Source organism: Intestinimonas butyriciproducens (genome assembly GCF_016901775.1).
In the GTDB taxonomy this organism is placed as follows: domain Bacteria; phylum Bacillota; class Clostridia; order Oscillospirales; family Butyricicoccaceae; genus Pseudobutyricicoccus.
This window is the reverse complement of the sequence record NZ_JACJKW010000006.1, coordinates 56,013-113,379: the sequence shown is the minus strand read 5'-3', so window position 1 is coordinate 113,379 and position 57,367 is coordinate 56,013. Positions and strand designations below refer to the sequence as shown.

Sequence of the window (57,367 nt, the reverse complement as noted above, 5' to 3'; positions counted from 1 at the left end):
GCAAAAGCGCCGGATGCTCTGGCCTTTCGGGTGCTTGCCATGCTCTACCGCCAGGGCGGTGGAGAGGGGATCCTTTCGGAAAAACATCGCCAGGGAATGTGGGGACTTTGTCAAAAAGGCCCTTCGGCGGCGTACAGTCTGCCGGGAGGGGTGGAGGCCCGACGGGTCTACGAACAGCTGGTGTGCCGCAAAAAGGAAGAAAAGCAGGAGTCCCGTACTTTTCCTCCGCGCTTTTTGAAGGAAGGGGAAACGGTGGAAGAAGGTGGCTTTCGGGTCACTCTGCACCGGGGAAAAAGAGAAGCCGGATCTGGAGAAAAAGCCTATTTTTTCCAGGCCCTCCAAGAGCCGGTACAGCTGCGCCCCCGCAGGACGGGGGATGTGATCCGGCTGAAAAACGGGCACAAAAGCATTAAAAAATGGATGATCGATGAGAAGATCCCCGCACATCTGCGGGAAGGGATTCCTCTGGTGTGCGACGAAGAGGGGCCGGTGCTGGTGTGCGGCGGCCCGGTGCGGAGCGAAAGAAAAGAGAGAGAAAAAGACCCCGGCTGGACGGTGGTTGTGAGGAGGAAAAAGATCATGGCAAATATGCGGGATGATGTGGCAGAGGTTCTGCTGACCAAAGAACAGATCGCCGAAAAGGTACAGGAGCTGGGAGAGATCCTGTCCCGGGAATATGAAGGGAAAGACCCTATTCTGGTCAGCGTGCTCAAGGGAGCCTTTGTGTTCATGGGCGATCTGTGCCGGGCGATCACCATTCCCTGTTCGGTGGATTTCATGGCGGTGTCCAGCTATGGAAGGGGCACACAGACCAGCGGAAAGGTGAAAATTATTAAAGATTTAGACACAATTATCCAGAACAGGCATGTTATAGTAGTTGAGGACATCGTGGACAGCGGCGTAACTCTCAGTCGTTTGCTGGTGATGCTGAAAGAACGGGAACCGGCCTCTTTGCGCCTGGTGACCCTTCTGGACAAACCGGCCCGCCGTCAGGCCCATGTGGACATCGATTATTGCGGCTTCCAGGTGCCGGACGCTTTCTTGGTAGGCTATGGCCTGGACTATGCGGAAAAATACCGCAACCTGCCCGATCTGTGTATCTTGAAACCCGAGGTGTATCAGGCGTAAAGCTCCGCCTCACGAAAGGTGTGAATGATTCGTTGAATAACGGCAAAATGAAGGGCATTGGCCTGTATCTGCTCTTGCTGGTGGTGCTCATTGGAACCATTGGCTTTTTGATGGAGCCCCGCAGCGAGGCTCAGCTGACCTATTCCGATGTGACCCAGGCTTTTGAAAACCAGGATGTGGCCAGTTTCATCATCGATGAGAACGAACTGACCATGACCATGCGGGACGGTTCCAAATTCACTTATCAGATCCCCTCGCTGGATATTTTCTATTATGATCTGGGCGAGACCATCCGTCAGCAGCGGGCAGCGGGAACGCTGACCCAGGACTTTGCGGAAAAGATGACCATGCCTTGGTGGACGGCCTTTTTGCCCTATCTGATCATTATTGTTCTCTTCGGCCTGTTCTGGTATTATATGATGAACAAGCAGGACGGCAGTGGAAAATCTGCCATGAACTTCGGCAAGTCCCGGGCCAAGATGGTGAACAGCGAAGACCAGAAGGTGACTTTCCAGGATGTGGCCGGGGCCGATGAGGAAAAAAGCGACCTGCAGGAAGTGGTGGAGTTTTTGAAGGCTCCTAAAAAATTCCTGCAGCTGGGCGCCCGTATTCCCAAAGGCGTTTTGCTGGTGGGCCCTCCGGGCACTGGTAAAACACTGATCGCCAAAGCGGTGGCCGGAGAAGCAGGCGTACCCTTCTTCTCCATTTCCGGTTCGGACTTTGTGGAACTGTATGTGGGCGTGGGCGCCTCCCGTGTGCGTGACCTGTTTGACCAGGCCAAGCGCCATGCGCCTTCCATCGTCTTTATCGATGAGATCGACGCTGTGGGCCGTCAGAGAGGAGCCGGTCTGGGCGGCGGCCACGACGAAAGAGAACAGACCCTCAATCAGCTGCTGGTGGAGATGGACGGCTTCGGGGCCAATGAAGGAGTCATTATCCTGGCGGCCACCAACCGTCCCGACATTCTGGACAGTGCCCTGCTGCGTCCGGGACGCTTTGACCGGCAGGTTTATATTGGCGTACCCGATGTGAAGGGCCGTAAGGCCATCATGCAGGTTCACTCCCGGAAAAAGCCCTTTGAAGAGGATGTGGACTTTGACGCCATTGCCAAAACCACCGCTGGATTTACCGGCGCCGATCTGGAAAATCTGCTGAACGAAGCAGCTTTGCTGGCTGCCCGCCGTTCCAAGGAGAAGATCGGCAACCGGGAGATCGACGATGCGTTCCTGAAAGTGATCATGGGCAACGAAAAGAAGAGCCGGGTCTATTCCGAAAAGGAAAAGAAGCTCACGGCCTATCACGAGGCAGGTCACGCCATTGTGACCCGGTTGATGCCTTCTCAGGATCCGGTGCATCAGATCTCCATCGTGCCCCGTGGCCGGGCTGGCGGCTTTACCCTGAGCCTGCCCAAAGAGGATAAGTACTATTCTTCCAAAAATGAGATGGAAGACGAGCTGGTCACTCTGCTGGGTGGCCGGGTCGCCGAAAAGCTGGTGATGGACGATATTTCTACCGGCGCGTCCAACGACATCGAGCGGGCTTCTGACATCGCCCGCCGCATGGTCACCCGTTATGGCATGAGCGACAAGCTGGGCCCCATCGCCTTTGGCAGCGATCACGATGAAGTGTTCCTGGGCCGTGATTTTGCCGCCTCCAAAAACTACTCCGAAGAAGTGGCTTCCCTCATCGATGAGGAAGTGAAGCGGATCATCGACGAGGCCTATCGCCGCTGCGAACAGATGCTGCGGGAGCATATGGACATCCTGGATCGGGTGGCCGCCTATCTGCTGGAGCATGAGACCATGAGCGGTGAAGCCTTTGAAAAGGTGTTCAATGGAGAAGAAGCCCAGGCGCCGGAAAAAGTGGTGGAAGTGGACTATAATGCCCGCTATACTCATCAGCCGGAAGAGGTGCTGAATACTTCCTCTCATGCGGAAGAGATTCCGCCGGAAGGAAAACCCACCGATCACATCTAAACCCAATCAAAATAACCTGTGAGAAAGGTCTCACGGGTTATTTTTTTGCTTCCTTGACACAAGAAAGGTTTGATGTATGATAAAAGAGGTGGGAACGGTTTATGAGGTCCGCCGTGTGCCTTTTACAGGGACCTTTCCTTTGTCAGGGTTCCACCTGGAAAACTGGACAGATTGAAGGGAGAAAATTTTGACTTTCCATGAATTTGGCGTGATGAAAAGAGCCCCGGCTTTGGAAGAAATGTATGAAAAATACGATCTTTCCCTTTGCGAAGAAATGGCGGCCATAGAAGATGATCAGGTGGATGATTTGTGGGAGCAGTTTGGAAGCATCCCTTGTTTTTGGCATAGCCTGAAGCAGCCTGCCCAGGGACTGGCCTGCACCGGCATCACCCTTATTCCTCCGGCATCTGTGCAAAAGCTGCTGGACGGATTGCCCTGGCAGGAAACCATGTACCCCCTCTGGCGCGTTTTCCATAGCGCCTGGGAAAAGGGATGCTATGTAATCCATTTCGGGATATGAAAAGCCCTGTGAAAGGCTCTGAGCGGCCTTCACAGGGCTTTTTCTCCTATATGATATTATTTTTCTCGATCAGGCCAGGATGGAGTCGGTGACACCGTCTACACCGGCCAGGAGCAGGGCCAGAAGCAAAGCCTGCTGTACGCCCTTATAGGCATCGGTGGTTTCAAAGAATTCCTGCAGGGTGTGAGCGCCGCAATCCACACCGCCCATGCCCAGGCACACGGCAGGGATGTTCTTGCCAATGGCCATGTTGCAGTTGGTGGAGCCGCCATGGAAGAACTGGGGCTCATAGCCCAATTTTTCGATGATGGCGTAGGTGGCTTCCACAATGGGAGAATGGACATCCTGGGTACCGGCCGGCACATTGCAATAGCGTTTGTGGGTCACGGTGATGGTGTCTTTGCCCCAACGGGCGGTTTCTTCATCGCAGGCTTCCTGCAAGGCGTTCAGGATCCGCTGGTACAGATCTTCCAGCACCTGCTGGGAGTCAGAGCGAAGGTTGAACTTGATGGTGGCTTCGGGGACGATGGCATGGATGCCGGCATCGTTGCCCGCATGGAAATTGGAAACGCAGAAAGAGGTTTTGGGATCTTCCGGAACCTGGAACTCGGCGATCTTGGCCACGGCCCGGGCTGCGGCGTTGAGGGGATTGGCCACTTTGCCGAATGCGCCGTGGGCATGGCCGCCGATGCCGTGGAAAGTGGCTTCGCAGGTCATGTGGCCAGTGGCTTCGTAAACGATGCCTTCGGCGCTGGGGCCGTCGATGCTGATGCTGGCGTCTACCTGATTGTCGTCCAGCCATTTGAGCATGCCGCCGAAGGAACCGATGCCTTCTTCTTCCACGGTGCCCACAAAGACCAGATCACCCTTGGTCTGGATGCCGGCGGCGTCCAGGGCCCGGATCACGGACAGAGGCACTACCATGCCCCGGGTATCATCCACGATGCCGGGAGCATAAACCCGGGTGCCTTCCTTGCGGGGCTGGGGATTGGTGCCGATGGGGAAAACAGTGTCCATATGTCCTTCCATCAGCACTTTTTTGCCGCCGCCCTTACCGGGCCGCAGGCCTTCCACATTGCCATGGCGGTCAATATGTACATTCTCAAGGCCCAGTTCTTTATACATCTCGGCATAGCGGGCCGCCTTTTTTTCCTCATGGAAAGTGGGAGCTTCGATTTTGCACAGTTCGATCTGGTTTTCCAGAGTCTGGTCAGCATCCTGCTGGGCAAATTCCAGGGCTTTCTGCACCTGGGGCAGGGCCAGCAGTTTGTCCAGCGTTTCCTGGATATTGGAAGATACTTGATAACTCATCATTGACACTCCAATCGGTAGAAAATTTGTTTCCGGGTTTTATTATGGGCTTTTCAAGGGGCAAAATCAAGAGAAGGTGAAAACTTCGTGGCACTTGCCAAGAATGGGATGCAGCTTTTGGTGAAATTGCCGCATTGGTGCAAAAAAAGAAGATATTTCTTTCTATTTGTTTAGAAAATAATATGATATACTATAAGTATAGAAAATTTCAAAAAGGAGACAGAAATGAATTATACAGAAATGTTAGGAGGAATGGGTCGGTACTATGGGGAGGGGAGGACGCAAAGCTTTGAAGCCCGACGGAAGAGTCTGGAGAGGTTGGAGCAGGGACTGAAAAAATGGGGCAGCCGCCTGGAACAGGCTTTGGCCGAGGATCTGGGGAAAGCGTCCATGGAAGCCTATATGACCGAACTGGGTCAGGTGCGGGAAGAGCTCCGTTGGCAGAAAAAGCATCTGAGGCAGAATATGGCGGTCAAACGGGTGCCCACCCCTCTGACACAGGCGCCCGGAAAAAGCCTTCGATGGCCTCACCCCTACGGTGTGGTGCTGGTGATGGCGCCCTGGAATTATCCGGTGCTGCTCAGCCTGGGGCCTCTGGTGGGGGCAGTGGCGGCAGGGAATTGCGTGGTGCTCAAGCCCTCGGCCTATGCGCCCAAAACAGCGGAAACATTGGCGGCCATGGTATCAGAAGTGTTTGAAGCGGGCCATGTGCAGGTGATCACCGGCGGGAGGATGGAAAACCAGGCACTGCTGGAACAGCGGCTTGACTATATCTTTTTTACCGGCGGCACCCAGGTGGGAAAGTTGGTGCTGGAAAAGGCGGCCCGGCATCTGACGCCGGTAACGCTGGAACTGGGAGGAAAAAGTCCCTGTATCGTGGCGGAGGACGCCGATCTTTCTTTGACGGCCCGGCGGATCGTTTTCGGCAAATTGGTCAACTGCGGCCAGACCTGTGTGGCTCCTGATTATGTGCTGGCCCCCAAAGAAAAGGTTCCGGCGCTGGTGGAAGAAATGAAAAAACAGCTGCTGATGCAGCTGGGGCCCACGCCGCTGAACAATCCGGAGTATCCCCGTATTGTCAATGGAAAGCACTATCGCCGGTTGATGGGACTGCTGGAAGGGGAGAGGGCGGAAACCGGAGGGCGGGGAGATGAGCGGACTTTGCGCATCGAGCCCACCATTCTCACGGGGGTGACAGCACACTCGCCGGTGATGCAGGAGGAAATCTTCGGGCCTATTCTGCCGGTGTTGGGATACGACACTTTCTCCCAGGCTCTGGCCTTTGTGGCAGAGCGTCCCCATCCCCTGGCTCTCTATCTGTTTACCCGCAGCCGGAAGACGGCAGGGCAGGTGATGGACCGGCTGCAATTCGGCGGCGGCTGCTGGAACGACACCCTGGTCCACCTGGCCAGCAGCCATCTGCCCTTTGGGGGAGTGGGGGAAAGCGGCATGGGTGCGTACCATGGCCAGAAGAGTTTTGACACCTTTACCCATTACCGCAGTGTGCTGTCCCGGGGAAAGGTGGAAAACCCACTGCGCTATCACCCCTACACACCGAAAAAAGAAAAGCTCATCCGCCGTTTTCTGGGGTGAAGCCTTGGCAAAAAAGAGACGGGATGCTATACTGTAACTATCCGGTGAAACAGTGCCGGGATTCTTGCAGAAGTGAGGGATTATTGTGGAAGTTTTGGTCAATACCTATCGTGGGCCGTTGCAGGATATGATGCACACCGGCCATATCGCTGTGGTGGATTATACCGGTAAGCTGCTTTATTCCTGCGGCGATCCGGAGAGAGTCTGTTATGCCCGTTCTTCGGCAAAGCCCATGCAGGCCATGTGCGTGCTGGAAAGCGGCGCTGTGGAAAAATACGGTCTGGACGATCAGGACATCGCTTTGTTCTGTGCTTCCCACAACGGGGAACCCATGCATGTCCAGGCGGTGCGCCGGGCGCTGGGCAAGGCCGGGCTGACAGAGAGCGTTCTCCAGTGCGGCATCCATTATCCCTTGTATGAGCCGGAAGCCGACCGGATGAAGGCGGCCGGAGAAAGTCCCAGCCAGATCCATTGCAACTGCAGCGGCAAACATTCGGGAATGCTGGTCACCGCCGCGGCCATGGGGGAGGATCTGAATACCTATTATAAGCCGGAGCATCCAGTGCAGCAGCGGATCCTTCATATGATCGGAGAGATCTGTGAGTATGATCCCGGGAAGATCATCATGGGTACCGATGGCTGCGGTGTGCCGGTGCACGCTCTGCCCTTGCGGCAGTTTGCCTATGGCATCGCCCGTATGGCCCATCCCGAGAGCCTGGGAGAAAAGATGGGAGCGGAAGCGGCCCGCATTACAGCTGCCATGGGAAAATATCCCCTGATCATGTCGGGCACCGGCCGGATCGATGCCCAGCTGATGGAAAAATATGATCGCCTCTTCTGCAAATCGGGAGCCGATGGCTATTATATTGTGGGAGACAAAAAGGAAGGCATTGGCATTGCTGTGAAAATCGACAGCGGCAATGGTCAGGCCCGTAATGCGGTGGTGGTGGAAGTGCTTCGCCAGCTGGGGATCATCTCCCAGGAAGATCTGGCGGAATTTGCCGATACCCACACACCCAAAATGCGCAACCACAAGCAGGAAGAAGTGGGGAGCATGCGCCCCGAGTTCACTTTGCACAAGGCATAATCAATCATATATGCAAAAGGTCCGGGGCCATGGGGCACCGGACCTTTTTGGGAAAAGCACCCGCCCCGCAAAGGGGCGGGCGGGGAGAAAAGCGGACCATAGCGGAAAGATAGGGAGGGAGAACTTTCCGCGGTCCAGGAAAGTGCAGAAAAGGAAACAATTTTCTATTTTTATCATACCTCTTTTTTCGGTACATTACCACTGTAAATTATCTGTCAAAATAACCAAAAAATTTGCTGAAAACTGAAAGAACAGAACTTTTGGTGGGTAAAAATGGCTTTTTTCAAAAAATAATGGCTTATATGGTAGACGAAAGAGGATGAAAAATGGTATAATAACATCGATTTGCAAAAGCGCTGCGGCGTGAAACAGGCCGCAGATACATTTTTTCGCGCCTGGCATGGTGGGAAGCCATGCCTGATTTTTTTGGAGGAGACCATGAGAAAGAAAGGAAGAATCGCAGGAGGTTTTCTGCTGGCTGCTTTGCTTTTCGCCTTGCTGGGGTGTGTGGGGCTGGCTGCGGCGCAGAAAGCTCAACTGAATAACATGCCGGTGCTGGTTTATGACAAGACCATTGGTGTGGAAGCTTATAACATCAACGACAATAACTATTTCAAATTGCGGGATGTGGCCCAGGCCCTCAGCGGCGGGGACAAATCCTTTGAGATCCAATACAGCAACGATACCAATTCCATTTATATCAGCACCGGCCAGCGCTATACCCCCCTGGGTACTGAGCTGAGCCCTCCTCAGGGCAGCACCACCATCAAACAGGCGGTGAGCAGCCAGGCGGCCGTTTATATCGATGGGGTCCGGGCGCAGATGACGGCCTATAACATTGAAGGTTATACATATTTCAAACTGCGGGATCTGGGGGATGCTCTGGATTTCAGCGTGCAGTATGACGATGCCCAGCGGCGGGTTCTCATCGAATGTGCCCCGCTGAATACCACACCGGTAACGCCTCCTGATACAACGGTGGACCGGAGCGATATCGTGGTGATGGTGGATCCGGGCCACGGCGGTTCGGAAAGCGGCACGGTGAACAAGGAAATGGGCCTTGTGGAAAGTGAGGTCAACTATGTGGTGGCGGAGCATCTGGGGTCGCTTCTCCGGCAGGCCGGCTATCAGGTGATCTTTACCCGGGGCGAAGGAGAAACGCTGTCCCTCACCAACCGGATGAACATGATCCGGGAGGTCAAGCCCGATCTGGTCATCAGCGTCCATCACAATGCCACCGAAGCCCATAATGCCACCGGCGCCGAAGTGCTGGCTCAGGTGGCCGACAAAAACGGCGGCCCTTCCACCGAACTGGCAGAACTGATCGGTGAGGAATATGCCAAGCTGGGCCAGAAGGTCCGGCCCATCATCTACCGCTATAACAGCACTAAAACCGGAGATTATTACGGTCTGCTCCGGGCGGCGGCCGGCGTCAATGTCACAGCAGTCATTTCGGAGTTTGCCTTTATGGATAACCCGGAAGATGTGGAAATGATCAACAGCACCGCAAAACTGCACCAGGAGGCCGAGGCGCTTTTCCGCGCGGTGGATGCTTTCCTCACAAAGTAAGAAAAGACTGAGGAAAGATTAAGAGAAAATTTAAGATTCGGCGGCCTGCCCCACTGTATGATAGAAGCAGCGGGACAGGCCGCTTTGGCGTTGTCCGGGGAAAAGGAGGGATGGAGATGGCTCAGAAAAGACGGCGGAAAAGAAGAAAGGGAAAAGGCTGCGGTCTGCTGCTGGGGGTTGTCCTGGTAGCCGGAGTGGCATTCGGGGCCTGGAAACTGCTGAGCGCACCCACGGAGGGACTGTATCCGGAGGATGTACTGGGGGTGCCGGTGTACACCCAGCTGGCTCCGGAAGGGGCACAGAACCGGCCGGGAACTAAAAGAGAGATCCGGTACATCGTTATTCACGAAACGGGGAACATCGCCGCCGGGGCCGATGCAGCCGCCCATGGCCAGTTGGAGGCCAAAGGGGGCGAAGGAACCACAGGATGGCACTATACGGTGGATGACGCCGAGGTGTGGCACAGCATCCCCGATGATGAAGTGGCCTATCATGCAGGAGACGGCGCCGAAGGGGATGGCAACCTCCACGGCATCGGTGTGGAGCTGTGCGTCAATGCAGATGGGGATTTTGAAAAAACTTTTGACAACGCCGCCCGGCTCACCGGTTGGCTGATGAACGCCTATGATCTCTCGGCCGATCAGGTGAAAGAGCATTACGATTTCAGCGGAAAAAACTGTCCCCAGACCATCCGGGAGAATGGGCGTATGGAGGAATTTGCGGCTTTGGCAGAGCAGTATGCCCAGCAGGCCAAAGAGCAGGAGGATTAGGACAAGGGGCAGGGACCCTTTGGAAAGGGAGGGCATAGGATAAAGCAAAAACCGGAAAGGGGTTTTTGCCTTTGCCTGGACTTGTTCGTCAGGGGCTGGAAGCCGGAACCTTGGTGCTGGCCCTGTCTCTGGACGCTTTTTTTGCCAGCCTGGCTTATGGAGCGGGGGAGATCCGCTTGCCGGGAAAGAGCGCGTTGGTGGTGGCTTTGTGCTGCAGCGGTGTGCTGGCCGCAGGGGCCTGGGCCGGAGCGCTGTGGCAGCCTTTGGCTGGAGGCCTCCAGTGGCTGTGCGCCTTTTTGCTGGCGGCTTTGGGTTTTTGCAAAATCTGTGACAGCATGCTCAAACGCTGGGTGCGCAAATGGGGCGGAAGAGGAGAAATGCGGTTTCGTCTGTGGAGTTTTCGGTGTATCCTATGCCTGTATGCTGACCCTTCCCGGGCCGATGCCGACGGCTCCCGCAGCTTATCTCCCAGAGAAGGTCTTTTGTTGGGGGCTGCCCTGTCTCTGGATGGGGCGGCCGCCGGGGTGGGAGCCGGCTTGGGGGGCATGGACCCCCGTCTGCTGTTCCTTTTTTCCCTGCTGGCTACTTTGATCCTGCTGGGGCTGGGGCATTTCCTGGGCCGGCGGATGGGGAAACGGGGAGAAGGGGAAATGGGCTGGTGCAGCGGCCTGCTCCTTCTGCTTTTGGCCTTTTTCCGCTTGTTGGGGTAGGAAAAGGGGATTGATTTTCTCCTTTGAAAAAGGTATGATGCAAAAGGAAAAATACAGGAAAGAGACAGAGGAGAACAAGATGAAGACAGACGGCATTCTTTTTGATCTGGACGGCACTTTGTGGGACGCAGTGGAGGGGATCCTGACGGCCTGGAATCAGGTGATCGCAGCCCATCCCGATCTGCGGGGGCCTTTGGAGTATTCGGAACTTCAGGGCTATATGGGCTTGCCTATGGATGAGATCGCCCGGCGGATGTTCCCTATGTGCCCGGAATCGGAGCAGCAGCGGCTGCTGGAAGAATGCTGCCAGGTGGAGCATCAGGTGTTGGAAAAACGGGGCGGAACGCTCTATCCCCAGGTGGAGGAGACCTTGCAGGTCCTCAGCCGCAAGTTCCCCCTCTTCATCGTCAGCAACTGTGAGGATGGGTATATCCAGTGCTTTTTCCGCTCCATGGGTCTGGAAAAATATTTCAAGGACATTGAGTGCTTCGGGGCCACCGGCCTTTCCAAGGGGGAGAACAATAAGCTCATCATCCGCCGCAACGGACTGAAACAGCCGGTGTATGTGGGGGATACCCAGGGGGATTCCCATGCGGCCCGGCAGGCAGGCATTCCCTTTGTGTTTGCCCGCTATGGTTTTGGAGATACCAAAGATTATGATACTGCCATCGATCACTTTGCCCAGCTTGTGGAGCTGATGGAGGAAATATAGCACCAAAAGGCCCGCTCCCCGGAGCGGGCCTGGGCGTGTCGAAAAAGTGGCTTTGCCACTTTTTCGAGTTTTTGCAAGGGCCTGCATGCACGCCTTTGGCGCACACTTGTCCCTTGAGAGGTGCAAAAACCGACGCACAGGTCGCCGGTTTTTGCAGATTGATGAGGGATAGAGCGAAAGGGCCTCTCATGCGACAAAGGTTTCTCGACAGGCTGAAGCCCGCTCCCCGGAGCGGGCCTTTTGGTTATTGGTTGGATTCCTGAAATGCGCTTTTCTGCCATTTTTTCATCCAAAGGGCATACTGGGGTAAAGCCCGGAGAAAAGCACATTCCGGATCTTCTTCCACTCCCTTTACCATCATGCGCAGCATCATCTGCTGGCCCTTGCCGGCTCCTTCCTTTTCCGGCAAGTGACAGTAGAGGGGGGAGGCGGCAAAGGGAGCAGGGCGGTGTATGCTCTGGAAGATTTCCTCCAGCAAAGCAAGGACACGGGGGCCATCCTTTTGCAGAAGGGCCAGCTGGAAAGGAAGAGAAAGACGGGAAGCGGCAGGAAGGTGGAGAGCCTCCGCAGTACCTTGGGAAGCGGCGGCAAAGGCTTCGGCCCGATCCAGGTCCTTTTCTTCTGCGGCCAGATCCATCAGGTGGCTCAGCACCTCCAGAACGCCGTTTCCCCGGATCCACAGCTCCTGCTCCAGCAGCGTCCATGCAGCGGCGATATCCCCTTCCTTCCGGGCCAGGGAGGCCTGGAGAAGCTGCTTGTTTTTGTGGGACTGGGGAAGCTGCTTCAGCAAAGGTCTGGCCTGCTCCAGCTGACCCTGAGCAATATAGCGGCCGGCCAGAAGCGCGCAGGCCCATTGGCCGATCTGGGGATCATGGCTGTTTGCAGCCCGCTCATAAAGCTGTAAAACCTCCTGGTGGAAGGGTTCGGCTTCTTCTTTCTTTGGTGGGAAAAGATTCAGAATCCCCTCCAGCAATGGAGCCATGGTGTAGGTCAGAAGATCACAGGAGGGAAATTCCTGCATCTTTTCCCGGGCCAGCTGGAATGCAGCGGCACAGCTCTGTTCCTGGGCCACCATGGTGACTTGTTCCGAGAAGCGGCCGATTTCTTCCGGCGTCAGGTCCTCCTGGAAGGAAAGCAAGGTGTTCAGATCCACGCCCAGTATCCGGGCCAGGGCGGGAAGCAGGGTGATATCGGGATAATTCAGCCCTTTTTCCCATTTGTTTACCGCCGGAGCGGAGATCCCCAGAAGCTGGGCCAGGGCCTCTTGCGTCAGTCCCTGGGCTGTGCGGCGGGTGCGGATGATTTCGTTGATTTTCATAAAGCTCCCTCCTTTGGCTCCATCATAACAGAGGGGCATCGGAGACGCAACGGAGGGGTGCGACAGAAAAAGGGCAAAAAAATAACCCCTGGTTAAGGGGAAAATACAATTAAAAATGCCCAGACGCTATTGCATCCGGGCATTGGTGGGAGAGGACGGATTCGAACCATCGAAGCGAAACGCAACAGATTTACAGTCTGCCCCCTTTGGCCACTCGGGAACTCTCCCATATGAAATTGGAGCTGGTGGACGGATTCGAACCCCCGACCTGCTGATTACAAATCAGCTGCTCTACCAGCTGAGCTACACCAGCTTGTTTGCCACCACATCTGGCGCGAGATATAATATACCACAGTTTTTTCAGCTTGGCAAGAGGTTTTTGTAAAAAAGTTTGAGAATTTTTTTGCTTCTACTCCTGGTCAGGAGCCATCTTTTCCAGGGACTCGGACACATTGTGGAGCACCGACAGCAAAGCGGGGGCCAGATTGGGATATTCCTGGCTCAGGCCGTCGATGGACAGATCGGGGAACTCCAGCGGCTGACGGCTGTCCTGATTGGAGGAAGCCAGAGCACGCAGGCGGTATTCCCGCATTTTCATTTCGGCATCGCACAGATCGGAAAACAGATGGGCGGGCACCGGGAACATGGTGTCGGAATATTTCCCCGAGATCATATACACATAGCGATAGGCCTTGTAGACGGCAACGGACAGATAGGCGGAAACATCGCCGATGAGGCCCTTGTGGCCTACCTTGCCCAGAATGTCCAGCAGAATGCCGGAGGAATTGACCAGCAGCTTCTTTTGGAGCATGGCAGAAACACTGCCCCGCAGCACATTGCCCTTTTCCTCCGAAAGGTCCCCCAGCTCTTCCACCGAGATGGCGGCCCCTTCCCGGGACATGGTACGGCCCAGCAGATAGTCGCAGGAAACGCCATAGAAATCGGCAGCCCGGACCACAAAGCTCAGTCCCGGCTCCCGTACGCCGTTTTCATAATGAGACAGCAGCGCCTGGGAAATGCCCAGTGCCTCGGCTGCCTTTTTTTGGCTGAGTTTTTTCTCCTGCCGCAAAAGCGACAGCGTCCGGGGGAAATCGGTAACCATGTGGCCTCTAACCTCACGAATGAATTTGTAGAATGTGTAAAGAAGTAAAGATACTTGCTTATAGTATAATCCGATGAATACCCTTTGTAAAGGTGCATTTTGTCACAACTATGGGTAAAAAAGAGAAAAATCACAAAGCAAGGCGAAAAAACACCCCCGGGGAACAAATATTTTTCCCCTCGCCGTTGCGCAACCGGCGGGGATGTGTTAAATTATAGAGAGGAAACAAACAATTTGTCCCCATGGAACAAAGAACAAAGGAGATAGAGAACAATGGCCAATGTGATCATCGAAACCTCTGCAAGACATCTGCATCTGAGCCGCCAGGATCTGGACACCCTCTTTGGCGCCGGCTATCAGCTGACCCCCAAAAAGGACCTGAGTCAGCCCGGCCAGTTTGCCTGCAACGAGAAAGTCAAGGTGGAAGGACCCAAGGGTTCCCTGAACATGAGCATCCTGGGGCCGGAAAGAAGCGCTTCCCAGGTGGAAGTTTCCTTCACCGATGCCCGCGCTCTGGGCATCCAGGTTCCCGTCCGTGAAAGCGGCGACATCGAAGGCTCCCCCAGCGTCAAGCTGGTTGGTCCTGCCGGCGAAGTCACCATTCCCTGCGGCGTCATCGCTGCCAAGCGTCACATCCACATGACTCCCGCCGATGCCGAGCAGCTGGGTCTGAAGGACAAGGATGTGGTCAGCGTCAAGACTTCCGGCGAGCGTTCCGTCGTCTTTAACGAGACCGTGGTGCGTGTGTCCGACAAGTTCCTGCTGCGTATGCACATCGACACCGATGAAGCCAATGCCGCCGGTATTTCCGGTGAGGTGGAAGGCGAAATCATCCGCTAACAACCGAAACAAAAAGGGCCGGGGCGCAGGCAGCGTCCCGGCTTTTCTTTTCGGGGGTCTTTACAGTCCGTTCATTGACGAAGCCCGCTCCGGGTGGTAAAATAAATTGATTATGGGAACATCCGTCTTTTTATAGGGAAAGAATGGATATTCCCGGCGGAAGAACGCCGGGAGAAAATGGAGAAAACTGGAATCGAGAGGAACAGAGTTATGTGGTCTGCCGATGGCTGGAAGGAATATGAACTGCTGGATTGCGGCGGTGGAGAACGACTGGAACGATGGGGGGAGCATATCCTGATCCGTCCCGACCCCCAGGCCATCTGGGACAGAGGCGGGCATCCCCTGTGGGAAAAGCCCGATGCTGTCTATCACCGCTCGGACAAGGGCGGCGGCCGGTGGGAGATTTTCCATCTGCCGGAGAGCTGGCGCATTCACTATAAAGATCTGACTTTTCAGATCAAGCCCATGAGTTTCAAGCATACCGGTGTCTTTCCCGAGCAGGCGGCCAACTGGGATTTTATCCGCCGCCAGGTGGCGGAGAGGAAAAAGAAAAAGCCGGTGAATGTGCTCAATCTGTTTGCTTATACCGGAGGAGCCACCCTGGCTGCCGCCTCGGCGGGAGCCAGCGTCTGCCATGTGGACGCATCCAAGGGCATGGTGGCCTGGGCCAGGGAAAATGCCCGTCTGTCCGGCCTGGGCGAGGCTCCCATCCGCTATATTGTGGACGACTGCAAAAAATTTATCCAGCGGGAAATCCGCCGGGGCCGGAAATACGATGCCATCATCATGGACCCGCCCTCCTACGGCCGGGGCCCTTCCGGGGAGATCTGGAAGTTTGAAGAGAGCATTGCGCCCTTCCTTCAGCTGTGCATGGAAGTGCTCACCGACGATCCCTTGTTTGTCATCATCAACTCCTATACCACCGGCATTTCCCCTTCGGTGCCCGTCTATCTGCTGGGCATGACCATGGCCCGCCGCTACGGCGGGGAAGTGGAGGGCGGCGAGCTGTTGCTGCCGGTGACCCAGACCGGTTTGGGTCTGCCCTGCGGCCATACCAGCCGCTGGATCGCCCGGTAAGGCCGGATAAGGAGGACTTTTTTCAGTGGAACAGATCATTCAGGTCAAAGACCTTTCCTTTGAATACCGGAACAGGGAGGATCAGCCCGACCTGCTGGCCCTGGACGGGGTGAACCTGGAAATAGCGCAGGGGAGCTTTGTGGCGGTGCTGGGCCACAACGGTTCAGGAAAATCCACCCTGGCCAAGCACATCAACGCCATTTTACTGCCCACCCAAGGCCAGGTGCGGGTGGCCGGCATGGACACCCGGGAAGAAGACAAACTCTTTGATATCCGGGAAAAGGCAGGGATGGTGTTCCAGAATCCGGACAACCAGATCGTGGCCACCGTGGTGGAAGAGGATGTGGCCTTTGCTCCGGAGAATCTGGGACTGCCCTCCCAGGAGATCCGCCGCCGGGTGGATGCGGCTCTTCGGGCCGTAGGTATGGAGAACTTCAAGCGCAGTGCTCCTCACATGCTCTCCGGCGGGCAGAAACAGCGGGTGGCCATTGCCGGTGTGCTGGCCATGGAGCCGCAGGTGCTGGTGCTGGACGAGCCCACTGCCATGCTGGACCCGGGAGGACGGGCTGAGGTGATGAACACCATCCGCCGTCTCAACCGGGAAAAGGGAATCACTGTGCTGCTCATCACCCACCATATGGACGAGGCCGCCCAGGCCGACCGGGTGGTGGTGATGGAGGACGGTCATGTGGTGGGCGACGGCCCGCCCCGGAAGATCTTTGCCCAGGTGGACAAGATGCACCGGACCGGCCTGGGAGTTCCCCAGACGGTGGAAGTGCTGGAGGAGCTGAACCGGAAGGGCTGCTCCCTGCCCATCGACGCGCTGACGGTGGAAGAGTGCGCCCAAAGACTGATGGCCTTTTTGGAGGACTGACCTGTGGAAGAAATTTTGCGAGCCCAAGGGCTCACTTATGTATATAGCCCCGGCACCCCCTTTGAAAAGACGGCGGTGGACAATGTGAACCTGTCGGTAAACAAAGGGGAATTTCTGGCCCTCATCGGCCATACAGGCTCGGGGAAATCCACTTTGATCCAGCATTTCAACGCTCTTTTGAAGCCCACCCGGGGCCAGGTGTTTCTCCATGGCCGGGATATCTGGGAGAGCAAGGAAGTGACCCGCAAAGCCCGGTTTCAGGTAGGGCTGGTGTTCCAGTATCCGGAGCACCAGCTTTTTGAAGAGACCATCGAGGCCGATGTGTCCTTTGGTCCCCGGAACATGGGCCTGGAGCCGGAAGAAGTGCGCCGGCGGGTGGTGGAATCCCTGGCCGCCTGCGGCATGGGAGAGGATATGCTGCAAAAATCCCCCTTTGACCTGTCCGGCGGACAAAAGCGCCGGGTGGCGCTGGCCGGTGTGCTGGCCATGGAGCCGGAAGTGCTGGTGCTGGACGAGCCGGCGGCCGGGCTGGACCCTCGGGGAAGGGACGATATTTTCCGCTTTATCACCGAATATCATGAAAAACACGGCACCACAGTGATTTTTGTCACCCACAGCATGGAGGATGCCGCCCGCCTGGCCAGCCGCATCGTGGTGATGCGGGACAGCCATGTGTTTATGGACGGCACGCCGCCGGAGATTTTCTCCCGGGCGGGAGAATTGCTGGAAGCCGGACTGGATGTGCCTCAGATCACCCGGGTCTTTTTGAAGCTGCGGGAGATGGGCGCGCCGGTGCGGGAAGGGGTCTACACCGTGGAGCAGGCCGCTCAGGAGATCCTCCGGTGCAAAAAGGAGGGCATATCATGCTGAAAGACATCACCCTGGGCCAGTATTTCCCGGTGGAAAGCCCGGTGCACCATCTGGATGCCCGCACAAAGCTGATCCTCAGCTTTGCCTTTATCATTGTGCTTTTTCTGGCCCACGGATTCTGGGCCTATGTGCTCTGCGCCGCGGGAGTCATTGGAGTCACTCTTCTCAGCCATATCCGTTTTCGGATGCTGCTCAAAAGCCTGAAGCCCATTGCCTTTCTGGCGGTGTTTACCGCTCTTTTGAATATGCTTTACACCCCGGGACAGATTTTGTGGGAGTTCTGGATTTTCCATATCACCAGAGAAGGCCTTGAGACTGCCGTTTACATGGTGGTGCGCATCATGCTGCTGGTGGCCTCCACTTCTCTTCTGACCTATACCACCTCGCCGGTGGCCCTGACCGACGCCATTGAGAATCTGTTCCGTCCCCTCAGCCGGATTCATCTGCCGGTGCATGAGTTTGCCATGATGATGACCATCGCCCTGCGGTTTATTCCCACCCTGATCGAGGAGACCGAGAAGATCATGAATGCCCAGAAGGCCCGGGGTGCCGATTTTGAAAGCGGCAACCTGCTCAAGCGGGCCAAGGCGTTGGTGCCGGTGCTGGTGCCTTTGTTTGTGTCGGCGTTCCGCCGGGCCGATGAGCTTTCGGTGGCCATGGAATGCCGTCTTTACCGGGGCGGCAGCGGCCGTACCCGGCTGAAAGAGCTGAAAATGGGGAAAAATGATGGAGCGGCCTATGCCGTGACCTGTGTGTTTTTTGCTTGTGTATTTGTTTTGACAAGGATGCTGCCATGAAAGAGATCAAAGAGAGAAATATCGCCTTCCGCCTGGCTTATCTGGGCACCGCCTATCACGGCTGGCAATACCAGAACAACGCCATCACCGTGCAGCAGGTGCTCCAGCAGGCCATCGGCAAGGCCACAGGCTGCCAGGTCAGCCTGTCCGGCGTGGGACGCACCGACGCCGGTGTCCACGCCAGAATCTATGTGGCCAATGCCCGTATGGCCACCAGTATTCCGCTGGATAAACTGCCTTTGGCTATCAGCGCCTATCTGCCGCCGGATATTTCGGTGAGCCGGGCGGTGGAAGTGCCCTGGGATTTTGACGCCCGCTTTCAATGTCAGAAAAAAGAATATACCTATCTGATTCACAACAGCCGGGTGCGGGATCCCTTTTATCACAACCGGGCCTACTTCTGCCCCTCCCGTCTGGATTATGATGCTATGGCGGAAGCGGCGCCCTATTTTGAGGGGAAACAGGATTTTGCCGCCGTGCGCAGTGAGGGAACACCGGTGCGAAGCACGGTGCGCACCATGTATTATTGCTGCACGGAGAAAGAGGGGGATCTGATTTCGATCCGTGTGTGCGCCGACGGATTCCTCTACAACATGGCCCGAGCCATTTCGGGAACGCTGCTCTACTGCGGGCTGCACAAAATTGAGCCCCGGCAGATCTCGGAGATTCTGGCTTCTCGGGACAGGGAGCAGGCAGGCCCCACGGCTCCGGCCTGCGGCCTTTATATGACGGCGCTGACCTATGGGATGGAGGAACTGGATGGCAGAGCGTGAAAAAATGCCGCCCGAGAAAAATAACATTACCAAATTCCGTCAGGACCGGCGGGGACAGATCTGCGGCCTGTTCAAAAGCCTGGCGCTTTTGGGGCTTTTGTGTTCCATGGTCTATTGCGTCTGGAATTACCATGAACAGCTTACCCTCAGCAGCCTGCGGCGGATGGCGTCCTATTTTTCCGCTGTGTGGGCTTCGGGGGATGCGGATTTTGCCGGTTATACCTTTGAAGACGGCATCGAAAGCGTGTATGACGAGTTTGGCAATGGCCTTGTGGTGCTGGGGGGCGACACCCTCAGCTTTGTCAGCACCCAGGGCAAAGAAGAACTGAGCATTCCCCTGCAATATTCCTCTCCGGCCCTCAGCGTGGTGGAGGACAATATGCTGGCCTATGACCGGGGCGGCCATGGTTTGTGCCTCACAAACCGCTATACTGCCCTGTGGCAGAAGGAACTGGAGTCGGAGATCATTTCGGCTTCGGTGAACCAGAACGGCGCCTTCAGCGTGGTCACCGACGAGCAGGGCTACCGGGCTGCGGTGACTCTCTACGACAATCAGCAGAAGGAGCGTTTCCGCTGGAATACTTCGGAATATTATATCCTGCTGTCCTGTGTCTCGCCGGATTCCCAGCATCTGGCTGCCTTGTGCATGAGTGAGGAAAACGGCAAACGGGTATCCATGATCCGGGTCTTTTCCATTCATCAGGAGCAGCCGCTGTTTGACCTGCCTTTGGGAAGCATGACGGTTTATTCCATGGAATATTATGAAGATGACTCTCTGATGATCGTCACCGACCAGGGAGTGTATTCCTACGACGACCAGGGACAGGAGCGAGGCGTCTTTTCCTATCCGGAAGGGTCTTTGGTCACCTTCAGCCACAAGATGGGCCAGCGGCCTGTGGTGGCGCTGGAGACCGGCGACCAGCAGGAACGCACCCAGGTGGTGATGGTGGGGGAGAACGGCCAGACGGTGTTTGAAGCCCGGTATTCTTCGGCCGTGCGCTCCCTTTCCGCCACCGGGGATCACATCGCCATTTTGCTGCGGGATTCCCTGGTGTGCACATCCATCATTCCCGGCGCATCGGCCCGCCAGGTGCAGGAGATCACCGCCCGGGATGTGATCCAGCGCAGGGACGGGGATGTGATGCTCATCTATGCCGACCGGGCGGAGCTTTTGGATAAGGACGCCGGAGAACAGATAGACCGGGAGTGACCCGGCGAAAGGACAGTCCATGATCGATTTGATTTTTTTGGTGCTCTTTTTGCTCATGTGTTTCTGGGGCGCCCGCAAGGGCATCCTGGGAGCGCTGATGGGGCTTGTGGGCAGCCTTTTGTCCTATGTGGGCGCGCGGATGCTGGTGCCGGTGCTCACCTCCCCCATTGCGGAACTTTTGCAGCCTTTGGTGGGGAAAGTCCTGGAGAAGGCGGCAGAAGGGCAGCTGGAAGCGGCCGGAACCACGGTAGAGGAAAGCATCCGCAACCTTCTCAGCGCTGTGCACGCTCCGGAAAGCCTGATGGAAGCGGTGCACAGCCAGGTGGAAAACGGCGGCGGGGAAGTGCTGGAGGCCGCCATACAGACGGTGAGCCAGAGCCTGGCCCCTGTGATCGCCTTCTTGGTGGGTTTTGCGCTGTGTAAGCTGGTGCTGTGGCTGCTGGTGCGGGTAGTGGGAGGCACGCTCCCCCTTTTCCGCACCGTGAACCATGGGGCCGGGCTGTGCCTGGGCGCTTTGGGCGGAGCTGTGATGATCGCCCTTTTGTGCCTGGGGCTGCGCACCTTTGCTCCGGAGGGAGTGGGCGGCTTTTTTGCCCAGGAGTCGCTGGCAGAAAGCAAAGTAGCTTCTTTTGTCTATCAGATCTTCCCGTAAGGGTAGATCTTTTGGGATTGATTCCCCTTCCAGGCCGGTCCGCCCGGCGGCCGGAAGGAGCAAACCAAGACCGGGTGGAGAAATGGATGGAATAAAAACGCCATGAATATGCCTCTTTGTTCCAGGTGCAAAAAGAATGTGGCCGTTATCTATATCACCCGGCTGGAGGACGGCAAGGCCCACAACGAGGGCCTTTGCCTCAAATGCGCCAAGGAGCTGAACATCAAACCGGTGACCGACATGATCGAGCGGTTCGGCATCACCGACAGCGACATTGAAAATGTATCCAAAGAACTGGAGAACACCAACCCGGAAGAGCTGATGCAGGGGCTGTTCAGCTCCTTCCAGATGCCCACCGGGACGGAGGAGGAAGGGGAAGGAGAGGAGGAGCCGGACGAGGAAAATTCCTCTCAGGTGCCGGTGATTCCTTTCTTTTCCATGCGCTCCCAGGAGAGCAGCGCCAAGCAGGAAGAAGAGCCGGATAAGCCGGAAAAGCCCCGGGGCAAGAAGCGGGAGAAAAAGAAAAAATTCCTCAGCAATTACGCCGCCGATCTCACCCAGAAGGCCCGGGACGGAGGGCTGGACCGGGTGATCGGAAGAGAGAGCGAAATCGAACGGGTTATTCAGATTCTCAACCGGCGGCAGAAGAACAACCCCTGTCTCATCGGTGAGCCTGGCGTGGGCAAAACCGCCGTGGCCGAGGGACTGGCCCAGAAGATTGCCCAGGGAGAAGTGCCCTATAAGCTTCAGGACAAGGAAGTCTGGCTGCTGGATATGACAGCCATGGTGGCAGGCACTCAGTTCCGGGGCCAGTTTGAAAGCCGGATGAAGGGACTGATCGATGAGGTCAAGCGCCTGGGCAACATCATTCTGGTCATCGATGAGGTGCACAATCTGGTGGGGGCAGGGGATGCCGAAGGCTCTATGAACGCTGCCAACATTCTCAAGCCTGCTTTGTCCCGGGGAGAGGTCCAGGTGATCGGCGCTACCACCTTCAAGGAATACCGGCAGCACATCGAAAAGGATTCCGCTCTGGAGCGCCGGTTCCAGCCGGTGACCATTGCCGAACCTTCTTTGGAACAGACGGTGGAGATCATCAAAGGAATCCGTCCCTATTATGAAGAATTTCACGGGGTGAAGATCGGCGATGAAGCGGCCCGGCAGGCGGTTTATCTGTCGGAGCGGTATATCAACGACCGGTTTTTGCCCGATAAGGCCATCGACCTGATTGACGAAGCCTGTTCGGAGATCAACCTGAAAAACAAAGACATCAATGAAAAAGCCCAGCTGGAAGAAGAGCAGAGCACTCTTCAGGAAGAGCAGGAAGAACTGATGCAGGATCCGGAGGAGACCGGGGCGTATCAGCGCCTGGCCTATCTGCGCAGCCGGCTGCTTCAGATCGATCAGCGGCTGACAGAGTTGGGGGACAATCCCACCCCTCAATTGACAGTGGATGATCTGGCCCAGGTCATTGAGCTCTGGACCAAGATCCCTGCCAGCAAGGTGAAACGCCAGGAGTTTGAAAAGCTGATCTCTCTGGAAGAGCGGCTGGGCAAAAGGGTCATCGGCCAGGATGAGGCCATCCGGGCGGTGGCCGCTGCCATCCGCCGCAGCCGGGCGGGGGTATCGCCCAAACGGAAACCGGTGTCTTTTATCTTTGTAGGCCCCACTGGCGTGGGTAAAACCGAGCTGGTCAAATGCCTGGCCGCCGATTTGTTTGATACGCCGGACGCCCTCATTCGCCTGGATATGAGCGAATACATGGAAAAGCACAGTGTGTCCAAACTGATTGGCGCCCCTCCGGGATATGTGGGCTATGACGAGGCCGGACAGCTCACCGAGAAGATCCGCCGGAGACCCTATTCGGTGGTGCTCTTCGACGAGATCGAAAAGGCCCATCCCGATGTGCTCAATGTGCTGCTGCAGATCCTGGACGATGGGGTGGCCACCGATGCCCAGGGCCGGAAGGTGTCTTTTGAAAACACCGTCATCATCATGACCTCCAATGCAGGTTCTGACCGGAACCAGGGGGCCATGGGCTTTGGCGGCACGGTAACCCAGCAGAGCCAGGAAAAGGCCATGAAGGCCCTGCAGGAGATCATGCGGCCGGAATTCATCAACCGGATCGACCAGGTGGTGGCATTCAACCAATTGACCGAGAAGGATTTCGCCGCCATTGCCGGGATCATGCTGGGAGACCTGAAAGATACTTTGCAGGGCAACGGCATTGATTTGAAATTTGATGATTTACTGGTTGACTTTTTGGTGAAAAAGTCGTATTCTATAAAGTACGGAGCGAGAAATCTCCGCCGGTTCATTCAAAAGGAGATCGAAGATCGGGCAGCCAGCGCCATCATCAGCGCTTACCAAAATCCCATCACCAGCATCTCCCTTTCCTCCGATGGGGAGCAGATCCTCATGGAGTGTCATTAGCCACAAAAGTCCCCGGCCCGGCAAAAAAACCGGGCCGGGGCATGAAAAAGACCTTGACAAATCTCGGAGAACATGATATACTCGTTAAGCTGATTACTTTGCGGGTGTAGTTCAATGGTAGAATTCCAGCCTTCCAAGCTGGCTACGTGGGTTCGATTCCCATCACCCGCTCCATTCGGGTGGCTATGGCCGCTATCGTATGTGCCCGTAGCTCAGCAGGATAGAGCAACTGCCTTCTAAGCAGTAGGTTGGGGGTTCGAGTCCCTCCGGGCACGCCAGGATATATGGTGGGTGTGGCTCAGTTGGTTAGAGCACCAGATTGTGGCTCTGGGGGTCGCCGGTTCGAATCCGGTCATCCACCCCATATCTTTTTTCTTTTCCGTACCATCCCGAAAGGCACATCGCAAAGGTTTATACTGGGATGTCGCCAAGGGGTAAGGCACGGGACTTTGACTCCCGCATTCGTAGGTTCAAATCCTGCCATCCCAGCCAATATGACCCATTAGCTCAGTAGGCAGAGCACCTCCCTTTTAAGGAGGGTGTCCGGCGTTCGAGCCGCCGATGGGTCACCAGCAAAAACCCTGCAACCTCAATGGTTGCAGGGTTTTTTTGTTGTTTTAATCTTTTGAATTTGATAGTAACTTGTTAGTAACGGCAAAAGAATCTACTGCATGAACGAGGGATTCTGGGTCAAAATGGTTGTAAAAATTAACCGTTGTGGAGTAGTCGGAATGGCCCAGGATTGCTTGAAGCATTTCGGGAGATAAGCCCTCTTTGATAGCCCGGGTGGCATAGGTGTGCCGGGTGGAATGAGGGGATTTTTTTTGATTTTGAGTTTTTTCAACAGCGGATAATATTCTCTGTTTCGGAAGTTATCGGCCACCCGCTGGCCGGAGTAGCCGGAGAGAAGCAGGGGGCCTGTGGCAATGGCCGCAAAGTGGGCAAAATAGTCCCGGGCCTCCGGGCGAATGGGAATGATGCGGTTTCGGCCGGCATCGGTTTTTGATCCGCCGATCACATAAGTCTGGTGATAGCCGGACAGAGGAAGAGAAAACAGCTCACCGATTCTCATACCGGTTCCAATCAGCATGAGAATTATTTTGGCAGCATCGCTTCCTTCTTTTTTCAGTTTTTCAATATCAGCTTGGGAAAAGATCTCTTTTTCCTTCTTTACTTGATCGGGAAGAGAAATGAATTTGGCAAAATTCGTAGTTGCAATTTCTTCCCGGATTGCAAAAGAATACATCTGTGTGAGAAGCTGCTTGTATTTGGAGAGAGTGGTGTGGGATTTTTCCAATGAGAAAAGAAGATCTCCTGGAAATCGGAAGTTCTGAGATCACGGAATTTGGTATCGTGAAGGGAAGAAAAAATCTGAAAGGAGTTTTCATAGGCTTCCACCCCTTTGGGGCCAATGGTCTTGAAATGTTCGGGGCTCCATTGGGCATAAACTTCAGCAAAAGTCATATTGAACCGATCTGAGAGAGAAACCCCGGACAGCCTTTCCGATGCCTGCAAAGCATCGGTTTTTTTCTCATAATATCCAATAATAACTCTATTTTTGGCGGCCACCCAAGGGCGTTTGCGATGGCCGGAAAGTTTATAGACGGTACCGGAGCCATTGGGCCGCTTGAGAGGTTTTCTTTTTTGTGGGATTTGCTTTTTTCCACACATATGGCAGAAGTTTGCCCCTTCGGGAAGAGAGGCACCGCACTTTATACACAACATAAAGCATCCATGTGCCGAGCCACATCCACGGAGCGTACCACGCCTCTTTTCTTTTGGCAACCAATCCACCATCCAAGCCCCACTCTCCCGCAGGAATTCTCCGTCATGGGTGATAACCACCACACATAGCCCCTGCTCCGCCAACTCCCGGAGGCGTCGGCTCACCTCCAGCATGTGGCCATAGTCAAGTCCGCTGGTAGGCTCATCAAAGATCAGCAGTTCCTTTCCGCTGAGACAGCCGTCAGCAACGGCCAGTCTCTGCTTCTGCCCGCCGGATAGGGCCATGGGGTGAGTATCCGCATACTGAGCCAGATCCATTCGGCCCAAGGTTGTCAAAGCCTCCTGCTCTGTGGCCGTATTTCCCAGCCGGACTTCCGCCAGCACGCTGTCTCCAAAAAGCTGGAGGTTCACATCCTGCATGATCAGAAACGCCTTCCGCCTTCTTTCCGTTCGGCGCAGAGGCTTTCCGTCCCAAAAAATTGTACCGCTTTGTTCCTTCATCAAACCGCACAGACACCGGGCCAGGGTGGTCTTGCCTGCCCCGTTTTGGCCGGTAATTGCGGTAATTTGCCCTCTGGGCGCATGGAAGGATACGCCCTCCCATACAGTCGCACCGTGATAGGCCGCCCGCAGCTCCCGCACCGTCAAGCCGTCCGCTCCCGCCGCTGTGCTTGACCCAGGTGCGGACACCGGTATCTCCGCAATGCTTCGCAGTCCCATGGAGCGGCGTTCCTCCTCGGGCAGAGCGAGAAAATCTTTCCCGTAATATTCCCGTTCCAGCTGCCCGCTCCGCAGATAGAACACCCGATCAGCAAGATCGGCAGCGTACCAAAGGCGGTGTTCTGCCATCAGCACGGTCTTCCTGGCCTTTTTCAGCTGTTTCAGAATCTCCCGGAGCTGGCGGATACCCTCCCCATCCAGATTGGAGGAAGGCTCGTCCAGTACAAACAGCTCCGGCCCCATGGCCCAGGCGCTGGCGCAGGCAATGCGCTGTTTCTCTCCACCGGACAGAGCAAAAATGCTCCGCTCCAGCAGCGGCCCCACTCCGCAGACTTGGGCGGCGGATTCCAGAGCCTGTGCCATTTCATCGTGGGACGCTCCACGACTCTCCAGCCCAAAAAGTACCTCGCTGGTGGTGTCCAGATTGAAGAACTGGGACTTGGGGTTCTGAAACACCGAGCCCACCGTCCGCGCCAATTCCCACAGCGGGGTCTGTGCCACATCCTGGCCGCCAACCATAACAGTTCCCGCCAGCGTCCCACCTCCAGTATGCTGAAGCAGGCCATTGACGAGCTTGATGATTGTGGTCTTGCCGCAGCCGCTCTCACCGGTGAGCAGGATAAGTTCCCCCGGTTTCACAGAAAAGGTGCAGTCCCGAAGGCTTGGCGTCTCCTTGCCCTCATAAGCATAGGTCACATGGTCAAAGATAATCATGGCAACACCCCCTTGCAGCAGATCCCGCCCACGCAGAGGGCCAGAAACAGTAGTGTGACCACCACATCCTGGATGTGAAATCCGATGGGCCGCCAGGAGGACATCTTTCCTGGGAATTCGATGCCCCGAGCGGTGGCGGACTCGCTGAGTTCTTCTGCTGTCTGGGCTGCCCCCATGAGCATTGGTACATAAATGCACTCCAGTTTCTCCTCAAAGCCACGGATATTTCGAAGGGCCATGGCATCCCGGATATGGCGCAAATCCTGCCGAAGTGCAGGCAAAAAGCGCAGCGTCACCGCAAGGGTAATAGAAAAACTCCGGGGAGCGCCCATCCTCTCCAAAGCAGCCATGAACTGGCTGACGCTGGTGGTGGCAATCAGATAGGCACCGCCGGCAATGCAGGGGAACACCAGAATGAAGTAGGTCACCGTAGCAAAGACCGTAGCCAAAGAGCCGGGCAGCAGCGGTAACAGCCAGTATTGTATCGCCAGGATAGCCAGATATGTCGCCAGCAGCCCTGCCAGCATGGTACCTTTCCGTTCTACCAGAAAGAGAATCAAATAGGCTACCATGACACTGAGCTGGAAAACCGCAGGGCTCCAGGTGAACACCACCACATTGGCCAACAGCCAGATCAGGATCTTGGTTCGAGGATCAAGAAAAGAAGGGCGAATATTCTTCCTCATTGGGCCAGCCCGGCCTTGACAAAATGCTTACGCATGAGCTTCATACCCAGCAAGGCCCCCAGAACAGAACCCACCAGAATGCTCAGTACAATGACCCCGAACACCGGCCAGGTCAGCAGGCCCTCCATGGTGGCCATATAGCCAGCGTCCATCATCTGGGCGGCATACTCCAAATAGCTCTCTTTGGTAAACCAGAGGGGCAGAAAGTCACCGATAAAGCCCAGATTGAAGCAGAAGAAGCCCAGCATCAGCCAGCCTTTCTTCCGGAACTGTCCAGCCCGCAGGCACAGCTCACACAGAATTCCTCCCACCAGTCCCGTGATGGGGAACATCCAGGTAGCAGCCACCAGCACCACGCCGGTGATCAGGCTGGTGAGAAGAAAGGGGCCGTTTTTCCGCACTTTGGCCACCATCAGCATGAACACCGGTCCGATCAGAATGGCATCAATAAAGTGGGTAGCAAACCATACATAGGGGCTGACACCGCCCACCAGCATAAAAAGAAAGCGGATTGCTATGCATACCGCCCCCAGTGCGCCGGCGGTGATGGCATCTTTGGCAGTCAGTTTGCGTTTTCCCTGTTCCAATGATTGAGACATATTTCATTTCCTCCTGTCAGTAATCGTTAGACATTGCTAACCATAAGACAGGATAACATAGCTGCTTGTCTGCCACCAACTCCATACAGGCGTTTTGGCTCCAAACAGCACTCAGATTCAGAGCATTCATTGACGGCTCGTCGCCGGTCCGGTACAATCAAAGCCAGATCAAGTAACGGAGGCGCTGCTCATGTCCAATATAACGCAACTTTTTGATGCCAGCCGTTTCCCAGGCGATGTGAAGGTTCGAGCCAATGGCAAGGCTACGGTGATGACCCGCTGTGGTTCAGAGAACGGAAGCCTGCGACTGTTTTCTTTGTGGGAGGGCGCAATTCTTTCCTTCAACCGGATCTATACCCAGGTCTGGCCTCTGGCGCAGAACGAGGCAGCCAACATCCTGCTGCTGAACTTCTGCCAGAAGGGGCGCTGTGAGGTGGTGCTGGAGGATGGACAGTTTGCCTTTCTCTCTCAAGGACACATGGCCGTAGGAACCCAGCAGGCGCAGGAGGAGTATCGCTACCCCAGCGGTCTCTATGAGGGTATCGAGTTGTTTTTGGATCTGGATCTGTTGGCCCATCGTCCCTATCCACTGTTTCAGGAGGGGGAAGTAAGCCCAGAGGGGATCATGGAGCACCTGCATACCTTCCGCCGACTCTATTTGGGACCCACGCCTGCCTGTGTACAGACATTGCTGGATGACCTGTGGCAGCTTCGAGATTCGGAGGAAGTGGGACTGCTGAAACTTCTCTCCGCCCAGCTGCTTTGGAAGGTAGAACGCCAGCCTCTTGAAACCAGTCCCACAGTCCGCTATTTTACCAGCTCCCAAGTGGCCATCGCTAGGGAGACACGGAACATTCTGTGCGCAGACCTGAGCCAGAACCATACAGCGCGGGAACTGGCGGAGCGGTTCCAGGTGGCCGAAACCAGTCTTAAGAATTACTTCCGCGGTGTGTTTGGAGAAAACCTCTCCACATTTTTACGAGAGGTGAGGATGCGCCGGGCAGCAGAATTGCTGCAGAGCAGTGAATTACGAGTGGCGGAGATCGCAGCACAGGTAGGCTACGAAAATCAGAGCAAATTTGCCGCAGTTTTTGTTCGGCACTTCGGCTGCCCGCCGCTGGAGTATCGCCGCAGGGCACACCTTTCGATTGCTGATGACAATTAGAGTCCATGTACAAGGCGTGGCTCTTTTTGCAAAGGACGCTACCACTGCTGGCTCTCTGTGACAGCAGACGGGCAGGTTCATCTGACGAATCCGCTGATGGATTTTCTTCGCATTACCCCAGGGCTACGGCTCTTATCCATCCGCAGCAGCGACATTGCCTTTACCATGGGCGCCAGAGGGCCGCTTCTGGAAAAGGCGGATCGCTATAATGGCGTGATTCCGGAATTCTGAATTATGACAATAGGAGAAGAAGGGATCGTTGTCAGTGCCGGGGAAGCATCTCCACTTAATTGGACAGTCTTTGCTCAGCTGCCCACATAGCGGCATATTTTCCACCTCTGGCCAGCAGCTCCTCATGAGTGCCGGACTCTGCAATGTTCCCGTCTGCTACCACCAGGATCTGATCCGCATTTCGGACGATAGACAGGGTATGTGCAATCATGACTACTGTCTTCCGCTCAGACAAAAGCCCCAGGATCGCCCGCTTGACCGCCAGCTCGTTTTCAATGTCCAGAGAGGCAGTGGCTTCATCTAACAGCAGGATGGGGCTGTTTTTCAAAATAGCCCGGGCGATGGACAGACGCTGACGCTCCCCGCCGGAGAGAAAGTTTCCGTTTTCCCCAATAGGGGTGTCATAGCCATGCTCCAGCTTCTGTATGAAGCCGTCACATCCAGCTGCACGGCAGGCGGCCTCCACCTCACGGTCTGTGGCCGAGGGGCGGGCATGGCGGATATTCTCCCGAACTGTATCGTCAAAGAGGAACACCTGCTGATCCACCATGGAGATCTGCTCCAGCACCCGTTCTGCCGCCACGGTCTCAATGGACTGCCCTCCGATGGAGATGTCGCCGCTCTGCGGTTCGTAGTATTTGGCGATCAGATTGAGAATGGTGGATTTGCCGCAGCCGGAGTCTCCTACAATGGCGGTGAGCTTTCCTGCCGGCGCCGTAAAGGACAGCTCCTTCAGCACCGGCTCTCCCGGCACATAGGAGAAGGAGACCGAGCGGAAGGTGATGTTCTGCTCAGCAGGATGGAAGGGCGCCATGGAACCTCTCTCCTCCGGTTCCGCCATCACCTGGAGGATATTGTTCTTGGAGACCATCAGGTGCTTCCATTCAAAGAGATCGATGGAAATGGCAGTGGTAAGCTTGGTCAGCAGAATGGGCAGCATGGAGACCATGAGATAATCCACATTGCTCAGCGTACCGGCTGCCCAGGGACCGGCTGCCAGTGCCATGATGGCCGGTACACTGCACCAGCTGAGAATGTTATACCCGAAGCCAATAGGGATGCCCTTTGCCTCGTACAGATAACACACCCGACTGAACCTCCGCATCGCCTCGGTAGTGGCCTGATTCTGGACACCACCCATATGATAGGCACGGAAGGTCTGGATACCGTCGATGTACTCCACGATGCTGCTGACCGTCTCGGCGCTGACCTCATGCTTGGCCACGCCGTATTTGGCAACAACGCGGAAGGAAAGCCACAGATTTGGGATCAGCCCCGCTACCACCAAGAAAAGAATCAGCCCCGCCGGCAGATACACCTTGCATACAAAGCCTACCAGCATGGCGGCCAGCACCGCGTTTTTGGTGATGTTGCCGCTGGAGTGGGTCAGGATCTTCTCGTATCTGCCCACATCGCTGGTCATGGTATTCACATACTCTCCCACCTGTCCCTGGGTGAAGCGGGAAAGAGGGATCTGTTTGAGCTTGTCACCCAGCCGAAGCCGCAGCCCTTTGGAAACAGCAGCTCCGCCCAGTTGAACCTGCGTGTAACCGGCGGCGTAAATGACCAGTCGAATCAGGAAGATGCCCGCAAGAAATGCAGTCAGCAGCCCGAGCCGCTGCGCGCTCAGGTTATCCTCAGACAGCCCGGACAGAACCATATAAATGGACAAGTAGCTGCACCCGGACAGCAGCCCTTCCACTACCGTGAGGATCACACCGAAATAGAAGGCCCGATTTTTACGGAACACATTTGCCTCACGCATGCTGCACACCCCCTTCTACGGAATAGGCAATGGCACGGGCAGCCCGGTAATCCGCCCAAGCCCTGCGGTAGTATTCATTTTTCTCCAGCACCTCTTCATGGGTACCACAGCAGGTAATGGTGTTGTTCTCCACCACTGCCACCTTGTCGCACAGCTTGATGGCGCCCAGCCGGTGGGCCACGATCACGACTGTCTTGCCCCGGCACAGGTTTTCAATGGCCCGGTCGATCTCCACCTGGTTTTCCGGATCAGCCGCTGAGGTGGCTTCATCCAGGATCAGAATGGGGGCGTTTTTCAAAATGGCCCGGGCGATGGCAATGCGCTGCCGCTCCCCACCGGAGAAACGGGAGCCGAAAGTACCCACCTTGGTTTCATAGCCCTGGGGCAGCGATTGGATGAAATCATCGATCTGCGCCAGCCTGGCAGCCTCGCGCACCTGCTCCAATGTTGCTCCCGAGTTCATGCGGATGTTTTCCAGCACGCTGCCCCGGGTCAGAAAGGTCTTTTGGAACACCAGGGAGATATGGTCCAGCAGGTCTTCGTAGTCCAACTCCCGCACATCTCTGCCGCCAATGCGGACCGTTCCCTGGGTCGCATCGTAAGAGCGGGCCATCAGCTGGATCACGGTGCTTTTGCCTGCACCGGACACCCCCACCAGCGCAACCTTTTCCCCCTGCGCCACAGTGAGGGAGCAATCCCTGAGCACATCGGTCTTTCCATCGTAGGAAAAGGAGACATGATCCAAAGTAATGCCACAGGTCTCCGGAAAGGCCGCGCCGCCGGAAAAGGTGGGCAGATCCAGGATCTCCTCCACCTTTTTCACGCCGGAAAGCGCCTGAGCAAAGGTGGTGGCCAGTTTTTGCAGGGGCAGGATCTCGGTGAGATACATCCCGCCCACATAGGCAAAAAGCAGAAATACGCTGCCGGTAACGCTTCCCCGGAGGAAAAGCAGGCCGCCTACTGGAACCATCAGCACCATTCCGCACTCCACCAGCAGCAGAAAGGCGGCATAGGGCGGAGCCGTCTTGTGTGTGACCAGGTTCCAGATCCGGTTCTCCTCCTCAATGGCATGGGAAAACTTCTGGAAGGAGCGGCTGCCCATGTTATACGCTTTGATCAGCCGCATACCGGAGATGTACTCAATCATCACGGAATTAAAGCCTACCAGGGAGCGGTTGACATCGGACAAGACCCCCTTCATTCTTCGGAAGATGACCGCCATCACAATGCCGGCCAGGGGCAGCGGGATCAGGGAGACCAGGGCCAGAGGGGCATTGACGGAGAGCAGATACAGGAAAATCACAACCGGTCCTGTGAGATAGGCCACAAATTCCGGCAGGTTGTGGGCCAGAAACAGTTCCAACTTCTCGATGTCCTCATTGAGAACGGTCTTGACCGCGCCTGTGCTCCGCTCGTCCAAGGCTCCAAGAGACACTTTGGCAAGATGCTCCGTTACCATGCACCGCACTCGAAACAGCGCCCCATAGGCTCCCTTGTGAGACAGCACGCCCGAAGTACCCAGCAGCACCAGCCTTCCCACGGTGCCCGCCGTGACCAGCAAAGCGCAGTCGGCGATCACTGCTTTGGTACAGGCACCGGAGAGCACCGCATCCATCAGCCGGTAAATGCCGATATACGATGTGATGACCAGAATACCGCTGCCAAAGGCACACAAAACGGACAGGATCAGCCATTTCCGCTCCGGCCCGGCCCACTGCAGCAGCCGCATCACCGGTGATGGCCGTTTTTCTTTCATCGTCTGTTCCTCCTTCCCCCGGCTTGACGAGAGCGCCGGGAAGTGATATTTTAGTTAGCAGATACTAACCAACATCCATCCTACCGGCAAAACAGCGGTATCGCAAGGCTTTGGGCGCGGTTCCGGCTGATTGGGGTGGAGATGTGGCTGATCGAGGTGGTGACAGATTATGGCGGCAAATAAAGACTTGGAGCAGCAATATGGCCAGGCGATGGAGGAACACGGGTTTATTCCAGATCGGGAGAACCGGCGTTACGGCTCCATGGGGCTGTGCTGGCGTCATAGCTCCCGGCAGGGCGGCGGTTTTTTCTGGACCTACGGGCAGCAGGATCTCTACACCATCAAAATTCATGATTTCTTTTTCCATGAGGATCAGCTGCTGGAGTTCCATTGGCCGGAGAGTCTCAGTGTCACCTGGTATGAATCCATTTCCGGGGAGGAGTTCTCCCCCTGCCGCCGTCTTGTTCCAGGCTGTGTCAAAAGTTTTATCGGAGGTCGGGAACCATACCGGGCGCTCATCCACAGGCAGATCCCCATCGTTTCCATTGGCGTGGAGATCACCCCGGCTTACTACCGGGATTATCTGCGCCGCCAGTTTCCCCAGGAGTATCAAAGCCTGCTGGAGTCTTTTCAAACGCTGGATCAGACAGAACACTTCCCGAAAATGGTGCAGCTCTTGAAACAGGTGCGCGACTACCGGGGGGAGGGGCTTCCCGCCCGTTTGTTTTATGATGGGAAGGTGGCGGAGGCGGTGGCGCTGGTGGCAGAGCGGCACCTGAAGCGCGGGAGCCGCCGTTCTGTCAGCGGGGAGGATATGGTACGGCTGGCCGATGTGGCAGCCTTCATCACGGCCCACTGTGCGGATGAACTGTCGCTGGAACGTCTCAGCCGTATTGGCTGCATGAGTATTTCCAAGCTGAAGGACGCCTTCCATGTCCGGTATGGCTGCACGATTACCCAGTACATTCAGGGGCAGCGCACGGAGCAGGCTGGGCGGCTGCTGCGGGAAACCGACCTGCCGGTGAGCCAGGTGGCGGCCATTGTTGGGTATCAGAATCCCAGCCGTTTCGCAGAGATCTTCCGGCGAAACACCGGACGCTCCCCTGCAGAATACCGCAGAGCATGCTGGAGTTCCTTCACGGAGGTAAACGATATGGAAAGGAAAGATTCTTTATGAAAATACAGTATTTTGGAGATCCATCTAATCCCAAAATCGTTGTTCTGCACCCCATGCTTCTGGACGGGAAAAGTATGCTGCCTCTGCTGGGCGAACTGCGGAACAGTCATTGTGTGATCGCGCCGGATCTGACAGGCCATGGAACAGATACTGGGATCTTTCAAAGCGCCCAACAAGAGGCAGCAACGCTGGCCGGCTGGCTGACAACGCAGGGATGGATTGATCTGAAGTTAGTGTTTGGTGCATCCATCGGTGCCGTGGTGGCGATGCAGTTGATTGCCATGCCCACATTCAAAGTTCACACCGCAGTCTTAGAGGGATGCCCCCTCCATTCCAATGCTGCTTTTCTACGGATGATGGCGACCCGTATGTTTCTGTCAAAACATCGGAAAGCACAGCAACATCCCGGTTTGTCTGCACAGCGGATGACAAAAATCTATGGGGAGACGCTCGGCCTTATCATGGGGCACACCTTTGAACAAATTCGTCCGGAAACTTTGCAAGCCATCGCTGCCGCCTGTTCGGACTGCACCTTTCCCAACTATCCAAAGGAGTTGGAAGCTCACCTGTTTTTTGAGTATGGCAGTGAGGACATCAACGCCAAGACCGCGCGCAGGGTTGTCTCAAAGCACTATCCGTCTGCTTCCTTTACAATCCGGGAAGGCTATGTTCACTGCCAATATCCCGCCGTTCTGGGAGAGCAGTATTCCAAGGTATTGGAGGAATACCTCGCCAGGGAACTTCACTAATAGAACCCAAGAGGCCGCATGGGGAACATTCCACCATGCGGCTTTTTCAATCGTCAGCAATCGGCAGAACAGAATCGGCTTTTCCGGTGTTCTATCCGTCCCGGCCTGCTTTGTGAAATGGAGAACAATTCTCTCAATGTAGGGAGAACGTCCATGGTAACAGGCACATCGTCGGGCATTTCTCCTTCATCAAAGTGGAGGATGCGGGAACAGGTACGACTGACAAATTCAAAATCATGAGTGACAATAAAGATGACTTTTCCCATATCAGACAGCCGCCGGATCAGACCCGCAACCTGTGTCATGCTATCAAAATCCAGCCCGCTGGTCGGCTCGTCAAACACCAGCAGGTCTTTCCCACAAATCATGCTGACCGCTACCGCCACCCGCTGCTTTTGACCTCCGGACAGGGTATTGGGGTGGCGGTCTCTGAATGGGGCCAGGGCCAACTCTTCCAGTGTTGCGTCAACGAGCGTCTGTTTCGGATTGCGGATACCGAATGTACATTCTGACTCCACACTATCCGCAAAAAGCTCGTAGTTCACATCCTGCATGACCATATAGGAATGCCGCAGGCGATCTTTGTGATCCAAGGAAAGACCGTTCCAAAAGAATTGACAATCACAGGCCTTGTGAAGCCCGCACAAAGCACGGGAAAAGGTCGTTTTTCCGGCCCCATTGTGGCCAACGACACCAATTACCTCTCCCTTTGCTGCTGTAAGGCTGATGTTGTGCAAAACGGTTCTCTTCTTATAGTGAAGGGCTACATTGTTAAGTTCCAGGATAGGATCTGGAACAGGCGCAAGGGAATGGTCCCGCGGCGGGAGAACACGATGCAAATCAATCGCTCGAAGGCCCATTTGTTCCCGGGTATCCTCCGACAGCTGCCGAAATGCTTCCGGCGTAAAGACCTGCATGATTTTCCCATGTTCCAAATACACAATCCGGTCCACCAGATCCATCAAATAGTACAACCTATGTTCTGCAATCAATATGGTTTTTCCCTGTGATTTGATCAGCCTGAGATGTTCTCCCAATTCTTGAATGGAACGCATATCTAAATTGGAGGACGGTTCATCCAAAAGATATATTTGAGGATTCATCGCATAGACCGAGGCAAACGCTATCTTTTGCTTTTCTCCACCGGATAACTCGAAGATGTTGCGATTACGGAGGTTTTCAATGTGCAGTTCTGCCGATGTACGATCCACGCGTTCTCTCAGCTGGCAAACTGGAAGTGCTTGATTCTCAATACCAAAAGCGATCTCGCTGTCTGTATCCACATTGAAAAACTGTGTCCTTGGATTTTGAAACACCGATCCAACCTTTGCGGCAATCTGGTGCATAGGAAGATCACGGACTTCCTGACCATCCACCAGTACGCTGCCCGCCAGTTCTCCTGCGTAGAATTGCGGGATCAAGCCGTTTACAAGCCTCGTGATGGTGGTCTTTCCGCAGCCGCTCCGGCCACAGAACAGCACACATTCTCCGTCCTCTATGGTCAGGTTGATGTCTTGCAGTCCGTCTCCTGTTTGTCCTTGATAAGTAAATGATACATGCTTTAACTCAATCATCCCAGCACCCCCTTTCCATAAAGCCCCACAGCCAGTGCGCCTGCAAAGCAAAAGACTGCCGCAATGTCCATCAAACCAATATGGATCTGCACCAGACAAGTTCGAGGCTTTGGGTTTTCAATGCCGCGGGTGATGGAAGCGATGGACAGTTCATCCGCCGCTTTGGATGCCGCCATCATCAACGGAACATAGATACACTCCACCGTTATTCCGGGATGTGTCAGGAGCCCTTTAAGCGAAGGCGAGACGTCCCGCATCCGCATCGCATCCTTGATAAACCGCCAATCCTCCTGAATGGTAGGGATATAACGCAGCATGACCGCCAAGGGGATTACCAGCTTTTGGGGTGCATGGATGCGATTCATCGCCGAGAGAAATTCGCTGACCTTTGTAGTGGAGATGACAATGCCGGACAGCATCCCGCAGGGGTAGACCTTATGGAACAACCCTAAAAAAGCGATAAACATGGTGCGCCAAGTTCCGGTCATGGTATCCAAAATCCAGAAGGTGAGCAGAACGATCAGCGCGTAGAACAGCACTCCTTTCCAGGCATACTTCCACTTTCCAAAGCAAATGCCGAGCAGCCCGATCAGCACCACAAGACCCAGTTCATAGAATAAGGATGGAGCCATCATGGCAGAAAGGATACACAACAGGAGCAATAATATCTTCGTTCTGGGGTCCAGCCACAGTCTGCGCCTGAATAACGCTCCGCCAATCATGCGGTGATCCCAGCCTTTTCAAACTGCTTTTTCAGCAGCTTCCCACCGATCCAACCACTGAACGCAGCAATCGCCAGCGTTCCGATAATGATAACAGCCAACAGCCAGGAAGGAGCAGACGCGCTCATTGTGTCAATATAGGACTGTTCCGTGCCGTTTTCCAGCATCGTGCTGGCCCAGCCTTGCGGATCAATAAAAAACACCACATAGGTGTAAACGCCGCCCAGCGACATCAGCATATAGGACAGCAGATTGACCGCCTTATTGCGGTAATCTCCCGCGCCAGCCACCAGATCGGCGATCATTCCCATTCCGATATAGCCTAAAGAAAAGGCCCAGTGCATTCCGGTAACAAACCAGATGATCCCCATAACGATACCAAGAATGGTGACGCTCCACCGCTTCTGCACTTTGGCGATCATCAGAAGATATACAGGGCCGCACAGCAATGCTGCACCCATCGGCATATAGAATGTCAAAACCGGGTTTGGTGCAAAGAAAATACCGCCGATCATGGTAAACACCAAGAAAATTGCGCTGAAAATGCCGGTTGTCACAAGATCTTTGATAGTGAGGCCCTTTTTTGCGGGATTGATTCGGTTGTTCATGTTGATCCTCCTATTTTGTAATGCGTTGACTTTATGGGATAGGCATGCTATCCTTTGGTTAGATGTGGCTAATCGTTATATATAATTACACCATGCACAACCTACTTTCAATCGTTTGGAGCGAGGTTCGTCCTATCATTTCAAAAATTCGTCTAATCATTGCAAAACAAGGGAGGCGTATCTATTGTAATGACCGGTATCATTGAACAATACTATGCCCCATTACTGAAAAAGCACGGTTTTGTACCGGAACCAGATAATGATCAGTATGGTCCTCTGGGGCTTTGCTGGAAGCTATCTCCGGAAGTTGGCGAAGGTTCCTATTGGACCTACGGACAAAGGGATCTGTTCGACATCAAGATACACAACTTCTCTTTCAATAAGGATTTTATGCTGGAATTTGATCTCCCGGAATGTCTCAGTATTACCCGTTACGATTCCATCTCCGGTGAAGAGTTGTCTCCGTATCGCCGGTTGTCAGCCGGATGTATCAAGACCTATGTGGGCGGATACAAGCCATATCAAGTAATCGTCCACAAAAATATACCGGTTCGATCCATCGGCATCGAGATCACCCCCGCATATTATGAAGACTATCTGAAAAAACAGTATCCGGAAGAATATCGGAATCCCATCGAGGCTTTTCAGAAAATCGACCAAACAACAGATTTCCCGGAAATGTACCGGCTTCTATCGGAACTACAGAGCTACCGTGGAACCGGAATTGCAGCTAAACTTTATTATGAGAGCAAAGTAGCCGAGGCGCTCTCTCTGGTGGTTGAATATCAAAAAAAGCGTTCAGTTTCAGATCACAAACTGGTTTCTCAGGATTTGGAACGACTTCAAACCGTAGCGGCCTATTTGAGTGATCATTACGCTGGTGAAGTGCCCATAGAACGCCTGGCACAAATTGCCTGCATGGGTACGACAAAGCTCAAAAGCAGTTTCAAGAAGGTCTATGGCTGCACGATCACAGAGTATATGCAGCAGCGCCGCATGAGTCAGGCAGAATATCTGCTGGCTCATACCGATCTGCAAATTGGTCAGATTGCTCAAACGATAGGATATTCTACATCCAGCCGGTTTGCGGAACTGTTTCGAAGAAGCACCGGCTTGCTCCCGCTGGAGTACAGGAAAATGGCAAAGCGAAAGTGATACAAAGCCAAAATCCAAAGAATCATCCCAAAACAGTATGTGGGGAGGCAGATCTGCCTCCCCACATACTGTTTTTATATCCGCCAGCCCTCAGCCCGCTGTCGGATCTCGATAAAGTTCCGGTAAGTTCCCTCCTGGCTCATCAGCTCCTGATGGGTGCCCTGCTGAGCAATGCGGCCATCCTCCACCACTAAAATCCGGTCTGCGTTTTGGATTGTAGCCAGACGGTGGGCGATGGTGATGATAGTCTTTCCCCGCACCAGAGCAGAGAGCGCCTCCTGGATCTCATGCTCATTCTCCGGGTCCACGCTGGCGGTGGCCTCATCGAGAATGATGATGGGGGCATCTTTCAGAAGACACCGGGCAATGGAAATGCGCTGCTTTTCTCCGCCGGAGAGGTTGGAGCCGCCTTCTCCCACCATGGTGTCGTACCCTTGGGGCAGCGCCATGATGAAGTCATGGCAGCGGGCCGCTTTGGCTGCGGCGATTACTTCCTCCTCGGCAGCATCCGGACGGCCAAAACGGATGTTATTGCGGATGGTGTCGTGGAACAGATACACATTCTGAAATACCATAGCAATGTTGCGTAAAAGGCTGTCGCAGGTCATCTTCCGGATGTCATAGCCGCCCACGGTGATGCGTCCCTGATCCACATCATAAAACCGGGCCAGCAGTGCGCAGAGGGTGCTCTTCCCGCTGCCGGACGGCCCTACAATGGCGGTGGCGCTGTTTTGCGGCAGCTGGAAGGAAACATTGTGGATCACCTCCCGTGTTCCGTAACCGAAGGAGACATGGTCGAAGCAGATGTCGTAACGCTCCAAAGAGATGTCTTTCCCATCCTGATCCGGCAGTTCCGTTCCCTCCAGTTCTTCCAGACGGTCCAGCACCGAGTCGGTGACAGAAAGGATATGGGCGGCGTCGTTGATGGACTCCACACTGCCGAAGATCGTGAAGGAAAACATGGCAGCCATCAGGAGCACCGGCAGCTCCAAGGTTCCGTTCATAGTCTGCCAGCCGGCGGTGAGCACCAGGCCAACAGCCGCAGCCTTCAGAGAAAACAGGTGCAGGCAGTTCCAGGGCACAAAGCCAAACTCGTTTTTGATCCGGATGTCCTTATTGGCCCGGCATGCCTCAAAAAAACGCTGGGAGGACACCCCCTCCTGGCCAAAGGATTTGACCACGGGCAGGCCGTGGATGTACTCAATGGCCGCCCCGGACAATGCCTCTTGGGCCCGATGTCCCACCGGAGCGGTGCGGGCACTCTGCCGCCCGATGCCGCGGAGGGCAAAGGCGGACAGCAGCACGCCCACCACTGCCACCAGCGCCGCCTCCGGGCAGAAGAAAGCCATGCACAAAACGATGACCAGAACCTGCAGATAGCCGTTGATGACTGCATCCACCATCTTCATGCTCTGCAGCTCCAGGGTACTCAGTTCCGTAGTCAGAGCAGCCAAAATGTCGCCCAGGTTATTCTTGGAGAAATACCCCAGGGAAACCCGTTTGAGCAGGTCGCCCAGTTCCAGTCTCTGCTGTGCCGCCCGCTCTGTTCCGATACTCTCCTGGAGCCGGTTTTTCCAGTAAGCACACACGAAGCGCAAAAGGATCAGCAGGACGATCCCACCCAGGCACAGCCAGGGGAGCTTGGCGTCCAGCGCCGTCCCCTCCTGGGCACTCTCGATGACCAGCCCAAGGGCCCAGGCCGCCAGCATCACCGGCCCGGCAGCGGCCCAGGTGGCAAGAAACGAACAGAGGCTTCCGAGATACAGCCGTCTGTGGTACCCCTTTGTCCAACGCAAAATCCGATTCATACTCCGAAACATGGTCAAGCCTCCTTTCCAACCGCCCAATTCTGGGCACCCACATGGGCCTGCCATAGCTTTTGATAAAGTGGGCATCGGCTGAGCAGTTCCGGCTGTGTGCCTTTGTCCACAATACGGCCCTTCTCCAGCACCACGATCTGGTCGGCGTTCTGAATCGTGCTCAGCCGGTGGGCAATAACCAGCAGCGTTTTCCCATGGGAGAGTGCCATCAGGGAACGCTGGATCTTGTCCTCATTCTCCGGATCGGTAAAGGCGGTGGCCTCGTCCAGAATGACAATGGGGGCGTCCTTCAGAATCGCGCGGGCGATGGCGATCCTCTGCCGCTCCCCACCGGAGAGCTGCTTGCCCGCTTCACCCGCTGGGGTATCCCATCCATGCTCCAGCCGCCCTAAAAACTCCTCACACTGAGCAGCCCGGGCAGCCGCCCAAACTTCCTCCTCCGTGGCGTCCGGCTTCCCCAATCGAATGTTTTCTTTCAGAGAGCAGTCAAAGAGGAAATTGTCCTGTGTCACGAAACTGACCTGATCCGCCAGCTGCTTCAGTGTGAGATTCCGAATATCCACACCGCCTATGGCAATGCAGCCATCCGTCACATCCCAGAACCGGGCGATAAGCCGGGCTGCCGTAGATTTGCCGCCGCCGGAGGGACCCACCAGAGCGGTGAAGGTGCCGGCGGGAAGTTCCAGATCAATGTGACGCAGCACAGTGTCCTCTTCTTTCCCGCTATACGAGAAGGACACATCCCGCAAAGTGATACCGCTGCCGGAGAGGCGGGCGGGCTCGGACGCCTCGGGCAGCTCCTCCAGATCCAGCAGATGCCGAGTGTTCCGGACGGCAAATTCCATGCTCTTCATGGCATTGAGGAAGGCCGCCGCCTGCACCAGCGGGGACACGATACCCAGCACCAGCATCAGGCACAGAGCCAGCCGGGCCGGGTCCAGGACGCCGGTCTGATACAGGGCGATCCCAACCGGCAGGGTAGCCAGCAGCGTGGTAGGCAGGATGGACAGGCACAGGTTCATGGATTTCCAGGTGCAGCGAAACCAATCCAGCGTGAAATCACGAAAGCTGGTCACTGCCCGGACGAATTTCTCATAGGAGGCGCCGCTCTGGTTGAAGGCCTTTACCACCTCGATGCCCTCCACATACTCCACGATGATGCTGTTGACTTGGGCATTGGCCTCCATATAGGCGGCATATTTTTCGTTGTAGGTCCGCAGGCCCGCCGCCATGGGGATCAGCGCGGCCGGAATCGTGGCAAGGGAGGCAAGGCCCATCCGCCAGTCCATGGCAAAGAGGGCGATTACCACCACGATGGGCAGCAGCACATTGGAGCTCAGTTCCGGGATCATGTGGGCCAGCGGCGGCTCAATGTCCTCGATCCGATCCACAATGGTACTCTTGAGGGAACCGATGGGCTTCGACAGCACACTCCCCAGGGGAGCGTGCATCAGCTTTTGGGCCACTTGACGGCGCAGGCCCTCCAGAATGGTGTAGGCGGACACATGGGCCAGCATGGTGGAAAAGGCATAAAAAGCCACCTTGACCGTATATCCCACCAGACACACTCCAGCCCATCGGAGAAGCTCCATGCCGGAGGCCGACTGACGGATAAACAGGCGAAGGATCCCATAGACCCCCAGATACGGCACAAAGCCCCCTGTTACGCTGATAACAGCACACAAGACAGACAAGACCAGCTTTCCCCGGCAGGGACCGGCAAAAGAGAGCAGGATGGCCAGCCAGCTGCGTTGTTTCACAAAACCACTCCTCTCAAAAAAAATTGGCATGGTGAGATGTCTCTCACCATGCCCTATTGTATCGGTTCTTGCCCATGCTTGCCGCTCCGCCCGGCCGGCATCACTCCGTTTCGTCAGGAAAAGAGAGAACGGGGGTCCCGCCTCCTCGCCGGTATTCCAGCGGAGTTTGTCCCTTCACCGCCCGAAAAGCCGCGGCAAATTTGCTTGCGCTGTCATAGCCCACCGCTCCGGCGATCTCTGTAACGCTGGCCTCCGGTTCTTTTCGAAGCAGCAGAGCCGCCCGATCCATCCGCAGTGCCCGCATATAGGTGTTCACCGGACTGCCATATACACTTTTGAAGCAGGCCTTCATGGTGGTCAAAGGGATCTGGTACTGTCTGGACAGAGCCTCCAATGTGATATGCTGCTCCAGATGCTCCACCAGATAGGAGCGGATGGCCTTTACCGTTTCTACCTGGGAACGGTAAAAATACGGTTTTTCCGTTCCGCTTCCCAATTCCAGGGCGTCGAGATACAGCAGCAGCTCCAGAATCTTTACCCGGAAGTAGGGCATTTTGATCCGCTCCGGTACGGCACAAAGCTCCTGAAAAATGTGATCCACCGAGGGTGCTCCGTGAATGACCTGCGGCCGGGCATCCGGGCAGAATTTCCGCTGAATGGCGGCCAGATCCAAAGGATAGTCTCCCGCCAGACGAGCCAGTTCCACGGGTGCCATGGACAGGTCAAAGCACATGGAGATGCCATGATAGTGGGACAACGGGAGAGAAAAGTATCCTTTGTGCTTCAGGCGGCGATCCACTTTCAGGTCACCTGCCTCCACATAGGAGAACGCATCGTTGCCCACAGCGTATTCCATCCGGCCCTCCCGGCAATAGTCGATGCAGAGGAGATCCTGTCGGGTTTCAAAAGAGGAGTCGCAATAGGCCATGTGGAAATCGTTATACAGGATGGTAGCGCCGGAGAACACCTCATAGACGGTCATGGTTCCCTCGCCGCTCTCATTTCGCAGCTGATAAACGCTGCACCCACCACTCTTGGCCAAGAGGCACAGATCCGGTTGGCTGTCCTGTAAAAATGCCACTGCGGCTCAGCTCCTTTCTCAAAGTTCCAGGACTCGATCACAGGCGCACTGGAGAAATTCGCGGTCATGTGTCACCACCAGAACCACCCGGCCCTCGTCCGCCAGTTCCCGTGCGCAGCGGGCCACTTCCTGCATTCTTGCATAGTCCAGACCACTGGTGGGCTCGTCGAATACCAGCAGCGGCTTTTGGGACAGCATGGCGGTAGCCACCGCCAAACGCTGTTTCTGGCCGCCGGAGAGAGACATAGGGTGCTTTTCCCGGAACGCAAGCAAATGGAGCCGCTCCAACACCTCCTGGATGCGCTGGTCAGAGAGTCCTTCCATGGCCAACTGACACTCTCCCCACACACTGTCGGAAAAGAGCTGATGGTTCACATCCTGCATGACGCAGTAGGCAATCCGCTGCCGCTGCTTCGCACCAAGGATGCGGCCGTTGAGGCGGATCGTTCCGGCACTCTCCCGCATCAGGCCGCACAAGCAGCGGGAAAGGGTGCTTTTTCCCACGCCATTGTCACCCGTGACGGCCAGCACCTCTCCCGGGCGGGCGGAGAAGGAAAGGTTTTGAAATACCGGCGGCTCCCGCTTGTACCGGCAGCTCAGTCCCTCCACAGACAGTCCATCCTGTTCTCCCGCAGCGCGGGAGGGCGGCAGAGTCACCTGAGTAGGCGTGAGTGTGCGAAGGCCCAGAGCGATCCGCTCTGTCTCAGCCAGCCGCCGGAATTCTGCTCCGCTCCAACTTCGCTCCACGACCCCGTCCCGCAGATAGACGGCCCGATCTATGAGATCCGCCAGAAAGTATAGCCGATGCTCCGCAATGAGAATGGTGTGTCCCTGATGTTTCAGGTATGCGATTTGATCATGGAGTCTTTCGATGGTTTCCCGATCCAAATTGGCCGTAGGCTCATCCAGAATGTAGAGCTTCGGCCCCATGGCATAGACCGAGGCAAAGGCCAGCAGCTGCTTTTCTCCGCCCGACATGGCGAAGATGTTCCGCCCCCTCAACCGCTTCAGATGCAGGTGGTCGGTGGTATCATCCAGCCGACGGAGGATCTCACCCCGGGCCACACCCTGATTTTCCAGGCCAAAGGCCAGCTCACTGTCGGAATCCATGTTGAAAAACTGACTTTTGGGGTTCTGGAAAACAGACCCCACCTGCCGGGCCAGCTGGTAAAGAGGTTGTTCCCGCACCGGCGCGCCGTGGAGCAGGACCTGTCCGGTCAGCGCGCAGTCCTCCGTAAATGCCGGGATCAGGCCGTTGACCAACTTCGTGATGGTGGTCTTTCCGCAGCCGGAAGCGCCGCAGAGCAGGACACACTCGCCCGGTCGGATGGTCAGATCCACATGGGTGAGGGTGCCCGCATCTTTTGTATAGGAAAAGGACACATCTTGCAGCTCTACCATGGAAACACCCCCAATTTGGCCGCCAGAAGGGCAGCGGTCAACCCCACGCCCACGACAAATGCGGCGCTGTCCACCGGCGAGGCCCGCAGCTCCACCAAACTGGTCTTAGGCGCCGGGTCCTCGATTCCCCGGGTTACTGCCGCCGCGGACAGCTCCTCCGCGGTGCCGGTGGCGGAGACCATCAGGGGAACCATGATCCCCTCCAGTTTTGCCAATCCCCGGATGCCCCGCAACCGCATCGCATCCCGGATATAGCCTGTCTCTTCCCGAATGGCGGGAAAGTACCGCAGCGTCACCGAGACGGCCACGATCAGCCGCTGAGGGAAGTGGATCTTCCGCATTCCAGCCACCAGATAGGGCATAGGCGTCCGGCGAAGCATCAGAAAGCCGATCATCAGGCAGGGCAGCATCCGGCGGGCATAGTTGGCGAAAATGGAAAAGCTGGTAGCAGCCCATCCCGGCGCAGTCGGCAGAATCCAGTATTGCAGGCACAGGATTCCCCCAAAGATCAAGAGGCTTTTCCCCGCCATGGCAAAGCAGCGATGGAGCAGCATCAGGAGCAGGAGAAAACCGATCCATATCATTTCCATCCCAAAAGGTTGTTCACTAAAGGCTGCCAGATTGGCGAAAACCAGCAGAGCAAGACCCACCCTGGGGTCGAACACCAAACAGCGCCGTGCCTCCTCCATGTTACAAAATCCCCGCCTTCTCAAAGTGCTTGCGGAACATTCCCTTGGCCAGCAGGATACCCAGCATTGCTCCTACAATAGGAGCTCCCACCAGAACCACGATCATACCCGGGGAGGTCAATGCTGCCAAGGTAGAGACATAGGCTTCCGGCATTCCCTGCTGGCTGATTTGCGACAGGAAACTGTCCCGCATGATCCAGACAGGCAGCGGGGAGCCGATCATCCCCAGCGAGAAAAATATGTAGGCCAAAGCGTTGCCACGGAAAGACCGGTAATGACTCCGAACTCTGATAAACTCCGCCAGAGCGCAGCTCACTGCAAAAGCGATAAGGATCACCACCGTGAATTGCCCAGTAACAAAGTAGATCAAGGCCGTAATAAAGCCCATCAGGACCACTGCGCCGGTCTTTGGCACCTTAGTACACATCATCAGGAATGGGATACCCGCAAATACGGCGATCAGGCCAGGCATCAAGATCCAAAGCAGGGGATGCAGACCGCTGAGAAGCATAAAAGCAAAGTTGATGACAAAGTAGATGGCGGAGAAAATTCCCACCGTAATGATGTCCTTTCCCGTCATCCCTTTTTTCTGCGTGTTCATGATGTACCGCTCTCCTTCAACATAGTTAGATTATGCTAACCGTTATTTCTGAGAAAAGGCGCTCAGCGCGCCCCTCCTTACTGAGTATAGCGGTACATCGCCGTTCTTTCCGCTCCGATTGGACGGCTTTATCCCGTTTAGTCATGGAATTTAGCGCTGTGACAGAGATGCACCATCTTCACCATACAGAATCTGTCCGAAACTGCCATGCTGACCTTGGTGGACAGCTTCAATCCGGTTCGGGGGATATGGCGGTAATAAGGCTCCTCAGCCAGCACCCTGACCCCGCTGCCGATTTTCCCGGCCAGCACCGATGCGGAATCCACATAGAAAAACATCTGCGCGTCCCCGTGGCCCACCTGTTTCATGTACTTTTTCCGCATCATGGCCATGCCGCTTTTGCTCACGGTGTCAAAGACGATTTCAATCTCTCCAAACCCCGTGAGCATCCGCAGGAGGCCCACAACCTTGCTTTCCTCAAAATAGTGGAACAGGCCGCCGGCGGTGACCAGAATGGGAGCATCCGGCGCATCGGTGCGGATCTGCCTGATCCAGTCTTCAGCAAAGGCGTCTCCGGCAAGATAGGTCTCCCGCTCCGGCTCCGGCAGCAGCGCCCGCCGGTACTCCACCACATGGGGCAGATCCACGGCATACCAGCGCGACCTTCCATTGTCGCAGCGATAATAGGCCGTCTCCAGACCGCAGCCCAGCTGGACGATCACACCGTCCGGCCTGCGCTCCAGAAACGCCCGGATAAACCGGTCCATATTGGCGGACCGGGCGGCGGAGGCCAGCAGGGTATACTGGCTCTGGCCGCTCTTCCCAAGCAGGCCGGAAGGCAGTTTCTTTTTCAGTTCCAGCGTCTTTTCATCGTACAAAACCTGCGGGCAGTGCTCGCTGGCATAGATCCTGCCCAGCATGGGGACAAACAGCGTGTCCTCTACAACGCCCAACTTGGACATGGTCAACCCTCCTATTTGGACGAATTACTTTCTGCCCACAAGCAGCCGGGAAGAGCCCAGCATCATCATGGCAGCCCGGCGGTGGGAGCCGAAGGCTTCTTCCGCGGTATCAATGAGCCGGACATCCTGATAGCCCATCTCCCGCAGTTTTTGAGCAAAGGCGTCCATATCGCCGTACAGCCTGGGTTTCATATCATCGTTCAGAGCGAAGACGCCGCCTTTTTTCAGAACCCGCAGGCTTTCCAGCAGCAGCTTGTGCATATCGGCTCCCATGACATTGTGGTAGACATAGTTGCTGATGACCGCATCAAAACTCTCATCGGGGAAATCCAGATGATTGGCGTCGCCATGCTGGAACACACACCGGGAGGCCACGCCCTCGCTGGCGGCGTTTTTCTCACAGAGGGCCTTGCTGTAATTGTAAACAGCTCCCCAGTAGTCCATGCCAGTGACCTTTGCCTCCGGCCAGGTCAGGGCCGCACGGATCGACAGCGCCCCGGAACCGCAGCCGACCTCCAGGAGACTGCCCTGGCCGTCATAGTCCAGGTGAGAGAGAACGACCCGGTGAACCTGTTCCATGATCCCGCCGCCGCCAAAGGCATACTGACGCCTGATCCATGTGATCCAGACCAGCAGGGCTGCCAGCGCCGCCGTAACAACTGAGAGCAGAACGCCGAGAACCGTGATATGGAACACCGAAAAGGAGAGTGCGGCTAAAACCACGGCCAGAGCCGTAATGCCGCCGATAATATAGAACACGGGATTGGACATCCAGCTTCCATAGTCTTCGCCGTGGCTGCCGAGACGGATTTCTGCTTGTTGATTACGCTTTTGCTGCATTTGATTTTCCTCCTGTTGTTCAATATTTGTGTACAATTCGTTTACGGGTGTTTCTCCTTCGCCTTCCGGCAGACAAAAGAGGCTATGCCCTGAACGGTGCGGACCTTTGCAGGCCCGAATGTTTCCTCCAGACGATGCCGCAGGCTCTCCGCCGTCTCAAAGGGCGGAGTGAAATAGCCCTTTGGCACATACAGCCTGCGGATTATCCAGTCGGTGCGGCGGTTTTGCCCCCGCACATAGAAGCAGCCGCAGAAAACTCCGCCTGGCCGCAGTACACGAAAGATCTCCCGCCAGGCGGCCTCCTTATCCGGAAACGCATGAAACCCGTTGAGCGAGAGCACGATGTCGAAGCTGCCATCCCCAAAAGGCAGCGCCCCCACATCCCCCTGCTGAAAGCGCACATGGGCAAGTCCCTCGCCCCGGGATTTTGCCCGCTCCAGCATCTCCGGCGAGTAATCCAGGCAGGTGATCTCCGCCTCCGGCATTTTTCGATAGAGGGGCATGGTCAGTATGCCGGTACCCACGGGGACTTCCAGCAGTCTTCCGGAAAACCCCTCCGGTATTCCGGAAAGGGCGGCGGAAAGGTAGTCCTGGGTTTCCGCCCGGCCCATTCCCCATACCAGGCGGCACACCGCCCGGCCTGACAGGGTGGAACAGGTGATCATGCCATCATAAAATGTCCGTTTGCCTCCCAATCCCCGGTAGGCGTTTTGAATCCGCTCTTCTTGTCCCATTTTTTCACCTTCACTCACTCAAGCACCCAGCGCCACATCCAGCGTCATCATGAGGGTAAAACCGACTGCAAACAGAATAGTCCCTATATTGGAGTGCTTTCCCACTGACATCTCCGGGATCAATTCCTCCACTACCACATAGACCATCGCTCCGGCGGCAAAGCTCAGCGCATAGGGCAGCACCGGAACCAAAATCCCCGCCAGCAGGATGGTCAGGATGGCGCCTATTGGCTCCACTGCGCCGGACAGCGTCCCATACAGGAAGGAGCGGGATTTGGAGAACCCCTCCGCTTTCAGGGGCATGGAAATGATCGCGCCCTCCGGGAAGTTTTGAATGGCAATCCCCAGAGAAAGAGCCAGCGCCCCCGCCAGCGTGATACCGCTGTCTCCGTAGAGCCACCCGGCATAGACCGCCCCTACCGCCATTCCCTCCGGAATATTGTGCAGCGCCACAGCCAAGGTCAGCATGGTCGTCTTTCCAAGACTGCTTTTGATGCCCTCGGCCTCCGCGTTGCCGCGGTGCAGATGCGGAATCAGCCGATCCAGGCCCAGCAGGAACAGGATGCCGAGCCAGAACCCCGCAACGGCGGGGACAAAGGACCACCGCCCCATGTCCGCCGCCTGCTCCATTGCGGGCAGCAGCAGGCTCCAGATGGAAGCCGCCACCATGACCCCCGCCGCAAAGCCGGTGAGGGCGCGCTGTACCATCTCACCCAAATTGTTTCGCATAAAAAAGACGCAGGCCGCACCCAGCGTCGTCCCGGCAAAAGGGATCAGCAGCCCTTGCCATAGCTCAATCGGCATATTCTCCTCCAATCTAACCGTGACTGTATTCTGTAAAGTCGATCCGGACGATCTGCAGGTGCATCGGTCCGTCGGCCAGCTTCGCCAGCAGCCGGTGGATAGGCCGGACCGCCGGATCATGAAGCGATTGATAGCCCAGCATATAGCCCCGGCTGGAAATAGAAAACAGCGGCGACCAGGGCTCCAGCTCCCCCTTGGCGTCCTTGACGGAGAAATAGGCCCCCACATCCCGGATGCCCGCCTGCTTCACCCAGGTTTTCAGCATCAACTGGACAGCCGTTTGCCCGGCCGCGTCAAAGACCAGCCGCCCTCCTGGGAAGCGTTTTGCGATGCCTGTGACCAGAGCTTTGACCTCTTCTGTCGTGAAGTAATAGAAGACCCCGGCGGCAAACAGCACCGCTCCATCATCAGGATCAGCACGGACGGCATCCATCCAGCGCGGGTCTTTCAGATCAAAGGACAGGTTTTTCTCCCGTTCCCCGGCGGGAAGCAGGCGATCCCGCAGCTCGATCACATCCGGCAGGTCGATGTTCCAGATGCTGCACCGGCCATTGTCACAGGCCCTCCCGGTGTTGTCCAGGCCGCAGCCCAGATTGATGACGGCGGCTCTGGGATGGGCATTCAGATAGTCCCGCACCTCCCAGGCGAGGTCATTCTGGCGCATGGCCACCTCCAGCGCGCCGAAGGTCTGCATCAGACCGTTTGCCCGCCGCTCCAAAGGGGAGAAGTCGTAGTCCACCTTCTCCATCAGTATGGCCGCCGCGGCATCCTGATACAGTCCGGGGAACCGCCGCGAGCAGATCCACCGGCCATACAGCGGGATGATGAGCGTCTCCTGCACGGAGTCCTTCTCGATTTTGTACTTCTCCATAGGCCCTCCTCAAAAGACACGGTACTCTACGCTTGATTATAGTTAGCAAATGCTAACCAGTCAAGTGATTTTCCATTTTCAGTATCAATTGCCCCTTCAAGCGCAATCCCCCGGACACAACAAGAGTGCCGCCACCGGAATGTATCCGGTGGCGGCACTCCTCTTTTCATGATGGTTTAGGCGCTCCTCCTCTTAGAGCTTCCACTGGCCGGACTCTTTACGGCCGGATACGAACGCTTGATACAGGCCCTCCTGGGCCATGAGCTGGCTGTGGGTGCCCCGCTGAACGATCTGTCCGCCGTCCAGCACCAGGATCTGGTCGGCGTTGCGGACCGTCTTCAGCCGGTGAGCGATCATCAGAATGGTCTTGTTCCGAGTCAGGGCTTCAATGGCCTTTTGCAACCGGTCCTCATTCTCCGGGTCTACATTGGCGGTGGCTTCATCCAGAATCACGATGGGAGCATCCTTCAGGATAGCCCGAGCAATGGAGATGCGCTGCTTCTCGCCGCCGGAAAGGCTGGAACCACCCTCGCCGATGACGGTGTTATAGCCTTGGGGCAGGGTGAGAATGAAGTCGTGGCAACAGGCTTTCTTCGCCGCAGCCACCACTTCCTCGTGGGTGGCATTGGGGCGTCCAAACTTGATGTTGTTTTCCACCGTGTCGGCAAAGAGATAGACCTTCTGAAATACCATGGAGATCTGATCCATCAGGTCCTCCAGAGTATAGTCCTTTACATTCTGACCGCCCACCAGGACGGCGCCGCTCTCCACATCCCAGAACCGGGCGATGAGATTACACAGTGTGGTTTTCCCGGAACCGCTGGGGCCCACGATGGCGGTGGTGGTTCTGTCCGGGATGGCGAAGGATACATCCCGCAGGATAGGCCGCTGGTCATAAGAGAACGAAACATGGTCGAAGGTAATGCTGTGCTCCCTGGGCGTGCCGGCCCGACCGGTCTCTGCCAGCTGGGGCATGGCGTCCGTCTCATCGGCATGGGCCATGCAGCTGCTGACGATACGCAGCAGGGACATGCCGCTGCCCGCCGAGGAGATCTGAGCAAAGACCAGGAAGGACATGATGACCACCATCAGAGCGTTGGCCAGAATCATCGTTCCGGAGAGATAGAACCATACCGCCGCAAGCATCATGGCCACGCTTCCCAGCTGGAGCGCGATCCCCTGCGCCATAATATAAGGGGTGAACATCTTTTCGATGTTCAGGTTGCTGCGGCAGTTGTATTCCAGTGCTTCCTGCAAGGTGCGGTCACCCCGTCCGGTGAGGTTGAAGGACTTCACCACGCTCATGCCCTGCACATACTCCAGTACCGCCTCCACCAGCTTGGCCTCGGACTTCTGACGGTGCGGGGCGAGGGCGGCGGATTTTTGCTCCATGGCGGAGGTGATGAACAAATAAACTGCTGTGGTCGCCACCACAATAAGACCGATCCGCCAGTCAAAAATCAGGATCATCACCGTAAAGACCAGAGCGTTGAGCAGCCCGCCCAACATGGTCACCAGTACCATAGGAGCCACAGACTCCACATTGTCCAGCACGGTGGTGCAGACCCCGGTGAGCTCTCCCAGGCTGTTGTCGTTGAAGTAGCCCATGGGGACGGATTTCATCCGCTGCCCGATGACAACGCGCTTATTTGCCGCCATGAAGTACCCGGCGTGGGTCTGCTCAAGCTGGGAGAAATATCTGGTCACGGCGCTGCCCAGAATACTGACTGCCAACAGGCCCAGCGCCTGCCACGCCGTGGCAGGGCCGGTCTTTCCATCCAGCAGAGCCAGGATGGTGTAGTAAATGGCGGCGATCTCAAACATATGGAACACCGCACCCAAAAAGCAGGCGATCACCGAGCGCCGGATGTTGCGCTGTTCCTCACCGGCAAACCGCCAGATACCTCTGAATGTCTCGATCATACCGTTTCTCCCTCCTTTGCGCCCATGTGAGCCTGCCACAGATCGGCGTACAACGGACAATGGCGCAGCAGGTCTTCATGCCTGCCCTGCGCCTCGATGCTTCCATCCTTCACCACCACGATCTGATCCGCGCCGGTGATGGTGGACAGGCGGTGGGCAATGACGATGACCGTCTTACCCTCCACCAGTTTTGCCACTGCCCGCTGGACCACTGCTTCATTCTCCGGATCAATGTAGGCGGTGGCCTCGTCCAGAATCACCACGGGGGCGTTTTTCAGCATAGCCCGGGCGATGGAGATACGCTGCCGCTCTCCTCCGGAGAGATGGGCGCCTCCGCCGCCCACCCGGGTGTCATAGCTATGCTCCAACTGGCGGATGAAGCCGTCGCATCCGGCGGCTTTGGCGACTTGTTCCACTTCTTGATCCGTGGCATTTACCCGGCCCATGCGGATGTTTTCCCGGATGGTATCGTCAAAGAGGTAATTGTCCTGAGAAACAAAGGCCACCTGGTCATAGAGTTGCTTGAGCGGGATACGGCTTTCCTCCACGCCGCCCAGGGTAATGCGGCCCTCGGTCACATCCCAGAAACCGGCGATGAGCTTGGCAATGGTGGACTTGCCCGAACCGGAGGGACCAACCAAAGCGGTGAGGCTGCCGGCCGGAATGGTGAGGGAGATGTTGTGGAGGATCTCCTTGTCCTGGGCATACCCAAAGGAGACATGATCCAAGGCGATATCCGGTCTTCCCAGCTGTGCCGGCTGTGTTCCGTGATCCTGCTCCGGCTTCAGGAGGATCTCGTCCACCGAACCTACGATGGTCCCTACCTTGGCAAGATTATCCACAAAGCCCATGGCGGCAATGAGAGGTCCCACAATGCTCATGGACAGGATGATGGTGGTGAGAAATACCTCTGCGGACAAGCTGCCGTCCGTGTAGAAGATCCAGCCCACAGGCAGCACCGTAATAAGCGTGGTGGGAGCGATGGCATAGGCCAGCGCCATTCCAAACTGGCATTTCTTCATCCAGTTGTAGTAGTAGGCAGCATTGGCTCGTACCCGGGAGGAGAACTTCTCATAGGAGTTCTTTCCCTGATTGAAAGCCTTGATGACCTCAATGCCGCCGATGTACTCCACAATGGTCTCATTCATAGCCTGGGTCGTCTCCACCGCACCCTGATAGTCCTTGCCATAGCTGCCCATGATGGCCATCATAAAAGCCATGCCCACAGGAATGGACACCAGACTCAGCAATGCCATGCGCCAGTCCAGCGTAAACAGATACACCAGAACGCATACCGGCGCCAGCAGATTGGAGGTCATTTCGGGCAGCAGGTGGGCCAATGTCGTCTCCATACTCTCCACCTGATCTACCACGATCTGTTTGAGCCGTCCGCTGGAGGTGTCCAGAATGTCTCCCAGAGGCAGGCGGGGCATTTTGGACAGAACCGTCTTCCGGATGTCCCGCAGGATCTGGAAGGTGGCCTTGTGGGAGAGGGAGAGCGCCAGATTGTAAAGCAGGGTTTTGGCCAGATAGCCACCAAGGGCCACCATGCACCACAGAAGATAGAAGTTCCAGTCCCGCTGCCCGGTGAGAAGCGCTACCAGGATACGCCCTGCCGCGAGATACGGCAGCAGACCCAGCAGGACACCCGCCACCGCGCAGAAGATGGCGGCAATCAGGCCACCGTGATGATCCTTGCCCAGCTGCCACAACCGCAGCAGTGGGCTTTGCGTTTGACGCATAAATAAGCCTCCTTAGTTAGTTATTGCTAACCTTTGGTTCTATGAAAAGGCCGCCGGGAAAGCGGCCTTTTGCACTACTGGAAGTTTTCGGGATGAAAAATCGTCTCAAATCCCGCCATGTGATAGCGGTTGAGCTGGCGGATATAGTGGAGCGCCCGGGCCTTATCCATGCGGTGCCGCACCGGCTCAAACATTCCGTTGAAGTAGGCGGTGGTAACGATATGGATCAAGTCCTCGGTGACCTGACCGGAGCGGACGCTCTCACAGCCGATGACCTCCATGTATTTGTAGGTGTAACTGACTTCGATCTCCACCAACTCGTCAATATAGTGGGCATATTCCGTCCCGGCGGCCCGGCGGAGCAGCAGTTCAAACTCCGGCAGGTGCTCATAGATGTAGTCAAACAGTCCCTCCTGGGCATGGGCAGTGTAACGCCCCATCTCCTCCTGCTGGGTTTGGCCGTCAAACCGGTGAAAAGACTCCTGAATCTCCAAAAAACGGCGCTTCAGCTCTCCGGCAGCAGGCTCCACCAAGGCCCGGAACAATCCCGCCTTGTCGGTAAAGCGGGTATAGATGGAGCCGGTGCTGGTTCCCGCCGCCTTGGCGATGTCCCGCAGGGAGGTCAGAGCAAAGCCTTTTTCCAAAAATTCCCGACGGGCGCAGCGAAGTACATTTTCATAGACCCCTTCGATCTGCTTTGCCATGGTATCGCCTCACAATTCAAAACACTGTTTTATAACGATGTTTTGAATATACAACCAAAAAGCAAGTTTGTCAAGAGAGGATTTCCCCTTGACAGGGGCAGAAAGGGATGCTATATTGATAATTAGATTATCGGTAATCAAATTATCAATCATTGGGAGGGATGTTATGGCAAAACCGGATACTTCCATTGACCCTCGGATCATGGACAGCGCCAAAGAGGAGTTCCGGACGCTGGGCTTTGAGAAGGCTTCCCTGAAATCCATCTGCCAGCGGGCTGGGGTGACAACCGGGGCTCTTTATAAGCGTTACGCCGGAAAAGAGGAGCTGTTTCGCGCTGTGGTGGCGGATACGGTGGCGGATTTGGATGCTGTTTATGAGGAGCGGACGGCGGTGCCGGCATCCGCTCTCTCCGACGAAGATCTGATCCGGGCGTGGTATATGGATGAGGAATACATGCTGTGGTGGTTCCGCTTTCTCAATGAGCGGCGGGATGGCTTTGTGCTGCTGCTCACCGGAGCGGAGGGCACCGCCTACGCCAACTTTCAGCACGACTGGGTGGAGAAAATGACGGAAGGCACCTGGACCTACTACGCCGAGGCCAGACGCCGGGGCTTGTGTACGGTGGACATGACGCGGGAGGAGCTTCATGTGGTCCTGTCCGCCTTCTGGACCACCATTTACGAGCCCTTTATCCACGCCTTCGCCTGGCCGGAGATCCAGCGCCACTGCACTTTGGTCTGCCGTCTCTTTGACTGGTATGCCGCCCTGGGATTCCCCAAGGGGTGAAAAATGCCTCTGCGGAGGCTTTTTTCTCGCCAATGAGTTAGCAATAACTAACTAAAAAGGAGTGATACTGTGTTTCAAAAAGTCCTGCGCTACACTGGACGCCACCGGAAGACCACCTACGCCTCCATTCTGGTGCTGGTGGCCGGCGTGGCCATGAGCGTGCTGCCCTATTTCTTCCTCTACCGCCTGCTGAGACCCCTGCTGACTGGGGGCAGTCTCACATTGGAGGAAACCCTGACGAGCGCCGGGGCCATGGCTCTGTGCATGGCCCTCTACGGCCTTCTCTATGTGGAGGGACTGGCACTGTCCCACCGTTCCGCCTATCATACTTTGGAAAACCTCCGGCTCCATCTCCAGAGCAAACTGGAAAAGCAGCCCCTGGGCGCAATCCAGGAGAAAGGTGTTGGAGTCTGGAAGAAGATGTTCATTGACGACATTGAGAGCATGGAACTTCTGCTGGCCCACGCCCTGCCGGAAGGGCTGTCCAATCTGGCGGTGCCGGTGGTGGTATTTGCGGCTATGTTCCTCACGGACTGGAAGCTTGGTCTGCTTTCCCTCTGCTCCCTCCCCCTGGGCGTGCTGGCCATGGGCATGATGTACCGCTCCGGCATGAGCAAGATGGGGGACTACTACGCCGCCGGGCAGAAAATGAACAACACCATCGTGGAGTACATCAACGGCATGGAAGTCGTGAAAGTCTTCAACCGGGACGGAGAGTCCTATCACCGCTTTGAGACCGATGTAAAAAACTACCGGGATTTTACTCTGGATTGGTTCCGGGCCTGCTGGCTGTGGATGGCCCTCTACACCAGCATTTTGCCCTGCGTGGCGCTGGTGCTGCTGCCAGCCGGCGGCTATCTGGTGCTCGCCGGCGCCTCCACCTTGCCGGATTACGCGCTGGTATTGTGCATGTCCTTTTCCGTGGGGCCGCCTTTGGTCCGGGCCATGAACTTTATGTCGGTGCTGCCCCAGCTGAGCTACAAGATTGACCAAATGGAATCTCTGTTCAATATTCCGCCCCTGAAAGAAGGAAAAACGGAGTTCAACGGAAACGATTTGCAGATCCGCTTTGAGAATGTGCGGTTTTCTTACAAGGTGAATTCCGCCGAAGGCGGAAGAGAAGGCGGCCTGGGCCGCGAAAAGGACGAAGTCCTCCACGGCATCTCCTTCTCTGTCCCACAGGGGAGCCTCACTGCTTTGGTGGGAGAATCCGGCAGCGGGAAATCGACCCTTGCCAAGCTGCTGGTCCACTTTTACGATGTGACCGACGGACGCATCACGCTGGGGGGGCAAGACCTGCGAGAGATGTCCCTCGCCTCTCTGAATGAGCAGATCTCCTTCGTGGCGCAGGAGCAGTTCCTGTTCAACACCAGCCTGTTGGAGAACATCCGGCTGGGAAGACCCGGCGCCACCGACGAGGAGGTGCTGGCGGCGGCGGAACGGGCTCAATGCGGAGAGTTTCTGAAACGGCTGGAAAAAGGAATCTATACCATGGCCGGTGACGGAGGCAAGGGGCTTTCCGGCGGAGAGCGGCAGCGGATCGCCCTGGCCCGGGCGATTTTGAAGGACGCTCCCATCGTGGTGCTGGATGAGGCCACCGCTTTTTTGGACCCGGAGAATGAGGAGAAAATGAACGCCGCCATTGCCGAGGTGATCCGGGGCAAGACGGTCATCGTCATCGCCCACCGGCTTCAGTCCATTGCAGGCGCCGATCAGATCGTGGTGCTGGACCAGGGCAATGTGGCAGGGATCGGCCGCCACGATACATTGCGAAAGACTTGCCCCGCCTATGAAAAACTGTGGCGGGCTGCCGAGGGAGCCGCTGCCTGGCGTGTCTCTGCGGAGAAAGGAGGTGACGAGGCATGATCGCGCTGATGAAACGAATCCTGTCCGTATCCGGCCCCTATCAGGGGCGGATCAAGCTGGCCTTTGTCTTTGCGTTCCTGAAGGCCATGCTGTCCAAGGCCCCCATCGGTCTGT

52 protein-coding genes and 7 tRNA genes (2 of these 59 only partly in view) are annotated in these 57,367 nt (G+C 56.0%); 31 read left to right on the top strand and 28 right to left on the bottom strand.

The window, feature by feature from the left end; translation table 11 throughout:
* From hpt to H6A25_RS04710, 3 genes are all read left to right on the top strand, one after another.
* On the top strand, positions 1–1,128 hold the 3' portion of the coding sequence (hpt, locus tag H6A25_RS13055) for a hypoxanthine phosphoribosyltransferase (protein ID WP_204750840.1). It extends 768 nt beyond the left edge of the window; the window shows 1,128 of its 1,896 coding nt (coding positions 769–1,896); the start codon falls outside the window, past its left edge; its stop codon occupies positions 1,126–1,128.
* 47 nt (positions 1,129–1,175) lie between these two features.
* Positions 1,176–3,104: an ATP-dependent zinc metalloprotease FtsH gene (ftsH, locus tag H6A25_RS04715; RefSeq protein ID WP_204750860.1), complete on the top strand. Its 1,929-nt coding sequence runs from the start codon at positions 1,176–1,178 to the stop codon at positions 3,102–3,104.
* A gap of 187 nt (positions 3,105–3,291) precedes the next feature.
* The gene (locus tag H6A25_RS04710; RefSeq protein ID WP_204750839.1) at positions 3,292–3,624 is read left to right on the top strand and encodes a hypothetical protein; all 333 of its coding nucleotides are present in this window, start codon (positions 3,292–3,294) and stop codon (positions 3,622–3,624) included.
* A gap of 69 nt (positions 3,625–3,693) precedes the next feature.
* Here the strand turns inward: H6A25_RS04710 and H6A25_RS04705 are convergent, their stop codons facing one another.
* Positions 3,694–4,935 (bottom strand): M20/M25/M40 family metallo-hydrolase, encoded by a 1,242-nt coding sequence (locus tag H6A25_RS04705; RefSeq protein ID WP_204750838.1) that lies wholly within the window; start codon positions 4,933–4,935, stop codon positions 3,694–3,696.
* A gap of 225 nt (positions 4,936–5,160) precedes the next feature.
* On the opposite strand from H6A25_RS04705, the gene H6A25_RS04700 reads away from it, so the two are divergent.
* The 6 genes from H6A25_RS04700 to H6A25_RS04675 all read left to right on the top strand — a co-directional run bounded on the left by H6A25_RS04700 (position 5,161) and on the right by H6A25_RS04675 (position 11,376).
* Positions 5,161–6,528, top strand: a complete 1,368-nt coding sequence (locus tag H6A25_RS04700; RefSeq protein ID WP_204750837.1) for an aldehyde dehydrogenase — start codon at positions 5,161–5,163, stop codon at positions 6,526–6,528.
* 85 nt (positions 6,529–6,613) lie between these two features.
* A complete protein-coding gene (locus H6A25_RS04695) occupies positions 6,614–7,615 on the top strand; it encodes an asparaginase (RefSeq protein WP_204750836.1) in 1,002 nt (333 codons plus the stop codon).
* 438 nt (positions 7,616–8,053) lie between these two features.
* A complete protein-coding gene (locus H6A25_RS04690) occupies positions 8,054–9,184 on the top strand; it encodes an N-acetylmuramoyl-L-alanine amidase (RefSeq protein ID WP_204750835.1) in 1,131 nt (376 codons plus the stop codon).
* Between the two features lie 116 nt (positions 9,185–9,300).
* Positions 9,301–9,954, top strand: a complete 654-nt coding sequence (locus H6A25_RS04685; RefSeq protein WP_204750834.1) for a peptidoglycan recognition protein family protein — start codon at positions 9,301–9,303, stop codon at positions 9,952–9,954.
* Between the two features lie 71 nt (positions 9,955–10,025).
* The gene (locus tag H6A25_RS04680; protein ID WP_204750833.1) at positions 10,026–10,664 is read left to right on the top strand and encodes a manganese efflux pump; all 639 of its coding nucleotides are present in this window, start codon (positions 10,026–10,028) and stop codon (positions 10,662–10,664) included.
* A 79-nt stretch (positions 10,665–10,743) separates the two neighbouring features.
* A complete protein-coding gene (locus H6A25_RS04675; protein WP_204750832.1) occupies positions 10,744–11,376 on the top strand; it encodes an HAD family hydrolase in 633 nt (210 codons plus the stop codon).
* Positions 11,377–11,620: 244 nt separating this feature from the next.
* Here the strand turns inward: H6A25_RS04675 and H6A25_RS04670 are convergent, their stop codons facing one another.
* From H6A25_RS04670 to H6A25_RS04655, 4 genes are all read right to left on the bottom strand, one after another.
* Entirely contained in the window at positions 11,621–12,694 is a 1,074-nt protein-coding gene (locus tag H6A25_RS04670) for a helix-turn-helix domain-containing protein (protein ID WP_204750831.1), read from the bottom strand.
* 143 nt (positions 12,695–12,837) lie between these two features.
* Positions 12,838–12,922: transfer RNA gene (locus H6A25_RS04665), tRNA-Tyr, on the bottom strand.
* 9 nt (positions 12,923–12,931) lie between these two features.
* Positions 12,932–13,007: transfer RNA gene (locus H6A25_RS04660), tRNA-Thr, on the bottom strand.
* A 96-nt stretch (positions 13,008–13,103) separates the two neighbouring features.
* The gene (locus H6A25_RS04655) at positions 13,104–13,796 is read right to left on the bottom strand and encodes a helix-turn-helix domain-containing protein (RefSeq protein WP_204750830.1); all 693 of its coding nucleotides are present in this window, start codon (positions 13,794–13,796) and stop codon (positions 13,104–13,106) included.
* A gap of 273 nt (positions 13,797–14,069) precedes the next feature.
* Between H6A25_RS04655 and H6A25_RS04650 the strand changes: the two genes are divergently transcribed.
* The 14 genes from H6A25_RS04650 to H6A25_RS04585 all read left to right on the top strand — a co-directional run bounded on the left by H6A25_RS04650 (position 14,070) and on the right by H6A25_RS04585 (position 23,894).
* Entirely contained in the window at positions 14,070–14,636 is a 567-nt protein-coding gene (locus H6A25_RS04650) for a PduL/EutD family phosphate acyltransferase (protein ID WP_204750829.1), read from the top strand.
* Positions 14,637–14,846: 210 nt separating this feature from the next.
* On the top strand, positions 14,847–15,713 hold the full coding sequence (locus H6A25_RS04645) for a class I SAM-dependent methyltransferase (protein ID WP_204750828.1): 867 nt from the start codon (positions 14,847–14,849) through the stop codon (positions 15,711–15,713).
* 25 nt (positions 15,714–15,738) lie between these two features.
* Positions 15,739–16,587 (top strand): energy-coupling factor transporter ATPase, encoded by an 849-nt coding sequence (locus H6A25_RS04640; RefSeq protein ID WP_204750827.1) that lies wholly within the window; start codon positions 15,739–15,741, stop codon positions 16,585–16,587.
* Between the two features lie 3 nt (positions 16,588–16,590).
* Positions 16,591–17,457 carry an energy-coupling factor transporter ATPase gene (locus H6A25_RS04635; protein ID WP_204750826.1) on the top strand — a complete coding sequence of 289 codons (867 nt, stop codon included), beginning with the start codon at positions 16,591–16,593 and terminating at the stop codon, positions 17,455–17,457.
* Positions 17,451–18,254, top strand: coding sequence for an energy-coupling factor transporter transmembrane component T family protein (locus H6A25_RS04630; RefSeq protein WP_204750825.1), 804 nt, complete (start codon positions 17,451–17,453; stop codon positions 18,252–18,254). The genes H6A25_RS04635 and H6A25_RS04630 overlap by 7 nt, the downstream gene beginning before the upstream one ends.
* Complete coding sequence (truA, locus tag H6A25_RS04625; RefSeq protein ID WP_204750824.1) at positions 18,251–19,027, top strand: tRNA pseudouridine(38-40) synthase TruA; 777 nt, start codon at positions 18,251–18,253, stop codon at positions 19,025–19,027. The genes H6A25_RS04630 and truA overlap by 4 nt, the downstream gene beginning before the upstream one ends.
* A complete protein-coding gene (locus H6A25_RS04620; protein WP_204750823.1) occupies positions 19,014–20,237 on the top strand; it encodes a DUF5711 family protein in 1,224 nt (407 codons plus the stop codon). Before truA ends, H6A25_RS04620 begins: the two co-directional genes overlap by 14 nt.
* A gap of 19 nt (positions 20,238–20,256) precedes the next feature.
* Entirely contained in the window at positions 20,257–20,889 is a 633-nt protein-coding gene (locus H6A25_RS04615) for a CvpA family protein (protein ID WP_204750822.1), read from the top strand.
* Between the two features lie 102 nt (positions 20,890–20,991).
* Entirely contained in the window at positions 20,992–23,322 is a 2,331-nt protein-coding gene (locus tag H6A25_RS04610) for an ATP-dependent Clp protease ATP-binding subunit (protein ID WP_204750821.1), read from the top strand.
* A 100-nt stretch (positions 23,323–23,422) separates the two neighbouring features.
* Positions 23,423–23,496 (top strand) — tRNA-Gly (locus H6A25_RS04605).
* 27 nt (positions 23,497–23,523) lie between these two features.
* Positions 23,524–23,600 (top strand) — tRNA-Arg (locus H6A25_RS04600).
* 9 nt (positions 23,601–23,609) lie between these two features.
* Positions 23,610–23,686 (top strand) — tRNA-His (locus H6A25_RS04595).
* 53 nt (positions 23,687–23,739) lie between these two features.
* Positions 23,740–23,814, top strand: a tRNA-Gln gene (locus tag H6A25_RS04590).
* A 4-nt stretch (positions 23,815–23,818) separates the two neighbouring features.
* Positions 23,819–23,894 (top strand) — tRNA-Lys (locus H6A25_RS04585).
* Positions 23,895–23,939: 45 nt separating this feature from the next.
* Here the strand turns inward: H6A25_RS04585 and H6A25_RS13160 are convergent.
* The 4 genes from H6A25_RS13160 to H6A25_RS04565 all read right to left on the bottom strand — a co-directional run bounded on the left by H6A25_RS13160 (position 23,940) and on the right by H6A25_RS04565 (position 27,766).
* Positions 23,940–24,179, bottom strand: coding sequence for a tyrosine-type recombinase/integrase (locus tag H6A25_RS13160; protein ID WP_204750859.1), 240 nt, complete (start codon positions 24,177–24,179; stop codon positions 23,940–23,942).
* A gap of 313 nt (positions 24,180–24,492) precedes the next feature.
* Complete coding sequence (locus H6A25_RS04575) at positions 24,493–26,481, bottom strand: ABC transporter ATP-binding protein (RefSeq protein ID WP_243423234.1); 1,989 nt, start codon at positions 26,479–26,481, stop codon at positions 24,493–24,495.
* Complete coding sequence (locus H6A25_RS04570) at positions 26,478–27,167, bottom strand: energy-coupling factor transporter transmembrane component T (protein WP_204750820.1); 690 nt, start codon at positions 27,165–27,167, stop codon at positions 26,478–26,480. Before H6A25_RS04570 ends, H6A25_RS04575 begins: the two co-directional genes overlap by 4 nt.
* On the bottom strand, positions 27,164–27,766 hold the full coding sequence (locus H6A25_RS04565) for an MptD family putative ECF transporter S component (protein WP_087414897.1): 603 nt from the start codon (positions 27,764–27,766) through the stop codon (positions 27,164–27,166). Before H6A25_RS04565 ends, H6A25_RS04570 begins: the two co-directional genes overlap by 4 nt.
* A 190-nt stretch (positions 27,767–27,956) precedes the next feature.
* Between H6A25_RS04565 and H6A25_RS04560 the strand changes: the two genes are divergently transcribed.
* Together H6A25_RS04560 and H6A25_RS04555 are read left to right on the top strand one after the other, a co-directional pair.
* A complete protein-coding gene (locus H6A25_RS04560) occupies positions 27,957–28,931 on the top strand; it encodes a helix-turn-helix domain-containing protein (RefSeq protein WP_204750819.1) in 975 nt (324 codons plus the stop codon).
* 57 nt (positions 28,932–28,988) lie between these two features.
* Positions 28,989–29,162 (top strand): hypothetical protein, encoded by a 174-nt coding sequence (locus H6A25_RS04555; RefSeq protein ID WP_204750818.1) that lies wholly within the window; start codon positions 28,989–28,991, stop codon positions 29,160–29,162.
* Positions 29,163–29,217: 55 nt separating this feature from the next.
* On the opposite strand, the gene H6A25_RS04550 is transcribed toward H6A25_RS04555, so the two are convergent.
* Complete coding sequence (locus H6A25_RS04550) at positions 29,218–30,927, bottom strand: ABC transporter ATP-binding protein (RefSeq protein WP_204750817.1); 1,710 nt, start codon at positions 30,925–30,927, stop codon at positions 29,218–29,220.
* On the bottom strand, positions 30,920–32,683 hold the full coding sequence (locus tag H6A25_RS04545) for an ABC transporter ATP-binding protein (protein ID WP_204750816.1): 1,764 nt from the start codon (positions 32,681–32,683) through the stop codon (positions 30,920–30,922). The genes H6A25_RS04550 and H6A25_RS04545 overlap by 8 nt, the downstream gene beginning before the upstream one ends.
* A 169-nt stretch (positions 32,684–32,852) precedes the next feature.
* Between H6A25_RS04545 and H6A25_RS04540 the strand changes: the two genes are divergently transcribed.
* On the top strand, positions 32,853–33,860 hold the full coding sequence (locus H6A25_RS04540) for a helix-turn-helix domain-containing protein (RefSeq protein ID WP_204750815.1): 1,008 nt from the start codon (positions 32,853–32,855) through the stop codon (positions 33,858–33,860).
* A complete protein-coding gene (locus H6A25_RS04535; protein WP_204750814.1) occupies positions 33,857–34,609 on the top strand; it encodes an alpha/beta fold hydrolase in 753 nt (250 codons plus the stop codon). Before H6A25_RS04540 ends, H6A25_RS04535 begins: the two co-directional genes overlap by 4 nt.
* Positions 34,610–34,662: 53 nt before the next feature.
* On the opposite strand, the gene H6A25_RS04530 is transcribed toward H6A25_RS04535, so the two are convergent.
* Genes H6A25_RS04530 through H6A25_RS04520 form a run of 3 tightly spaced genes read right to left on the bottom strand, consistent with a single transcriptional unit; the run spans position 34,663 to position 37,513 of the window.
* Complete coding sequence (locus H6A25_RS04530) at positions 34,663–36,183, bottom strand: ABC transporter ATP-binding protein (RefSeq protein ID WP_204750813.1); 1,521 nt, start codon at positions 36,181–36,183, stop codon at positions 34,663–34,665.
* Positions 36,180–36,905, bottom strand: coding sequence for an energy-coupling factor transporter transmembrane component T (locus H6A25_RS04525; protein ID WP_204750812.1), 726 nt, complete (start codon positions 36,903–36,905; stop codon positions 36,180–36,182). Before H6A25_RS04525 ends, H6A25_RS04530 begins: the two co-directional genes overlap by 4 nt.
* Positions 36,902–37,513: an MptD family putative ECF transporter S component gene (locus H6A25_RS04520; protein ID WP_204750811.1), complete on the bottom strand. Its 612-nt coding sequence runs from the start codon at positions 37,511–37,513 to the stop codon at positions 36,902–36,904. Before H6A25_RS04520 ends, H6A25_RS04525 begins: the two co-directional genes overlap by 4 nt.
* A gap of 189 nt (positions 37,514–37,702) precedes the next feature.
* Between H6A25_RS04520 and H6A25_RS04515 the strand changes: the two genes are divergently transcribed.
* Positions 37,703–38,668, top strand: a complete 966-nt coding sequence (locus H6A25_RS04515; protein ID WP_204750810.1) for a helix-turn-helix transcriptional regulator — start codon at positions 37,703–37,705, stop codon at positions 38,666–38,668.
* 74 nt (positions 38,669–38,742) lie between these two features.
* Here H6A25_RS04515 and H6A25_RS04510 read toward each other — a convergent pair whose 3' ends face one another.
* From H6A25_RS04510 to H6A25_RS04445, 14 genes are all read right to left on the bottom strand, one after another.
* Entirely contained in the window at positions 38,743–40,488 is a 1,746-nt protein-coding gene (locus H6A25_RS04510; protein WP_204750809.1) for an ABC transporter ATP-binding protein, read from the bottom strand.
* A gap of 2 nt (positions 40,489–40,490) precedes the next feature.
* Positions 40,491–42,248 carry an ATP-binding cassette domain-containing protein gene (locus tag H6A25_RS04505; protein ID WP_204750808.1) on the bottom strand — a complete coding sequence of 586 codons (1,758 nt, stop codon included), beginning with the start codon at positions 42,246–42,248 and terminating at the stop codon, positions 40,491–40,493.
* A gap of 100 nt (positions 42,249–42,348) precedes the next feature.
* A complete protein-coding gene (locus H6A25_RS04500; protein WP_204750807.1) occupies positions 42,349–43,329 on the bottom strand; it encodes a helix-turn-helix domain-containing protein in 981 nt (326 codons plus the stop codon).
* Positions 43,330–43,347: 18 nt separating this feature from the next.
* Positions 43,348–44,730 (bottom strand): ABC transporter ATP-binding protein, encoded by a 1,383-nt coding sequence (locus H6A25_RS04495; RefSeq protein ID WP_204750806.1) that lies wholly within the window; start codon positions 44,728–44,730, stop codon positions 43,348–43,350.
* Complete coding sequence (locus tag H6A25_RS04490) at positions 44,724–45,419, bottom strand: energy-coupling factor transporter transmembrane component T (protein ID WP_204750805.1); 696 nt, start codon at positions 45,417–45,419, stop codon at positions 44,724–44,726. The genes H6A25_RS04495 and H6A25_RS04490 overlap by 7 nt, the downstream gene beginning before the upstream one ends.
* Position 45,420: 1 nt before the next feature.
* A complete protein-coding gene (locus H6A25_RS04485; RefSeq protein ID WP_204750804.1) occupies positions 45,421–46,020 on the bottom strand; it encodes an MptD family putative ECF transporter S component in 600 nt (199 codons plus the stop codon).
* 137 nt (positions 46,021–46,157) lie between these two features.
* Positions 46,158–46,982, bottom strand: a complete 825-nt coding sequence (locus tag H6A25_RS04480; RefSeq protein ID WP_204750803.1) for a class I SAM-dependent methyltransferase — start codon at positions 46,980–46,982, stop codon at positions 46,158–46,160.
* Between the two features lie 24 nt (positions 46,983–47,006).
* Positions 47,007–47,822: a class I SAM-dependent methyltransferase gene (locus H6A25_RS04475; protein WP_204750802.1), complete on the bottom strand. Its 816-nt coding sequence runs from the start codon at positions 47,820–47,822 to the stop codon at positions 47,007–47,009.
* Positions 47,823–47,863: 41 nt separating this feature from the next.
* Positions 47,864–48,556 carry a class I SAM-dependent methyltransferase gene (locus H6A25_RS04470; protein WP_204750801.1) on the bottom strand — a complete coding sequence of 231 codons (693 nt, stop codon included), beginning with the start codon at positions 48,554–48,556 and terminating at the stop codon, positions 47,864–47,866.
* Positions 48,557–48,574: 18 nt separating this feature from the next.
* Positions 48,575–49,360, bottom strand: coding sequence for a ZIP family metal transporter (locus H6A25_RS04465; protein WP_204750800.1), 786 nt, complete (start codon positions 49,358–49,360; stop codon positions 48,575–48,577).
* A 13-nt stretch (positions 49,361–49,373) separates the two neighbouring features.
* Positions 49,374–50,231, bottom strand: coding sequence for a class I SAM-dependent methyltransferase (locus H6A25_RS04460; protein WP_204750799.1), 858 nt, complete (start codon positions 50,229–50,231; stop codon positions 49,374–49,376).
* Between the two features lie 192 nt (positions 50,232–50,423).
* Positions 50,424–52,154 carry an ABC transporter ATP-binding protein gene (locus tag H6A25_RS04455; protein WP_204750798.1) on the bottom strand — a complete coding sequence of 577 codons (1,731 nt, stop codon included), beginning with the start codon at positions 52,152–52,154 and terminating at the stop codon, positions 50,424–50,426.
* Positions 52,151–53,896: an ABC transporter ATP-binding protein gene (locus H6A25_RS04450; protein ID WP_204750797.1), complete on the bottom strand. Its 1,746-nt coding sequence runs from the start codon at positions 53,894–53,896 to the stop codon at positions 52,151–52,153. Before H6A25_RS04450 ends, H6A25_RS04455 begins: the two co-directional genes overlap by 4 nt.
* Before the next feature lie 74 nt (positions 53,897–53,970).
* Positions 53,971–54,600, bottom strand: coding sequence for a TetR/AcrR family transcriptional regulator (locus tag H6A25_RS04445; RefSeq protein ID WP_204750796.1), 630 nt, complete (start codon positions 54,598–54,600; stop codon positions 53,971–53,973).
* A 166-nt stretch (positions 54,601–54,766) separates the two neighbouring features.
* On the opposite strand from H6A25_RS04445, the gene H6A25_RS04440 reads away from it, so the two are divergent.
* From H6A25_RS04440 to H6A25_RS04430, 3 genes are all read left to right on the top strand, one after another.
* On the top strand, positions 54,767–55,387 hold the full coding sequence (locus H6A25_RS04440) for a TetR/AcrR family transcriptional regulator (protein WP_204750795.1): 621 nt from the start codon (positions 54,767–54,769) through the stop codon (positions 55,385–55,387).
* A gap of 69 nt (positions 55,388–55,456) precedes the next feature.
* Entirely contained in the window at positions 55,457–57,253 is a 1,797-nt protein-coding gene (locus H6A25_RS04435; protein WP_204750794.1) for an ATP-binding cassette domain-containing protein, read from the top strand.
* On the top strand, positions 57,250–57,367 hold the start of the coding sequence (locus tag H6A25_RS04430; RefSeq protein WP_204750793.1) for an ABC transporter ATP-binding protein. Its footprint extends 1,622 nt past the window's final position; only the first 118 of its 1,740 coding nucleotides appear in the window; the start codon lies at positions 57,250–57,252; its stop codon lies beyond the right edge, outside the window. The genes H6A25_RS04435 and H6A25_RS04430 overlap by 4 nt, the downstream gene beginning before the upstream one ends.

Bases quoted from the DNA above. Each gene is read 5' to 3' on its own strand.
- H6A25_RS04700 (WP_204750837.1), top strand. From the start codon at position 5,161: ATGAATTATACAGAAATGTTAGGAGGAATGGGTCGGTACTATGGGGAG.
- H6A25_RS04675 (WP_204750832.1), top strand. From the start codon at position 10,744: ATGAAGACAGACGGCATTCTTTTTGATCTGGACGGCACTTTGTGGGAC.
- H6A25_RS04465 (WP_204750800.1), bottom strand. From the start codon at position 49,360: ATGCCGATTGAGCTATGGCAAGGGCTGCTGATCCCTTTTGCCGGGACG.
- H6A25_RS04460 (WP_204750799.1), bottom strand. From the start codon at position 50,231: ATGGAGAAGTACAAAATCGAGAAGGACTCCGTGCAGGAGACGCTCATC.
- H6A25_RS04575 (WP_243423234.1), bottom strand. From the start codon at position 26,481: ATGATTATCTTTGACCATGTGACCTATGCTTATGAGGGCAAGGAGACG.
- H6A25_RS04550 (WP_204750817.1), bottom strand. From the start codon at position 30,927: ATGCGTGAGGCAAATGTGTTCCGTAAAAATCGGGCCTTCTATTTCGGT.
- H6A25_RS04515 (WP_204750810.1), top strand. From the start codon at position 37,703: ATGACCGGTATCATTGAACAATACTATGCCCCATTACTGAAAAAGCAC.
- H6A25_RS04540 (WP_204750815.1), top strand. From the start codon at position 32,853: ATGGCGGCAAATAAAGACTTGGAGCAGCAATATGGCCAGGCGATGGAG.
- H6A25_RS04445 (WP_204750796.1), bottom strand. From the start codon at position 54,600: ATGGCAAAGCAGATCGAAGGGGTCTATGAAAATGTACTTCGCTGCGCC.
- truA (WP_204750824.1), top strand. From the start codon at position 18,251: ATGAAAGAGATCAAAGAGAGAAATATCGCCTTCCGCCTGGCTTATCTG.
- H6A25_RS04620 (WP_204750823.1), top strand. From the start codon at position 19,014: ATGGCAGAGCGTGAAAAAATGCCGCCCGAGAAAAATAACATTACCAAA.
- H6A25_RS04705 (WP_204750838.1), bottom strand. From the start codon at position 4,935: ATGAGTTATCAAGTATCTTCCAATATCCAGGAAACGCTGGACAAACTG.
- ftsH (WP_204750860.1), top strand. From the start codon at position 1,176: ATGAAGGGCATTGGCCTGTATCTGCTCTTGCTGGTGGTGCTCATTGGA.
- H6A25_RS04655 (WP_204750830.1), bottom strand. From the start codon at position 13,796: ATGGTTACCGATTTCCCCCGGACGCTGTCGCTTTTGCGGCAGGAGAAA.
- H6A25_RS04525 (WP_204750812.1), bottom strand. From the start codon at position 36,905: ATGATTGGCGGAGCGTTATTCAGGCGCAGACTGTGGCTGGACCCCAGA.
- H6A25_RS04440 (WP_204750795.1), top strand. From the start codon at position 54,767: ATGGCAAAACCGGATACTTCCATTGACCCTCGGATCATGGACAGCGCC.
- H6A25_RS04615 (WP_204750822.1), top strand. From the start codon at position 20,257: ATGATCGATTTGATTTTTTTGGTGCTCTTTTTGCTCATGTGTTTCTGG.
- H6A25_RS04610 (WP_204750821.1), top strand. From the start codon at position 20,992: ATGAATATGCCTCTTTGTTCCAGGTGCAAAAAGAATGTGGCCGTTATC.
- H6A25_RS04450 (WP_204750797.1), bottom strand. From the start codon at position 53,896: ATGCGTCAAACGCAAAGCCCACTGCTGCGGTTGTGGCAGCTGGGCAAG.
- H6A25_RS04475 (WP_204750802.1), bottom strand. From the start codon at position 47,822: ATGCAGCAAAAGCGTAATCAACAAGCAGAAATCCGTCTCGGCAGCCAC.
- H6A25_RS04545 (WP_204750816.1), bottom strand. From the start codon at position 32,683: ATGAAAGAAAAACGGCCATCACCGGTGATGCGGCTGCTGCAGTGGGCC.
- H6A25_RS04685 (WP_204750834.1), top strand. From the start codon at position 9,301: ATGGCTCAGAAAAGACGGCGGAAAAGAAGAAAGGGAAAAGGCTGCGGT.
- H6A25_RS04535 (WP_204750814.1), top strand. From the start codon at position 33,857: ATGAAAATACAGTATTTTGGAGATCCATCTAATCCCAAAATCGTTGTT.
- H6A25_RS04670 (WP_204750831.1), bottom strand. From the start codon at position 12,694: ATGAAAATCAACGAAATCATCCGCACCCGCCGCACAGCCCAGGGACTG.
- H6A25_RS04490 (WP_204750805.1), bottom strand. From the start codon at position 45,419: ATGGAGGAGGCACGGCGCTGTTTGGTGTTCGACCCCAGGGTGGGTCTT.
- H6A25_RS04480 (WP_204750803.1), bottom strand. From the start codon at position 46,982: ATGTCCAAGTTGGGCGTTGTAGAGGACACGCTGTTTGTCCCCATGCTG.
- H6A25_RS04560 (WP_204750819.1), top strand. From the start codon at position 27,957: ATGTCCAATATAACGCAACTTTTTGATGCCAGCCGTTTCCCAGGCGAT.
- H6A25_RS04645 (WP_204750828.1), top strand. From the start codon at position 14,847: ATGTGGTCTGCCGATGGCTGGAAGGAATATGAACTGCTGGATTGCGGC.
- H6A25_RS04485 (WP_204750804.1), bottom strand. From the start codon at position 46,020: ATGAACACGCAGAAAAAAGGGATGACGGGAAAGGACATCATTACGGTG.
- H6A25_RS04520 (WP_204750811.1), bottom strand. From the start codon at position 37,513: ATGAACAACCGAATCAATCCCGCAAAAAAGGGCCTCACTATCAAAGAT.
- H6A25_RS04690 (WP_204750835.1), top strand. From the start codon at position 8,054: ATGAGAAAGAAAGGAAGAATCGCAGGAGGTTTTCTGCTGGCTGCTTTG.
- H6A25_RS04530 (WP_204750813.1), bottom strand. From the start codon at position 36,183: ATGATTGAGTTAAAGCATGTATCATTTACTTATCAAGGACAAACAGGA.
- H6A25_RS04470 (WP_204750801.1), bottom strand. From the start codon at position 48,556: ATGGGACAAGAAGAGCGGATTCAAAACGCCTACCGGGGATTGGGAGGC.
- H6A25_RS04570 (WP_204750820.1), bottom strand. From the start codon at position 27,167: ATGAGGAAGAATATTCGCCCTTCTTTTCTTGATCCTCGAACCAAGATC.
- H6A25_RS04510 (WP_204750809.1), bottom strand. From the start codon at position 40,488: ATGTTTCGGAGTATGAATCGGATTTTGCGTTGGACAAAGGGGTACCAC.
- H6A25_RS04455 (WP_204750798.1), bottom strand. From the start codon at position 52,154: ATGATCGAGACATTCAGAGGTATCTGGCGGTTTGCCGGTGAGGAACAG.
- H6A25_RS04650 (WP_204750829.1), top strand. From the start codon at position 14,070: ATGGCCAATGTGATCATCGAAACCTCTGCAAGACATCTGCATCTGAGC.
- H6A25_RS04565 (WP_087414897.1), bottom strand. From the start codon at position 27,766: ATGTCTCAATCATTGGAACAGGGAAAACGCAAACTGACTGCCAAAGAT.
- H6A25_RS04495 (WP_204750806.1), bottom strand. From the start codon at position 44,730: ATGGTAGAGCTGCAAGATGTGTCCTTTTCCTATACAAAAGATGCGGGC.
- H6A25_RS04630 (WP_204750825.1), top strand. From the start codon at position 17,451: ATGCTGAAAGACATCACCCTGGGCCAGTATTTCCCGGTGGAAAGCCCG.